Annotated in this window: 46 protein-coding genes and 3 tRNA genes (2 of these 49 only partly in view); 33 read left to right on the top strand and 16 right to left on the bottom strand. The window is 42.7% G+C overall.

Annotated features, from left to right (window positions below; translation table 11 throughout):
* Window positions 1-386, top strand: the 3' portion of a protein-coding gene (phbB, locus tag NKI27_RS12525) for an acetoacetyl-CoA reductase (RefSeq protein WP_265046386.1). The gene continues 370 nt to the left of window position 1, outside the view; only the last 386 of its 756 coding nucleotides appear in the window; the start codon falls outside the window, past its left edge; its stop codon occupies window positions 384-386.
* A gap of 55 nt (window positions 387-441) precedes the next feature.
* Here the strand turns inward: phbB and NKI27_RS12520 are convergent, their stop codons facing one another.
* Both NKI27_RS12520 and NKI27_RS12515 read right to left on the bottom strand, forming a co-directional pair.
* Window positions 442-1,353, bottom strand: a complete 912-nt coding sequence (locus tag NKI27_RS12520) for a DMT family transporter (protein ID WP_265046385.1) — start codon at window positions 1,351-1,353, stop codon at window positions 442-444.
* On the bottom strand, window positions 1,343-1,678 hold the full coding sequence (locus NKI27_RS12515; RefSeq protein WP_265046384.1) for a PBPRA1643 family SWIM/SEC-C metal-binding motif protein: 336 nt from the start codon (window positions 1,676-1,678) through the stop codon (window positions 1,343-1,345). The genes NKI27_RS12520 and NKI27_RS12515 overlap by 11 nt, the downstream gene beginning before the upstream one ends.
* A gap of 299 nt (window positions 1,679-1,977) precedes the next feature.
* Here NKI27_RS12515 and NKI27_RS12510 point away from each other — a divergent pair, with 299 nt between their 5' ends.
* Window positions 1,978-2,580, top strand: coding sequence for a peroxiredoxin (locus tag NKI27_RS12510; protein ID WP_265046383.1), 603 nt, complete (start codon window positions 1,978-1,980; stop codon window positions 2,578-2,580).
* 177 nt (window positions 2,581-2,757) lie between these two features.
* On the opposite strand, the gene rnt is transcribed toward NKI27_RS12510, so the two are convergent.
* Window positions 2,758-3,360, bottom strand: a complete 603-nt coding sequence (rnt, locus tag NKI27_RS12505; RefSeq protein ID WP_265049514.1) for a ribonuclease T — start codon at window positions 3,358-3,360, stop codon at window positions 2,758-2,760.
* Between the two features lie 105 nt (window positions 3,361-3,465).
* Complete coding sequence (gene pyrC / locus NKI27_RS12500; RefSeq protein ID WP_265046382.1) at window positions 3,466-4,497, bottom strand: dihydroorotase; 1,032 nt, start codon at window positions 4,495-4,497, stop codon at window positions 3,466-3,468.
* A gap of 176 nt (window positions 4,498-4,673) precedes the next feature.
* On the opposite strand from pyrC, the gene NKI27_RS12495 reads away from it, so the two are divergent.
* The 3 genes from NKI27_RS12495 to NKI27_RS12485 all read left to right on the top strand — a co-directional run bounded on the left by NKI27_RS12495 (window position 4,674) and on the right by NKI27_RS12485 (window position 7,455).
* Entirely contained in the window at window positions 4,674-5,618 is a 945-nt protein-coding gene (locus tag NKI27_RS12495; RefSeq protein WP_265046381.1) for an OmpA family protein, read from the top strand.
* Window positions 5,619-5,716: 98 nt separating this feature from the next.
* Entirely contained in the window at window positions 5,717-6,931 is a 1,215-nt protein-coding gene (locus NKI27_RS12490) for an argininosuccinate synthase (RefSeq protein WP_265046380.1), read from the top strand.
* 89 nt (window positions 6,932-7,020) lie between these two features.
* Window positions 7,021-7,455: an META domain-containing protein gene (locus tag NKI27_RS12485; protein ID WP_265046379.1), complete on the top strand. Its 435-nt coding sequence runs from the start codon at window positions 7,021-7,023 to the stop codon at window positions 7,453-7,455.
* 374 nt (window positions 7,456-7,829) lie between these two features.
* Here the strand turns inward: NKI27_RS12485 and NKI27_RS12480 are convergent, their stop codons facing one another.
* Window positions 7,830-10,646, bottom strand: a complete 2,817-nt coding sequence (locus NKI27_RS12480; protein ID WP_265046378.1) for a hypothetical protein — start codon at window positions 10,644-10,646, stop codon at window positions 7,830-7,832.
* Window positions 10,647-11,065: 419 nt separating this feature from the next.
* Here NKI27_RS12480 and NKI27_RS12475 point away from each other — a divergent pair, with 419 nt between their 5' ends.
* From NKI27_RS12475 to purU, 3 genes are all read left to right on the top strand, one after another.
* Window positions 11,066-12,580, top strand: a complete 1,515-nt coding sequence (locus tag NKI27_RS12475) for a fumarate hydratase (protein ID WP_265046377.1) — start codon at window positions 11,066-11,068, stop codon at window positions 12,578-12,580.
* 146 nt (window positions 12,581-12,726) lie between these two features.
* Entirely contained in the window at window positions 12,727-13,077 is a 351-nt protein-coding gene (locus NKI27_RS12470) for a 4a-hydroxytetrahydrobiopterin dehydratase (protein WP_320109424.1), read from the top strand.
* Window positions 13,078-13,177: 100 nt separating this feature from the next.
* Window positions 13,178-14,032 carry a formyltetrahydrofolate deformylase gene (gene purU, locus NKI27_RS12465; RefSeq protein WP_265046376.1) on the top strand — a complete coding sequence of 285 codons (855 nt, stop codon included), beginning with the start codon at window positions 13,178-13,180 and terminating at the stop codon, window positions 14,030-14,032.
* A 67-nt stretch (window positions 14,033-14,099) separates the two neighbouring features.
* Here the strand turns inward: purU and NKI27_RS12460 are convergent, their stop codons facing one another.
* Window positions 14,100-15,350: a diguanylate cyclase gene (locus NKI27_RS12460; RefSeq protein WP_265046375.1), complete on the bottom strand. Its 1,251-nt coding sequence runs from the start codon at window positions 15,348-15,350 to the stop codon at window positions 14,100-14,102.
* Between the two features lie 329 nt (window positions 15,351-15,679).
* On the opposite strand from NKI27_RS12460, the gene gyrA reads away from it, so the two are divergent.
* From gyrA to pyrF, 11 genes are all read left to right on the top strand, one after another.
* Complete coding sequence (gyrA, locus tag NKI27_RS12455; protein ID WP_265046374.1) at window positions 15,680-18,313, top strand: DNA gyrase subunit A; 2,634 nt, start codon at window positions 15,680-15,682, stop codon at window positions 18,311-18,313.
* 146 nt (window positions 18,314-18,459) lie between these two features.
* Window positions 18,460-19,539 carry a 3-phosphoserine/phosphohydroxythreonine transaminase gene (gene serC, locus NKI27_RS12450; RefSeq protein WP_265046373.1) on the top strand — a complete coding sequence of 360 codons (1,080 nt, stop codon included), beginning with the start codon at window positions 18,460-18,462 and terminating at the stop codon, window positions 19,537-19,539.
* Between the two features lie 2 nt (window positions 19,540-19,541).
* Window positions 19,542-20,639 carry a prephenate dehydratase gene (gene pheA / locus NKI27_RS12445; protein ID WP_265046372.1) on the top strand — a complete coding sequence of 366 codons (1,098 nt, stop codon included), beginning with the start codon at window positions 19,542-19,544 and terminating at the stop codon, window positions 20,637-20,639.
* A gap of 38 nt (window positions 20,640-20,677) precedes the next feature.
* Window positions 20,678-21,796 (top strand): histidinol-phosphate transaminase, encoded by a 1,119-nt coding sequence (hisC, locus tag NKI27_RS12440; protein WP_265046371.1) that lies wholly within the window; start codon window positions 20,678-20,680, stop codon window positions 21,794-21,796.
* Window positions 21,789-24,038: a bifunctional prephenate dehydrogenase/3-phosphoshikimate 1-carboxyvinyltransferase gene (locus tag NKI27_RS12435; protein WP_265046370.1), complete on the top strand. Its 2,250-nt coding sequence runs from the start codon at window positions 21,789-21,791 to the stop codon at window positions 24,036-24,038. Before hisC ends, NKI27_RS12435 begins: the two co-directional genes overlap by 8 nt.
* Before the next feature lie 104 nt (window positions 24,039-24,142).
* Window positions 24,143-24,832 carry a (d)CMP kinase gene (gene cmk / locus NKI27_RS12430; protein WP_265046369.1) on the top strand — a complete coding sequence of 230 codons (690 nt, stop codon included), beginning with the start codon at window positions 24,143-24,145 and terminating at the stop codon, window positions 24,830-24,832.
* A 162-nt stretch (window positions 24,833-24,994) separates the two neighbouring features.
* Window positions 24,995-26,674: a 30S ribosomal protein S1 gene (gene rpsA, locus NKI27_RS12425; RefSeq protein WP_265046368.1), complete on the top strand. Its 1,680-nt coding sequence runs from the start codon at window positions 24,995-24,997 to the stop codon at window positions 26,672-26,674.
* Between the two features lie 135 nt (window positions 26,675-26,809).
* On the top strand, window positions 26,810-27,106 hold the full coding sequence (locus tag NKI27_RS12420; RefSeq protein WP_265046367.1) for an integration host factor subunit beta: 297 nt from the start codon (window positions 26,810-26,812) through the stop codon (window positions 27,104-27,106).
* A gap of 163 nt (window positions 27,107-27,269) precedes the next feature.
* Complete coding sequence (locus NKI27_RS12415) at window positions 27,270-27,563, top strand: LapA family protein (protein ID WP_265046366.1); 294 nt, start codon at window positions 27,270-27,272, stop codon at window positions 27,561-27,563.
* Window positions 27,564-27,571: 8 nt separating this feature from the next.
* The gene (gene lapB, locus NKI27_RS12410; protein WP_265046365.1) at window positions 27,572-28,744 is read left to right on the top strand and encodes a lipopolysaccharide assembly protein LapB; all 1,173 of its coding nucleotides are present in this window, start codon (window positions 27,572-27,574) and stop codon (window positions 28,742-28,744) included.
* Window positions 28,745-28,849: 105 nt separating this feature from the next.
* The gene (gene pyrF / locus NKI27_RS12405) at window positions 28,850-29,551 is read left to right on the top strand and encodes an orotidine-5'-phosphate decarboxylase (RefSeq protein ID WP_265046364.1); all 702 of its coding nucleotides are present in this window, start codon (window positions 28,850-28,852) and stop codon (window positions 29,549-29,551) included.
* A 159-nt stretch (window positions 29,552-29,710) separates the two neighbouring features.
* On the opposite strand, the gene NKI27_RS12400 is transcribed toward pyrF, so the two are convergent.
* A tRNA-Asn gene (locus tag NKI27_RS12400) sits at window positions 29,711-29,786 on the bottom strand.
* A 121-nt stretch (window positions 29,787-29,907) separates the two neighbouring features.
* Window positions 29,908-31,092, bottom strand: a complete 1,185-nt coding sequence (locus NKI27_RS12395) for a pyridoxal phosphate-dependent aminotransferase (RefSeq protein ID WP_265046363.1) — start codon at window positions 31,090-31,092, stop codon at window positions 29,908-29,910.
* 240 nt (window positions 31,093-31,332) lie between these two features.
* Between NKI27_RS12395 and uvrB the strand changes: the two genes are divergently transcribed.
* Window positions 31,333-33,351, top strand: a complete 2,019-nt coding sequence (uvrB, locus tag NKI27_RS12390; RefSeq protein WP_265046362.1) for an excinuclease ABC subunit UvrB — start codon at window positions 31,333-31,335, stop codon at window positions 33,349-33,351.
* A gap of 88 nt (window positions 33,352-33,439) precedes the next feature.
* Here uvrB and NKI27_RS12385 read toward each other — a convergent pair whose 3' ends face one another.
* Entirely contained in the window at window positions 33,440-34,627 is a 1,188-nt protein-coding gene (locus NKI27_RS12385) for a cation diffusion facilitator family transporter (protein WP_265046361.1), read from the bottom strand.
* A 185-nt stretch (window positions 34,628-34,812) separates the two neighbouring features.
* On the opposite strand from NKI27_RS12385, the gene NKI27_RS12380 reads away from it, so the two are divergent.
* Together NKI27_RS12380 and NKI27_RS12375 are read left to right on the top strand one after the other, a co-directional pair.
* Window positions 34,813-35,085, top strand: coding sequence for a PilZ domain-containing protein (locus NKI27_RS12380; protein ID WP_265046360.1), 273 nt, complete (start codon window positions 34,813-34,815; stop codon window positions 35,083-35,085).
* A 478-nt stretch (window positions 35,086-35,563) separates the two neighbouring features.
* Window positions 35,564-36,589 carry a quinone-dependent dihydroorotate dehydrogenase gene (locus tag NKI27_RS12375; protein ID WP_265046359.1) on the top strand — a complete coding sequence of 342 codons (1,026 nt, stop codon included), beginning with the start codon at window positions 35,564-35,566 and terminating at the stop codon, window positions 36,587-36,589.
* 222 nt (window positions 36,590-36,811) lie between these two features.
* On the opposite strand, the gene rmf is transcribed toward NKI27_RS12375, so the two are convergent.
* A complete protein-coding gene (gene rmf / locus NKI27_RS12370; protein WP_265046358.1) occupies window positions 36,812-37,021 on the bottom strand; it encodes a ribosome modulation factor in 210 nt (69 codons plus the stop codon).
* A 380-nt stretch (window positions 37,022-37,401) separates the two neighbouring features.
* Between rmf and rlmKL the strand changes: the two genes are divergently transcribed.
* Window positions 37,402-39,651 (top strand): bifunctional 23S rRNA (guanine(2069)-N(7))-methyltransferase RlmK/23S rRNA (guanine(2445)-N(2))-methyltransferase RlmL, encoded by a 2,250-nt coding sequence (rlmKL, locus tag NKI27_RS12365; protein WP_265046357.1) that lies wholly within the window; start codon window positions 37,402-37,404, stop codon window positions 39,649-39,651.
* 91 nt (window positions 39,652-39,742) lie between these two features.
* Here rlmKL and NKI27_RS12360 read toward each other — a convergent pair whose 3' ends face one another.
* Window positions 39,743-40,390 (bottom strand): porin family protein, encoded by a 648-nt coding sequence (locus NKI27_RS12360; protein ID WP_265046356.1) that lies wholly within the window; start codon window positions 40,388-40,390, stop codon window positions 39,743-39,745.
* A 240-nt stretch (window positions 40,391-40,630) separates the two neighbouring features.
* The gene (locus NKI27_RS12355) at window positions 40,631-41,125 is read right to left on the bottom strand and encodes a hypothetical protein (protein WP_265046355.1); all 495 of its coding nucleotides are present in this window, start codon (window positions 41,123-41,125) and stop codon (window positions 40,631-40,633) included.
* 289 nt (window positions 41,126-41,414) lie between these two features.
* Between NKI27_RS12355 and NKI27_RS12350 the strand changes: the two genes are divergently transcribed.
* Window positions 41,415-42,761, top strand: coding sequence for a M18 family aminopeptidase (locus NKI27_RS12350; RefSeq protein WP_265046354.1), 1,347 nt, complete (start codon window positions 41,415-41,417; stop codon window positions 42,759-42,761).
* Between the two features lie 104 nt (window positions 42,762-42,865).
* Here NKI27_RS12350 and NKI27_RS12345 read toward each other — a convergent pair.
* Both NKI27_RS12345 and NKI27_RS12340 read right to left on the bottom strand, forming a co-directional pair.
* Window positions 42,866-42,942, bottom strand: a tRNA-Pro gene (locus tag NKI27_RS12345).
* A 146-nt stretch (window positions 42,943-43,088) separates the two neighbouring features.
* Window positions 43,089-43,164 (bottom strand) — tRNA-Asn (locus NKI27_RS12340).
* A gap of 115 nt (window positions 43,165-43,279) precedes the next feature.
* Between NKI27_RS12340 and NKI27_RS12335 the strand changes: the two genes are divergently transcribed.
* Together NKI27_RS12335 and NKI27_RS12330 are read left to right on the top strand one after the other, a co-directional pair.
* The gene (locus NKI27_RS12335; protein ID WP_265046353.1) at window positions 43,280-44,185 is read left to right on the top strand and encodes a universal stress protein; all 906 of its coding nucleotides are present in this window, start codon (window positions 43,280-43,282) and stop codon (window positions 44,183-44,185) included.
* 33 nt (window positions 44,186-44,218) lie between these two features.
* Window positions 44,219-45,172, top strand: coding sequence for a YheT family hydrolase (locus NKI27_RS12330; protein WP_265046352.1), 954 nt, complete (start codon window positions 44,219-44,221; stop codon window positions 45,170-45,172).
* A gap of 10 nt (window positions 45,173-45,182) precedes the next feature.
* On the opposite strand, the gene NKI27_RS12325 is transcribed toward NKI27_RS12330, so the two are convergent.
* Window positions 45,183-45,899 carry an arylesterase gene (locus NKI27_RS12325; RefSeq protein WP_265046351.1) on the bottom strand — a complete coding sequence of 239 codons (717 nt, stop codon included), beginning with the start codon at window positions 45,897-45,899 and terminating at the stop codon, window positions 45,183-45,185.
* Between the two features lie 41 nt (window positions 45,900-45,940).
* Between NKI27_RS12325 and NKI27_RS12320 the strand changes: the two genes are divergently transcribed.
* The 7 genes from NKI27_RS12320 to NKI27_RS12290 all read left to right on the top strand — a co-directional run bounded on the left by NKI27_RS12320 (window position 45,941) and on the right by NKI27_RS12290 (window position 56,949).
* The gene (locus NKI27_RS12320; RefSeq protein WP_265046350.1) at window positions 45,941-46,615 is read left to right on the top strand and encodes an ABC transporter ATP-binding protein; all 675 of its coding nucleotides are present in this window, start codon (window positions 45,941-45,943) and stop codon (window positions 46,613-46,615) included.
* Entirely contained in the window at window positions 46,612-49,128 is a 2,517-nt protein-coding gene (locus NKI27_RS12315; RefSeq protein ID WP_265046349.1) for an ABC transporter permease, read from the top strand. The genes NKI27_RS12320 and NKI27_RS12315 overlap by 4 nt, the downstream gene beginning before the upstream one ends.
* A 99-nt stretch (window positions 49,129-49,227) precedes the next feature.
* A complete protein-coding gene (locus tag NKI27_RS12310) occupies window positions 49,228-50,394 on the top strand; it encodes an efflux RND transporter periplasmic adaptor subunit (protein WP_265046348.1) in 1,167 nt (388 codons plus the stop codon).
* Window positions 50,395-50,412: 18 nt separating this feature from the next.
* Window positions 50,413-53,559 carry an efflux RND transporter permease subunit gene (locus NKI27_RS12305; RefSeq protein WP_265046347.1) on the top strand — a complete coding sequence of 1,049 codons (3,147 nt, stop codon included), beginning with the start codon at window positions 50,413-50,415 and terminating at the stop codon, window positions 53,557-53,559.
* Window positions 53,560-53,659: 100 nt separating this feature from the next.
* Window positions 53,660-54,571 (top strand): hypothetical protein, encoded by a 912-nt coding sequence (locus tag NKI27_RS12300; protein ID WP_265046346.1) that lies wholly within the window; start codon window positions 53,660-53,662, stop codon window positions 54,569-54,571.
* A 9-nt stretch (window positions 54,572-54,580) separates the two neighbouring features.
* The gene (locus NKI27_RS12295; protein ID WP_265046345.1) at window positions 54,581-56,005 is read left to right on the top strand and encodes a hypothetical protein; all 1,425 of its coding nucleotides are present in this window, start codon (window positions 54,581-54,583) and stop codon (window positions 56,003-56,005) included.
* Between the two features lie 47 nt (window positions 56,006-56,052).
* Entirely contained in the window at window positions 56,053-56,949 is an 897-nt protein-coding gene (locus tag NKI27_RS12290) for an alpha/beta fold hydrolase (RefSeq protein ID WP_265046344.1), read from the top strand.
* Here NKI27_RS12290 and NKI27_RS12285 read toward each other — a convergent pair.
* On the bottom strand, window positions 56,946-57,671 hold the 3' end of the coding sequence (locus tag NKI27_RS12285) for a hypothetical protein (protein ID WP_265046343.1). Its footprint extends 3,480 nt past the window's final position; 726 of the gene's 4,206 nt are visible here — the last part of the coding sequence; its start codon lies beyond the right edge, outside the window; it ends in the stop codon at window positions 56,946-56,948. The genes NKI27_RS12290 and NKI27_RS12285 overlap by 4 nt on opposite strands.

Genomic DNA, 57,671 nt, shown 5'->3' with positions numbered 1-57,671 from the left:
TCACTAAGCAGTTTCTTGATGGCATGATTACACGACAATATGGGCGAGTTGTTAATATCTCATCAATCAATGCGCAAAAAGGTCAGTTTGGGCAGGTTAATTACTCCGCAGCCAAGGCCGGAATGCATGGTTTTACTAAAGCTTTAGCACAAGAAGTTGCACGAAAAGGGATCACTGTGAATACCGTGTCTCCAGGTTATATTGCTACCAGTATGATTATGGCGATTGAGGAAAGTGTGAGAGATAAAATTGAAGCTCAGATTCCAATAGGTCGATTTGGGCAGCCTGAAGAGATTGCGCGAGTGGTGTCGTTCTTAGTTGCTGAAGATGCTGGTTTTATTACGGGGTCAAATATATCCGCTAATGGTGGTCAGCATATGTTCTAAGCGAGTCAGTTAGACTTTAAACGGCTTAAAAAAGAAGAGGGCTTTCCGTATTGGGTTAGCCCTTTTTTATTTCAATATTTTTAGTGTTAGTTTGGATTAATATCATGGCGAATATCACTAGGGAAACGCCAGGTAATGTCGCTATATCAAACGTCCCTACACCTAATAATATGCTCAGAGGTATAACGAATACAGGGATCAAAAAGCTATAAGCAGCAACTTTAGTTGGACCAATTTTGACGGTCCCAAATTGTATTAAGAAAAACGAAAAAAGAGTAGTAAAGAGCGATAAATATAAAACCCCACCATAAACAACGCTATCAACGAGTAACCAGTCTATGCCGCCTAGTTTGTTGGCAGAGATTAATAATAACCAACCACTGCCAAACAATATGACCCAAAAGGTCATCAGCTCCATAGGTTCTCCAGCGTAAACCCTTTTAATCATTGGGCTATACAGTGCCATAAACAAACAACCTACTAAAAAGATACTATCTCCATAGTTAAGATTAAGACTTAAAAGTGCATCAACATCGCCTCTAAACACGATCCACAAAGCGCCTATTGTTCCGGTTAATAATCCAATAGACCGTACTTTTCCTGTTGACTCTTTATTGATGAAATATGCAAAAATAGCCGTTATTGCCGGCACGGTTGTATAGAGCGCGCCAGTATTAAGAGGGCTGGTGTATCGTAAACTTTCAAACATGCACCAAAAGAAAATAACGAGCGGAAGGCTTAGTAGCGCGTACCCCATGAGAGACTTTGGTGTAGGGATAAAGAGGCCATGTTTGTAAAAAACAAAGGGGGCGAAGAGTGTCGCCGCAATGAGAAAGCGGATAAACATTAAAACGTCGGGCGGTAGAGCGTTGGTAATAATAGCGCCTACCGGGAATGAGCCTGCCACTAACGCGACCATAAGCAGCATTAGGGCATGAACATAGAGGTGGTTTTGTTTAGTTACCACAGCACTTTTTATATTTTTTTCCGCTACCGCACGAACAAGGATCATTTCGGTCAGGTGTCTTATCAAATACGATCGTCTTAGGTGTATTCAATAGGCTTTCTAATTCTGTGATGTCTTCTTTTGCATTTTCATTAACTTCAATGATTGCAAATAAAGAATGTTCTTTTAAGATAGTCTCTATTTCTGCTTGACGCTCTTCTGAGGTAACAATGACTGAAACTGGGTGGCTTTCGGAACCTGGTTTCTCGGCGCGGTTGGTACTAAAGCCAAAACTACCGTGATTTTCACGTTTATCTTGACGACCTTTGAAGAAAAATTTGGACATGTTTTAATCCTGTTTAAGTATGCTATAGGCGTAATATGTAGGCATATTAACAGGAACGTCCGTTAGACGCCCGAAATTCGTTATTAACCAAGCAATCAGGTTAATTATTATGCTGTTTCTATATATTCAGTATGATCTATAGGTTTTAGCTATCATATCTATAAATATATTTAATAAACAATTGCTAGTCGAGGTTTCAAACCCTGTGTACTATAGAGAAATTAATTAGTTAATGGCGATTTATTGCTGTGTCATCTACTTTTTAAGCACTCAGTAACCTTAAACGGAGAGAAATAATAATGAGCGTACTCGTTGGTAAGAAAGCACCTGATTTTACAGTTCCTGCGGTATTGGCTGACGGCCAGATTGTTGATGAGCTTACATTAAGTGAAGAGATTAAAGGTAAGTACGGTTTAGTTTTCTTTTACCCATTAGATTTTACTTTCGTATGCCCATCTGAGTTGATCGCACTTGATCACCGTATTGATGCATTCAAAGAGCGTAACGTAGAAGTTATTGGTGTTTCTATCGATTCTCACTTCACTCACAACGCATGGCGTAATACACCTGTAAACGAAGGCGGTATCGGTCCAGTTAAATACACATTGGCTGCTGATATCAACCATGATATCTGTAAAGCATATGATGTTGAATCAGAAGGTGGTGTTGCATTCCGTGGCGCATTCTTGATCGATTTAGAAGGTAACGTTCGTTCACAAATCGTTAACGATCTTCCTTTAGGTCGTAACATGGATGAGCTAATTCGTTTGGTTGACGCACTTCAGTTCCACGAAGAGCACGGCGAAGTTTGTCCAGCAGGCTGGAACAAAGGCGATAAAGGTATGGATGCTTCTCCAGACGGTGTTGCTAAATACTTGTCTGAAAGTGCAGATAACCTATAAGACTTTTTAATATACGTTATAAGAGCGAATAAACCTTGTTCTTATAATGATATATAAAAGATATAAAAAAGCCCTGCTGACGTTATGGTTAGCGGGGCTTTTTTGTTTATTGTGATTGGTCTCCTTGATTACGCTTTGCTGCATCAAGGCTACCTTGGGCGTCCGACCTAAGTTATTTTAACAAGGCCATGCGCCGAATTTCTTGTAGCGATTGACTATTTTGCAAAATAGCTCCGCAGTTTTTTCTGTATCGTACCGGGCAGAGTGAGCAGCTTTTCCATTAAACTCAATACCTGCAGCGTCACAGGCTTTTGCTAGAACGGTTTGTCCATAGGCGAGACCGGCCAGTGTGACGGTATCGAAGGTAGAAAAGGGGTGGAACGGATTACGTTTTACTTCCACACGCTCTGCGGCAGCGAATACAAAGTTGTGGTCGAAGGTCGCATTGTGACCCACTAGCACGGCTCGATTACAGTCTTGCTCTTTAACTTCATGCCTAACAGCTTTAAAAATGCGCTCAATAGCGACACTTTCAGTTTTGGCATTACGAAGCGGACATTTAGGATCTATACCGGTAAAGTCGAGTGCTGATTTTTCAATGTTTGCGCCTTTAAAAGGTTCAACATTGCAACTGATGGTTTCTTTCGGGTATAAGTCGCCATTTTTATCCATACCAATAATAACGGCTGCAATTTCTAAAAGAGCATCTGTTTCTGAGTTAAAACCACCTGTTTCAACATCAATGACAACCGGTAGAAAACCACGAAATCGATAGGACATCGGGTTCTTATGTTCGAGGTCGTCATCATTTGAATAATTTGACACAAAAAATCCTTTATCTATATTTCTGAAATAGTTGACTGATCTTAGTTTGAGTGGCTTTTCTTAAGCTACTTGCCAATCAAGCTTTGTTCCTGCGCGCAATGGGATGACATCGGTATCCCCAAAAGCTAATGTCTCGGGTGCTTGCCACTCAGACTTTACCAGCGTTATGGTGTCAGTGTTGCGAGGCAGGCCATAAAAGCCGGGGCCGAAGTGGCTAGCAAAGCCTTCTAGTTTATCGAGTGCACCCAATGCTTCAAACGCTTCGGCATAAAGTTCTATTGCTGCAAACGCAGAATAGCAACCAGCACATCCGCATGCGGTTTCTTTTTTGTCTTGAGCATGTGGTGCAGAGTCAGTTCCGAGGAAGAACTTCGGATTACCACTAATAGCAGCTTGCTGAAGTGCTTGCTGGTGCTCGTTTCTCTTTAAAATAGGCAGGCAGTAAAAGTGCGGTCTAATGCCACCAACCAGCATATGGTTTCGATTATAAAGCAGATGGTGAGGCGTAATGGTAGCTGCGACTCGCTCAGGCGCATTCATTACAAACTCAACTGCTTGTTTAGTGGTGATATGTTCTACAACAATTTTTAGTGTTGGAATACTCTCTACGAGTGGCTCAAGGGTACTTTCAACAAACACTTTTTCACGGTCAAAAATATCAATATCATCGGTCGTCACTTCGCCATGAATTAATAGGGGAAGGCCTACTTCAGCCATCTTTTCTAAGGTAGGCTTAATTTTACCGATATTAGTTACACCCGAATCTGAATTGGTAGTCGCACCCGCAGGGTAAAGTTTGCAAGCCACAACAACACCGCTATCTACTGCATTTTGAATGTCTTTCGGAGATGTATTGTCGGTCAGGTAGAGTGTCATTAATGGCTTGAATGAACTACCAGAAGGTGTAGCTTTAGATATTCTAGCCTTATAAGCTATGGCGTCCTCCATTGTCGTAACGGGAGGTACAAGGTTAGGCATAATGATCGCTCTACCAAAATACCGTGCAGAAGCAGGAACAGTTTGAGTTAGAAATTCATTGTCTCGAAGGTGAAGGTGCCAGTCGTCCGGACGAGTAATGGTTAATTCATTCATGATAAAAGCCCTGCTAACTTACAAAAGTACTACAAAATTTCGCAAAGTATATCAGACAGAACGCGAGATTAGGGTAAAGTTTTATACAAAGTGGACGCTAACTATATAAAGCTAAATTGAATGATGATGTAGTGATTTGTTAGATCATCTCAAAACCTAACTGTGGCGGTTTTACTGTGCGAATAATAGGTTCTATATATTGCAAAGCATTGCGAGCAAGACTTGAGCGATTGAGTACGTTGTTGGTGGTGATGGTTCTAATACCTGTTAGTGGTGTTGCTAAGACGTATACGGCAGACTTGAGCAATAGCCAATGGTATTTATCAGCGTCCATTTTTGAATGCAGTTTAACTCACCCGATCCCTCGGTACGGCAAAGGGGTTTTCTATCATGAAGCAGGTGAAAATTTAAAATTCTACCTTGATGCAAACGCCAATCCTATGAAAACAGGGGATGCTGCACTAGTAATAGAAGCGCCCCAATGGAGGCCTGGTAATGGTGTTCGTGATTTAGGCTATGTACCGGTTAAAGACACTGCAAAACCGATTGTTGTTGAAAGAAAAAATGCACGTAATATGCTTGAAGGTTTAATGGACGGCATGACGCCAACCTTTACGCGTAAGGCTTGGTATAACGATGAGTCTATTCGAGTGAGGGTTTCGTCAGTTAACTTCCCTAATTTTTATAACGATTACTTAAATTGTGTTGCGTCTCTCTTGCCTGTCAATTTTAGACAAGTGGAGCGAACAAGGGTGCTGTTTAAGGTAGATAAAGCCGAGTTGACAGAGAGCGATTACGAAATATTAGAAAAAGTAGTTATTTATTTAAAAGCAGATAACACCGTAACCTCTATAATTATTGATGGTCACACGGATAGCAGTGGCCGAAGAATTTATAACAGACGATTATCAAAAGACCGTGCCGAAGTCGTTAGAGCTTACTTTATAGAAAAAGGCATACCAGAAGAGATGATTACCACTCGTTATCATGGTGAGCGCTATCCCGTCGCTAAAAATAATAACCAAAAGAACAAATCTAAGAATAGACGTACCACCGTTCGACTAGAAAAAGGCGCACGTATGGCGTCAAATTCCAACCAAAACGGTAATCCTGAAGGTTAATCTCATCTGATTTAAACAATTATTGAAATCAGACTGGGATTTAGTGTCTCCAGCAAGTAAAATATCGCCTTTGAAATTTTCTCATCTGGAGCATCGGTATGTCTAAGGTTAATAAAGTCGTTCTGGCTTATTCCGGAGGTCTTGATACATCTGTTATCGTTAAATGGCTGATGGAAACCTATAACTGTGAAGTGGTTACATTTACAGCAGATTTGGGGCAGGGCGAAGAAGTTGAACCTGCACGTGCTAAAGCAGAAGCCTTAGGCGTTAAGCAAATCTTTATTGAAGATTTACGTGAAGAGTTCGTGCGCGATTATGTCTTCCCGATGTTCCGTGCAAATGCCATCTATGAAGGCGAATATCTGCTAGGTACTTCAATTGCTCGTCCACTTATTGCTCGTCGTTTGATTGAAATTGCTAATGAAACAGATGCAGATGCGATTTCGCACGGCGCTACGGGTAAAGGTAATGACCAGGTTCGTTTCGAGTTAGGCGGTTATGCACTAAAGCCAGGCGTTCAGGTTATTGCACCTTGGAGAGAGTGGGATCTCAATTCTCGTGAGTCTTTATTAGCCTATTGCGACAAGCACGGTATTGAAGTTGAGAAGAAAAAAGGTAAATCACCTTACTCAATGGATGCTAACTTGCTACACATCTCTTACGAGGGCGATATTCTAGAAGATCCTTGGGCAGAAGCTGAAGAAGAAATGTGGCGTTGGAGTGTTTCTCCTGAAAATGCACCTGATAAAGCAACATACATTGAATTGACCTATGAGAATGGTGATATTGTTGCAATTGATGATGAGCCATTAAGGCCGCATGAAGTGCTCATTAAGCTAAACGAAGTAGGTGGTGCTAACGGTATCGGACGCTTAGATATCGTAGAAAATCGCTTTGTAGGCATGAAATCACGCGGCTGTTATGAAACGCCCGGCGGAACTATTATGCTCAAAGGGCATAGGGCAATTGAGTCTCTAACACTAGATCGTGAATTGGCTCACTTGAAAGATAGCTTGATGCCTAAGTACGCCGAGTTAATATACAACGGTTTCTGGTGGTCGCCTGAGCGTGAAGCGCTACAAGGCTTAATTGATGACTCACAGAAGTATGTTAACGGTAAGGTGCGTTTGAAGCTTTACAAAGGTAACGTGATCGTTGTGGGTCGTATGTCTGAAAACGATTCATTGTTCGATGAGAAGATTGCAACCTTTGAAGAAGATGAGGGTGCTTACGATCAGAAGGATGCAGCCGGCTTTATTAAGCTGAATGCACTGCGTTTGAGAATCGCTGCTGAAAAAGGCCGATTGTTATAATGTAGTGGCTGTGCTGGTTACTTTAGTACTGCATAAAAAGCCGAGCTAAACTGCTCGGCTTTTTTATAGATAATTGATAGGAGAAAATAATGAAGCGTATATTAATTGCTGTTGCATTAACCACATTGTTTACAGCCTGTGCCACTGTCGATGATAAGTCTGTTGCTGTAACGGTAAAGTCTCTACAGCATCATAATTGGGAATTAACCCATGTTGATGGAAATACCATAACGTACCCAGAAAAGACACAAAAGCCCCGCCTTGAAATTGGTGAGAACTTTACAGCAAATGGTTTGGCTGGTTGTAATAACTTTTTTGGTCAAGCTGAATTAAATGAAAGCGGAGAGTTTCGCATAGACAAAATGGCGATAACGAAAAAAATGTGTTCGCCTTCTGAAATGGGAATAGAGCAGGTGATGGCTGAAACATTGTCTTCGTGGAGTCAAATCATATTGACGCCAGAGAACTTGACCTTAAAAGGGGAAAACCATGAGCTTAGGTTAAAGTTGAGAGACTGGATGTAGCACCTCTGCTTTACGGAGTGGTTGAGTATAAACTCTACAAGTGTGAGATATGGCTTACACGCTTTTAAGACATTGGCTATATCGCTTACTATGAGGACTCCGTATTATTCACTTTGTCAGGACGACAAGTGGTTTCTTCTAGAAGGAATCACACTTTAACGTAAGGATGCGGACAGGGAAGCAAACAAGGACGGCCGGTTACCTAAGGAATGGTAAAGGAAGCATCTAATAGATAGGGCGCTGCAAGGATTGCAGCGCCCTTTTTTCGTTATTCTTCTTCTAATGGGTGACCCTTTTGGTTTTGTTTAGGCCAAAAAAAACCCCTCGAAAGAGGGGTTTTTATTCAGCGGTACTTGTATTTCTTGTGTGTTTTTTTAGTTTTGATCTAATGCTTTTCCAATTGTTGTACTAGTTCCTAGTACTGTTGGGTTGGCCACAGGGATTACTCCGGCAGCGATTAAGGTGGTTACCTCGGTAATCATTTCTTTAAATGCCGCACTAGTGTCAGAGCCTCCAGGGCAAATTGCGTCATTTGGATTTTCAGGGGTTGCTGGAGCAATAAATGTTACATGGCTTGCATCAGCACATGGGTTGCTATTAGCAAAGAATGAAGCTTGAGGAGGTGTTAGTCCTGCTGAAGCTGTACTGCTAGCATCAATAATACCGAGGCCTTCACTTCCGTCAGATAGATCTGACCCACCTAAACCTATATCGAGTAATGCCATTAGAGGCTCTGTGCCTGCAAGGGGGGCTGATGTTGCAGGTGAAAGTGGGTTGACGTTAGCTTCGTTAGGTACGCGCAAATCATTTAGTACTTCAGAGATTAAAATTTTAGTTGTTGTAGAGCCAAGATCTATTGCGTAGTTAAGAGGATCGATAGCATCGACGGTTCCTTGCCATGTATATAGGAAAGATTCAAAGTCTGAGGAGCCCTGAGTTACTCCGAAGCTTCCTAGGCCGTTGACGATTGCTCCAGAAAACACGCTTGAGTTCTCTGCAAGTTTTGTTAGTTGACCGCCTGTATTCATTAATGAAACAGACTCTAGTTCACTGAAGAAGGGTTGACTGTTAAATGGAGTGGTTCCTCCGAAAAGTGGAGCTAATGCTGGTGCAGCATATGTTAATCGAGCTGCTTGGTTGTTATTTATCGCGGCATAAGGAGTGCCTGCTATTCCTCCAAGGGAATGCCCGATAAAGTGGACAGGTTTGCCTGCTAATATATTGCTGCCTAGCACACCGCTAAGACCTAATGTTTTTAATGATGCGTTTACATTTAAAAGGTCGTTTGCGGCTTGCCTTAAGCTATCTCTAGTTGTTTGTAGGCTCTTAATGTTGATTGCTAGGCTGCCAGACTCGACGTTAGTGATATCTGTTTGCAGCTCTGGTGTTAATGTGCCTGATGTGTCAGTGAACATAAAGTGTCGCTCACCGATGTAATCAGCATCTGATACTGGTGAACCCGCCACGTCGTCGGCTGTCAGCACGTCAAGTCCGGGTACGCTTCCAAGGTTTGCTCCGCCCAAACCGTGTAATGGCTGGTCAATTGCAACGGTCGCTATGCATGCTGTTGCCGCCATATTAACGGCTGGAATAAGGGATACGCTTCGGTCAGCGGTTATACCATGTTGAAAAATTGCTACTTGATCGATTCTACCTGTTCCGCCACAAGCCGGTGCATTATTATTTGGTTTTATGATGGTTATGGGGACGGCGACAGTTGCTTGCTCCTCGGGAATTGGAGACCAGTAAGTAACATTGAAAGTTCCATCTTCGTCCCTAAGAAAGCTGAAATTACTTAATGTGGGAATGCTTCCTTGTCTGGATGTAATGCTAGTATTTAGGAGTGTTTCCAGAGTCTCACTGCCTCTCCAGAGGCCTGTGACTAGGCTCGTTCCATCGCTTCCAGCAGGAAGTGGGCTGTAATATGGTAGCTCTATAGCGCCTTGCGAAACATTAACCGCCATCGATGCGGTTTTTAATGAGTGACCGTCAGGTAGGGCTGCAAAAGTTGTAAGTGTGCTTGCGTTCACATCGCTATATATATGTGAGTCTCTAGGCTTTGGAAATGGGAAGCCTCCTTGTGCAAATGCTTCGCCTATTAGAGTTGGAGCAAGGGTCGCATCGGCTTGATATGGAGCTAGCGCTGCACCGACTTTTTGAGCAAAAGCAATTTCATCAGTGGTTGAATCTGAAGGGTCAGCTATTATTGCAAGCGCTTCTTTTAAAGCTGCGAATTGATCTTTAGCAGACTTAAGGAGTGGCTTTTCATCTTTTACTACTTGTAATGCTGACAATAGAACTACTTGCTGACCTATTTGTGTCATTGCTGTACCAGGTGAGGCCATAGCATGCATTACAGTATCAGGGTCGGTGGTCGTAAATGTATGTGACATGACAACATTGTTAGGAATGTTTCCTGCTTTCACAAATGCTCTTGCAAGCGTGTCGTGACCCTTAACAAGGTCTCTAACTGCTTGTAAGCTAGCTGATCCTAGTTCTTTATCTTCAGCTGTAGAGTAATAGCTATAATCTTTAGATGGCTCTATAGCTACTCCATCTGTGTCTAGTATTGCATCCGTCATAAATACAAGGAATTTAGTTTGGGATGGTAGTGGTAAAAGAGGTGTAATTCTTATTGCATTATTTGTACCACTATCAACGCTTGCTACTTCAACTCTGTAATTTAATTTTGATGGGTCTGCATATGTTGCTAAATCAAATGGAGCGCTTTGGTCGATGTTAGAAGGGTCAATTGCCTTTGGAACAGCTAAGGGGGCGAGGGCACTTACTGGTAATGTGTTGAGCGGAACAACAAAAACAGACTGGCCTTTAAGTACTGTTGCCGGATTCAGTGAGTTATTGAATCTAATATCAAACTGACCCGTTGTAGAGAAACCGTCGAAATCATTGATTGCGTTTGACGCTGGAGATGTGCCAGATGAAATTCCAGTAAAGTCGTAATTCTTTTTGGTCGCACCTAGTAGCATAAGTAAGTCGTAGTTTGATGGGACTGCAACGCTAGGCGATATAGGGTTAGGCTGAAATATTGGACGAGTCTTTGATGTATCAAAGGTCGTATCAACGATCTTATAATCCGGCGAAGCATTCTTACTCTTGTCGCCGCTATCCAAACAACCGGTTAGGGTCAAGGTAGACGCCACCGCCAAACTTAGTAGGGTTTTTTTATACATAGGTAGGACCTTCTTTCCTATTTTTATAATTTCCGGAAGTAGTTAGAGACACATTTTAAGGCGTCTTAACCTAAATTCTTGTAGCTTGAACTATATCCAAGCTGTGTAAATAGTTTTATCGCACTAAAGTATGATTTGTCGATCTAAAAGACAATGCATAGCTAGGCTAATTGTCGTTTCATGTAAATTTAGACTGCATTCCTAAATCTGTCGAGTTTTTATCAAGCTTTCAACGTGTTAATTCATATTCCGGTAAAACTAGGTTAAATATTAATCGTTATACGGCATTAATCTCGGGAGTATGAACCGTTGAGAAAATTGCTATATAATGCAGGCCTATAAAAGTAGGTAGGGGTTTCGCAGGTTTATCGCCTATGTGGTAACACTGTCATCAATTAAAGAGACTAGAGAGACGATCAATGACCATTATTCGCCAGGACGACCTTATAGAAAGCGTTGCAGATGCGCTTCAGTTTATATCTTACTACCACCCAGTTGATTTCGTTAAGGGTGTACACGAGGCTTATTTAAAAGAAGAGTCTCCGGCGGCTAAAGATGCAATGGCACAAATACTGATTAACTCACGCATGTCTGCAGAAGGGCATCGCCCGATTTGTCAAGATACCGGCATTGTTACCGTGTTTGTTAAGATCGGCATGGATGTTCAGTGGGATGCTGAAATGAGTGTTGATGATATGATTAATGAAGGAGTGCGTAGAGCGTACACGCATCCTGATAACGTATTAAGAGCCTCTATTCTTGCTGACCCTGCTGGCGCAAGAAAAAACACACAAGACAATACGCCTGCAGTCATCCACTACCAAATTGTACCGGGTAATACTGTGGATGTGCAGGTGGCGGCTAAAGGTGGCGGCTCTGAGAACAAGTCTAAAATGGTGATGCTTAACCCTAGCGACAGTATTGTTGATTGGGTGGTTAAAACAGTCCCTACTATGGGGGCCGGTTGGTGTCCACCAGGAATGCTGGGTATAGGTATTGGTGGTACGGCTGAAAAGGCTGCGTTGATGGCAAAAGAGTCGTTAATGGACCCTATCGACATTCATGAGTTACGTGAGCGTGGGCCTCAGAACCGAGTAGAAGAACTGCGACTTGAGATCATGGATAAAGTGAATGAGCTTGGTATTGGAGCGCAGGGGTTGGGTGGTTTAACCACTGTTTTGGATATTAAGATTATGGATTACCCAACGCATGCGGCGTCTCTGCCTGTTGCGATGATTCCAAACTGTGCGGCAACTCGTCATGCTCATTTTGTTCTCGATGGAACAGGTCCTTCACTTCAGACGCCTCCAAGCTTGGATGACTGGCCTGAAATTACCATGACTGAAGGCGCTAATACGCGCAAAGTAAATCTTAATACTGTGACTCGTGAAGAGATTGCAGAGTGGCAGCCAGGTGATACCGTTTTGCTGTCAGGTAAAATGTTGACGGGGCGTGATGCAGCACATAAGAAAATGGTAGAGATGCTTAATAATGGTGAGCAGCTTCCTGTTGATTTGAAAGATCGCTTTATTTATTACGTAGGGCCAGTTGATCCGGTTAGAGAAGAGGCTGTAGGGCCAGCGGGACCAACAACGGCAACGCGTATGGATAAGTTTACTCATCAGATGCTAGAGCAAACGGGTTTGATGGGCATGATCGGCAAGGCAGAGCGGGGCCAGGTGGCGATTGATGCGATTAAAGAGTTTGGTGCGGTCTACCTGATGGCTGTGGGTGGCGCGGCCTATTTAGTGTCTAAAGCCATTAAATCTGCAGAAGTGGTGGCGTTTCCTGAATTAGGGATGGAAGCTATCTATGAGTTTGATGTGGTGGATATGCCGGTGTCTGTTGCGGTAGATACTAAGGGTAGTTCAGTGCACCAGACAGCACCTCAGATTTGGCACGATAAGATTATTGCGGCTAAGTCTGTAAGCTAGTTTTATTTAAAACCGTAGCCTTGATGAAGGGAGGTACGACCGGAATCAGGGTTTGGTTGATGAAGGTTTCGGTGTTGAGGGGGGGCCTTGATTCCGCTACGCTGCATCACGGCTACGGATTTGGTTTTTGTTAGCGGGGTTTAAAAGTGAATAATGAAACTAAGCTTATAGAAGAGCGTTGCGAAGCCTGTAGTGCTGACGCGCCAAAGGTTACTGACGAAGAATTGAAATCACTCATCAAGCAAATTCCAGATTGGAATATTGAGGTGCGTGATGGTGTGATGCAGCTAGAAAAGGTATTCAAGTTTAAAGATTTTCTGCATGCGCTGGCCTTTACTCATCGAATAGGTGGGCTGGCTGAGAGTATGGCGCATCATCCTGCATTGCTGACAGAGTGGGGTAAGGTTACGGTCACGTGGTGGAGTCATAAATTAAAAGGTTTGCATCGTAACGATTTTATTATGGCGGCTAAAACAGATTTATTAGAGGAAGAGTAAGTCGTAAAGACCCTGATTCCGCTTCGCTGCTGGCAAGTCTACGTTTTCAAAAACGCATTAAATTTTCTGAACTAACTAGGGTGAATTTTAAATAAACCTAATGGAAAGAACCTATCGTCTTGTTATCTCGTGCCCAGATCGCACGGGTATTGTTGCTAAAGTAAGTAACTTTTTGGCCACTTATAATGGTTGGATTACAGAAGCTAGTCATCATGCAGATCAAAAAACCGGTTGGTTTTTTATGCGTAATGAGATTAAAGCCAGCTCTATGTCGTTTGATCTTGAATCATTTCGGATTGCGTTTGAGCCTATCGCTAAAGAATATTCAATGACGTGGAGCGTGACAGATTCTGATATTAAGAAACGAGTTGTCTTGATGGCGTCAAAAGAGTCTCATTGTTTGGCGGATATTCTTCATCGGTGGCATAGTAATGAATTAGATGCTGAAATCGTAGCGGTTATTTCTAATCATAACGATTTACGCCGTATGGTTGAGTGGCATGAAATCCCTTATCATTATGTGCCGGTTGATAAAGATAATAAGTCAGCTGCGTTTGCCCAGGTTTCAGAATTGGTTGAGCAATATCAGACCGACGCGATTGTGCTTGCCCGCTATATGCAGATACTGCCGCCAGACTTATGTGAGGTTTATGCGGGTAGGGTGATTAATATTCATCATAGTTTCTTGCCTTCATTTGCAGGTGCTAAGCCGTATCATAAGGCTTACGATCGTGGTGTTAAGTTAATTGGTGCGACCTGTCATTATGTGACTCAAGATCTTGATGAGGGGCCCATTATCGATCAGGATGTAATAAGGGTGAGTCATCGTGATTCGACTGAAGACATGGTGCGACTAGGAAAAGACGTAGAAAGAACAGTGCTTTCTAGAGGGCTTCGTTGTCATCTAGAAGATCGCGTGATTATTTGCGAAAACAAAACGGTCGTATTTAATTAAAAAAGCAGAAATAAGGAGCCTGGGCTCCTTATTTTTGTGACTTGTCACCTGAGTTGAGTTGTTAAAGCTAGTCGGCGATGCAAACCTGGTTTCTGCCAGATTCTTTAGCGTTGTAAAGTTGTCTATTGGCTTCGTTCATTAGTTGATCTAAAGTGTTGTTGAGGTTAAGTGCAACGCCTGCAGAAATAGTAATGGTCGTGCTGCCGTTGTCGAGCATAATAATATGATCTTCAATCAATTCTCTAAAGTTTTCCATTAATGTGCCCGCTTTATTAATATCTAAACCAGACAGTAGCACGCAGAATTCTGCGCCGCCCATTCGGGCAAAAATAAATCGGTTAAAGACTTGCTCTAATAGCCGGGCTGTTTCTTTTAATACTTGATCACCTGCCTCGTGACCATATTCGTCATTGATTTTTTTGAAATGATCTATTCCAATTAGTGCTAAACAGGTGGGGGTGTTACTGGTTTGGGATAAGTGAAGTGATTCACAGCCTTTTTCATAAAAGTATCTTCGGTTAAAAATGCCCGTTACATGGTCTTGGTGTACAGTCTTTTGTATTGTTTCTAGATGTTCCATTGCTTCAATGTTGTGGATGATCCGACAGTGTAGCTCCTCATGGCTAAACGGCTTATAGAGAAAATCGTTGGCGCCATTCTTAATGAATTTTGCCGACAGGCCTTCGCTGCCTTGAGTGGAAAGTCCGATAATGATGAGTGCGTTTTTATTAACTTCTCTGCGTATATTTTTAACGAGATCAAACCCATTCATGACGGGCATATTATAGTCAGTGATAAGTAACTTAATGCTCGGGTCTTTGTTTATTAAATCTAAGGCTTGCTGGCCGTCTTCTGCTTCTAGTAACTGGTATAGGTGAGGTTTAAGCATTGCGTTGATAATATTTCTGGACGTTTTAGAATCATCTACAACGAGTACTTTTATGTGTTGGTTTTTATGTAGTCGGTGAATAAGCTTTAATACGTATTCATAAGAGAATCGACTTTCTTTTACAACGTAGTCAACAATGGGCTTTTGAAGCATTTCATCACGCTTTTTTTCGTCAAAAGTGCCTGTTAAAACAATTGTTGGGATTTTTAATGAAAGTGTATGGTCAACTACCTCACCGTCCGGCGCATCGGGCAGGTTAAGGTCGATGACTGCTGCAAGATAGGATTCAGGACCATTAGTATTGAGTAGTGTTTTGGCTTCATCAAATGAAGCAGCAATATCAAATCGTAAAGATGGGTCAAGTTTGGCAATATGCTTGATAATCTTTACAACGATAGGGCTGTCTTCTACAACTAAGAATTTTTTCATAAGTATTATCTAGGCGGCAGTTTAATAGTTGGGCTGTTTCTATAAGCTTAGATGGAGATAGTTGATGAGCAAGGAAAAACACGTCTTTTGTAACGCGCAAGCGCTACGAAGTGTGTTATGATTTGAGGTTTATAGTGCTAATGAATAGTACGAGTAGTGAGTGCCAAATGATTCGTGTCGATAGATAGCAGGAATTAGGCAGGGGGTACGCCTAATAATGGTGGCCTCAGTAAGCATATAACAACTAAAAAGGGGTTTGGTGTCGAACTGATTTTTTAAGTTCAACATAAACCACCCAAAGACTTCTGAATTATAGGAATTTTAGCTTTATGGGTGAGCTGGCAAAAGAAATTATACCCGTTAATATCGAAGACGAGTTAAAACAGTCTTATCTCGATTACGCCATGAGCGTTATTATCGGGCGAGCCTTACCGGATGTTCGGGATGGATTAAAGCCCGTTCATCGCCGTGTTTTGTTTGCGATGAGCGAATTAAGTAACGACTGGAATAAACCCTATAAAAAATCAGCCCGTATTGTTGGTGATGTCATCGGTAAGTATCACCCGCATGGTGACTCCGCGGTATACGACACGATTGTAAGGATGGCTCAGCCGTTCTCACTTCGTTATACGTTGATTGACGGCCAGGGTAACTTTGGTTCGGTTGATGGTGATAGCGCGGCAGCAATGCGATACACCGAAATCCGCATGGAAAAACTCGCCCACTCGTTGTTAGCGGATTTAGAAAAAGAAACGGTAGATTTTGTTCCTAACTATGATGGGACAGAGCAAATTCCTGAAGTTTTACCTACACGCGTACCTAATTTATTAGTCAATGGTTCGTCAGGTATTGCGGTAGGGATGGCCACTAATATTCCACCTCATAACCTTCATGAAATTACTGATGGTTGTTTGGCATTGCTTGATAACCCTGACCTGACCGTTGATGACTTGATGGAATACATTCCAGGTCCTGACTTTCCTACCGCTGCCATTATTAATGGTAAAGCAGGAATAATAGAAGCATATCGTACAGGTCGTGGTCGAATTTATCTTCGTGGTCGTTATGAGGTTGAGTCTAATGCTAAAAACGGCAAAGACACGCTGATCATTACTGAGATTCCTTATCAGGTCAATAAAGCTAAACTGATTGAAAAGATCGCTGACTTGGTAAAAGAGAAGAAAATAGAAGGCATTACCGAACTTCGAGACGAATCTAACAAAGAAGGTATGCGAATTGTTATTGAATTGCGTCGTGGAGAAATGCCAGACGTAATTATGAATAATTTGTATGCACAAACTCAGTTAGAGAACGTGTTTGGCATCAATATGGTTGCCTTGATTGACGGCGAGCCAAAAACATTGAACCTTAAGCAGGTTTTGGCTGCTTTCATTAAGCACAGAAGAGAAGTTGTTACGCGTCGTACGGTTTTTGAATTACGTAAAGCCCGTGAACGTGGTCATATTCTTGAAGGCTTAGCCGTAGCGTTATCGAATATTGACCCTGTTATCGCGATGATTAAAGCGTCTCCAAGTGCGGCTATTGCAAAAGAGCGCTTACTTGAGGCTTCGTGGGAGCCTGGCAACGTTATTGCCATGCTAGAACGAGCCGGTGAAGATGCATGTAGACCTGATGATTTAGAGCCTCAATACGGGCTTCGTGAGAACAAATACTATTTGTCTCCTGTTCAGGCGCAAGAAATTCTTAACATGCGCTTACATCGTTTAACCGGTTTAGAAACTGAAAAGCTGCTTGAAGAATATCGTGAAATACTTGAAAGAATTGCAGAGTATCTATCGATTCTGAGTGATCCAGAAAAGCTTATGGCGGTTATTCGTGAAGAGCTTGAAGCGGTTAAAGAAGAATTCGGAGATGAGCGTCGTACTGAAATCACCATGTCTAAACGTGATTTGACGGTAGCAGACCTAATTAACGAAGAAGATTTAGTGGTAACCATCTCTCATGGCGGTTATGCCAAGACTCAACCTGTTGAGGCATACCAAGCTCAACGCAGGGGTGGTAGAGGTAAATCATCGACCTCGATGAAAGATGAAGATTTTATTGAGAAATTATTGGTCGCTAACTCTCACGATACAATTTTATGCTTTACCAATAAAGGTAAAGTGTATTGGTTGAGAGTGTTTGAAATTCCACAAGCGAGCCGAACGGCACGTGGACGTCCAATGGTCAATATATTGCCATTAGATGAAGGTGAACGTGTAACAACGTTCTTGCCTATTCAAGAGTATAAAGAAGATCACTTTATCTTTATGGCGACGGCCGGTGGTACCGTTAAGAAGACACCACTTGAAAACTTTTCTCGCCCACGTACTTCGGGCTTGATAGCGCTAGGGTTAGATGAAGGCGATACACTGATTGGTGCAGAGCTAACAGACGGCACTAAAGATGTCATGCTGATGAGTAGTGCAGGTAAGGCTATTCGATTTAACGAAAGTGGCGTGCGCGCAATGGGGCGAACGGCGCGAGGTGTTCGCGGCATTAAGGTACCAGAAGGCCATAGTGTGGTGTCGCTTATTATCCCACAGGAAGACAGTATGATGCTGCTTGCCAGTGAATATGGATATGGTAAGCGAACCCGTATTGAGGAATTCCCAGTATATGGCCGTGGTGGGCAGGGTGTCATTGCGATGCAGTGCTCAGATCGAAACGGTAAGTTGGTGTCAGCTGTTCAAGTATTTGACGGCGATGAAATGATGCTAATTAGTGACAAAGGCACGCTAGTACGAAGCAGAACTGAAGAAGTTTCTATCGTTAGCCGAAATACTCAGGGTGTACGCTTAATTAAGCTATCCCAAGAAAATGAGTTATTGGTTGGCGTAGAGCGCATTGACGAACCAGAGCCAGAAGAAGTATTTGACGAAGACGGTTTGGATGTTGAAGGCAGTGATGTAGCTAACCCCGAAAGTGATGCTTTAGGTGCGACGGAAGCCCTAGAAGAGTAATCTTTACGTTTAGCTATATTCGTTAGCTTAACAGCCTTAGATGTTGTAATTCAGATATGGATTACGACTCTGAGGCTTTGTTTTTTTTAGTATTTCACTATTTAAGTGAAAAGCGTTCAAACGATTTAATCAAGGGTAACTGATTAATGACCAGAGCATTTAATTTCTGCGCGGGCCCTGCGGCTTTGCCAACAGCCGTACTCGCAGAAGCTCAAGAGCAATTGCTTGACTGGAATGGTCGTGGTGTGTCGGTCATGGAAATGAGTCATCGCAGCCCTGAGTTCGTTTCCATTGCGACTGAAGCAGAGCAAGATTTGAGAGATTTACTCTCTATAAGCGATGATTATTCAGTGTTATTTGTTCAGGGTGGTGCGTCTGCACAATTTGCATCAATTCCGCTTAACCTATCTGCTTTAGGTGAGCGCGTTGATTATGTAAACACGGGCACCTGGTCAAGCAAAGCGATTGCCGAAGCATCGCGTTATGCTGATGTGAATATTGTCGCAAGCGCAGAACCAAACCAATTTACAACATTACCAGATCAAGCTTCTTGGCGTTGTTCAGATAATGCAGCCTATTTACATTACACGCCGAATGAAACCATAAATGGGTTGGAATTCGACTGGGTTCCTGACGTTGATGCGCCATTGGTTGCTGATATGTCGTCTACCATTTTGTCTAGACCGGTCGATGTCAGCCAATTTGGTGTTATTTATGCCGGTGCTCAAAAAAATATTGGCCCTGCGGGCTTGGCGATTGTAATCATCAATAAGGAGTTGCTAGGTCGAGCTCGACAAGATATTCCGACCTGTATGAATTATAAGGTCGTAGCACAAAGCAACTCCATGTATAACACTCCACCCACGTTGGCCTGGTATTTTTCGGGCTTGGTGTTTAAATGGATCAAGGCTCAGGGTGGACTTGTGGCGATGGAGGCCATTAACCGTCGAAAGGCAGATAAGCTATATAAAGCTATAGACACCAGTGATTTTTATAATAATCCCGTCGCGTTAAATAGTCGTTCTTGGATGAATGTTCCTTTTACTTTGGCGGATGATAGATTAAATTCACTGTTTGTATCTCAAGCAGATGAAAATGGATTATTAAACCTTGCAGGGCATCGATCTGTAGGGGGAATGCGTGCCAGTATTTACAATGCGGTACCAGAGGCGGCAGTTGATGCTCTGGTAGAATTTATGAGTGTATTTGAAAGAGAAAATGGTTAGTCATGAGTGATGAAAGCAAAGCACTTGGCGAAATAAGAGATCGGATTGATAGCATCGATCAACAAATTCAGACCCTTATTAATCAGCGAGCACAATGTGCCAAAGATGTTGCTGATGTGAAGTTGAGGGCTAAAAAGAGTGATGACGCTATATTTTACCGCCCAGAGCGCGAAGCTCAGGTTCTCAGAAGGGTGATGGAACGTAATCAGGGGCCTTTAGGTGATGAAGAGATGGCTCGACTGTTTAGAGAGGTCATGTCTGCTTGCTTGGCGTTAGAGAAGCCCATGCATATTGCTTATTTGGGGCCTCAGGGTACGTTTACCCAGGCGGCTGCGCTTAAGCATTTTGGCCACTCGGTTATTAGCGTTCCTCAAGTTGCGATAGATGAGGTGTTTCGTGATGTTGAAGCGGGCGAATCACATTATGGTGTGGTGCCTGTTGAGAACTCAACAGAAGGCATGATTAATCATACGCTAGATATGTTTGTTTCTTCGCCATTAAGAATTTGCGGTGAAGTAAAGCTTCGCATTCATCATCATTTACTGGCGGGGAGTGATACCGATTTAAGTAAAATTGAGAAAATATATTCTCACCAGCAATCTTTAGCGCAGTGTCGGCGTTGGCTAGATGCTAATTGGAAAAAGGTTGAGCGGGTGGCGGTAAGCAGTAATGCTGAAGCAGCGCGTAGAGTTAAAGCAGAACCCAACTCGGCCGCTATTGCTGGCGATATGGCGGCCGAACTATATGGCTTGGTGAATATAGCCAAAAACATTGAAGATCAACCTGATAACACTACGCGGTTTTTAATTGTAGGTCGTGAAGATGTACCTGCAAGTGGTGATGATAAAACGTCTATTTTGGTCTCGATGAAAAATTGCCCAGGGGCGCTGTATCATTTACTTGAGCCTTTCCATCGGCATGGTATCAGTTTAACGCGTATTGAAACGCGTCCTTCAACGTCTGATACTTGGGCTTATGTTTTCTATATAGACTTTGAAGGTCACTATACGGACAAAAATGTTCAGGAAGTGATTGAAGAAATCTCAAAAGAAGCCGTAGAAATTAAACACTTAGGGTCTTACCCCGTGGGTGTATTGTAGTTCTCTTTATAAAGTAAGATCTTGAGTGAGGGATGGTAATGGGGTGTGATTTATTCTCGTTGGCAACAAAGGGGGTGCAGAGCTTGCATCCTTATCAGCCAGGTAAGCCCGTTGATGAGCTTGAACGCGAGCTAGGCATTACAAATATCGTTAAATTGGCGAGTAATGAGAATCCTTTAGGTCCAAGCCCTAAGGCGCTTAAGGCTATTGAAGATGCGTTTCAGGGCTTATGCCGATACCCTGACGGTGGTGGCTTCAAGTTAAAATCAGCATTGGCAGAGCGTTATGATGTAGTCGCTGAGCAAATTACTTTAGGCAATGGCTCGAATGACTTGTTAGAGATTGTGGCGCGCGCTTTTGCTGATAGTGATTCAGCGATTCTATTCTCCCAATATGCTTTTGCGGTTTACCCGATTGTAACTCAATCGATAGGGGCAACGGCGATTGAGGTTCCGGCTGTAGACTGGAGTCACGACCTAATTGCAATGGCTGAAGCTATTACAGACAACACAAAGCTTGTGTTTATTGCAAATCCTAACAATCCTACGGGGACTTATGTTTCAAATGATGAGCTGGTGCGGTTTTTAGATGCCGTGCCTGAGCATGTCATCGTTGTTCTCGATGAAGCCTATTGTGAATATATTGATGATGATCATCAGGACTTTCCAAATAGTGGTTTGTTGCTGCCTAATTACCCTAATTTAATTATTACTCGAACTTTTTCTAAAGCTTGGGGGTTGGCATCTTTGCGAGTAGGGTATGCATTGTCTCACCCGGATATCGCAGATTTGTTGAATAGAGTAAGACAGCCTTTTAACGTAAATAGTTTTGCGCTCGAAGCGGCATTAGCAGTGTTATCTGATGACGAGTACCTTGCCTCATCTCAGCGCACTAATACTGAAGGTATGAAACAGCTAATAGAAGGGTTTGATCGGCTAGGGCTAGCGTATATTCCTTCGGTTGGTAACTTTGTGGCAGTTGATACGGGGCGAGACGGAGTGGCTGTATTTCAAGCCTTATTAGAAAGGGGCGTGATCGTGCGGCCTGTTTCTAATTATGGCATGCCTCAGCACCTAAGAATTTCAATTGGCCTGCAACATGAAAATGAGCGTTTTCTAACTGCATTAGCTGAGGTTTTGGGACGTAATCGTGTCTGATTCTACTATTCCAGCGTCTGTCGAAATTGTTGATACCGTTTCAGTTATTGGGCTAGGGTTAATTGGCGGCTCGTTTGCTAAAGCATTGAAAGAGAACGGTGCTGCTAGGCGGGTTGTTGGCTTTGATAGAAGCCCTGATGAGCTAACGCTTGGTTTATCGATGGGGGTTATAGATGACGCTGCAAGCTCACTTAAACAGGCAGTTGAATGTGCTGATGTAGTCGTGTTAGCTGTACCTGTTCGAGCGGTAGAAGCTGTTCTTACTGACGTTAAGCGCTGCTTCAAAGAAAATGCGATATTAACGGATGTAGGCAGCGTAAAAGGTAGCTTTGTTAAAGCGGTTGAAAATGTTTTCGCAGATATTGCGCCAGAAGATAGACCCATTATTGTGCCAGGGCATCCGATTGCAGGCTCAGAAAAAAGCGGAGTGGCGGCTGCTAATTCATCGTTATTTTCAAATCATAAAGTTATTTTGACGCCACTGTCAGAGCGTAACCCGCAAGCTGTGGCGCAGATTAGTGCTATGTGGTCTAGTTGTGGTGCAACGGTATTAGAAATGGGGGTTGATCATCATGATGACGTGTTGGCCGCGACCAGTCATTTGCCTCACTTAATCGCGTTTTCATTGGTTGATACTTTAGCAGGTGAAGGGGACAGCAAAGAAATCTTCAAGTATGCAGCGGGTGGCTTTCGAGATTTCACCCGTATAGCAGCAAGCGACCCGGTGATGTGGAGCGATATTTTTCTCTCAAACAGTGCTTCTACCTTAAAAGTGCTAGATCATTTTGCAGATGATTTAGCGGCATTGAGAGATGCGATTGCAAATCAGGATAGTAAAACGTTGCTGGGGGTTTTTACCCGAGCAAAAGCAGCAAGAGATCATTTCAGTAGGATATTGTCAGGACAGGCGTACACGACCATTATGAATACTAAGAATGTTATTTTTAAAATGAAACCCGGTGGCGAAGTAAAGGGTGTTATTCGCGTTGCCGGCGATAAATCGATGTCTCACCGTTCAATCATGTTGGGCTCTTTAGCCGATGGCGTAACGGAAGTTGAAGGCTTTTTAGAAGGCGAGGACAGTCTAGCGACCCTTCAAGCGTTTAGAGATATGGGGGTTGTAATAGAGGGGCCAGATGAAGGCCGTGTAAAAATTTATGGCGTGGGCGTTAATGGGTTAAAGCAACCACCAGGCCCTATTTACTTGGGTAACTCAGGTACCGGAATGAGATTGTTTGCAGGGTTGTTGGCAGGGCAAACCTTTGATACCGAGTTGACGGGTGATGCGTCTCTTTCAACACGCCCAATGGAGCGCGTGGCAGCACCCTTACGTCTAATGGGGGCGGTTATAGAGACGGGCGATCAAGGTCGTCCTCCAATGAAGATTAAAGGCAGTAGCCCGCTAAAAGGCATGCATTATGATATGCCAATGGCGAGCGCACAGGTTAAATCTTGTCTTTTACTTGCGGGTATTTACGCCGAAGGCGAAACCTCAGTCACTGAGCCGGCACCAACGCGTGACCACACCGAAAGAATGCTTAATGGTTTTGGTTATCCCGTTCGTAGAGAAGGTGCTACTGCCTCACTTGTAGGTGGAGGCTCACTTAAAGCAACTAAGATTGATGTGCCTGCCGATATATCATCTGCCGCATTTTTTATGGTAGCAGCGTCCATCACTCCTGGGGCTCACCTCACATTAAAGCATGTAGGGATGAACCCAACACGAGTAGGTATTATTAATATCTTGCGTGCTATGGGGGGCAAAATTGAAGTCTCTAACGAATCGATTGTGGGTGGCGAGCCTGTGGCAGACCTTACGGTTAGCTATAGCCCATTAAAGGGTATTAATATCCCAGAAGATCAGGTGCCTTTGGCCATTGATGAATTTCCTGTGCTGTTTATAGCCGCTGTTTGTGCAGAAGGTAAAACAGTCTTAACCGGTGCAGAAGAGCTAAGAGTTAAAGAGAGTGACCGTATTCAGGTTATGGCAGATGGCCTTAAAGCGTTAGGTGTTGAGACATTAGTGACGCCAGACGGTATTGAAATTGAGGGTTCTGAAATTGGCGGTGGCTCTGTATATAGCCACGGCGATCATCGTATAGCTATGTCGTTTGCAGTTGCGTCCTTGAGAGCTAAGGGTGAAATCATTATTAATGATTGTGCGAACGTTGCGACATCATTCCCTAATTTTGAGGCTTTGGCTAAGCAAGTCGGCATGCAGATATCTGTGGAGCATGAATAACGGTTATATATCCAGGTACCAATGGATCCCCGCCTTCGCGAGGATGACCATTTTTGCATTGTTTTAGTATGAATATAAAAAGGGCTCTTTTTGGGGGTAATAGAATGAAGCAAAATATAACGGCACCCGTTATTACAATCGATGGGCCTAGCGGTGCAGGAAAAGGAACAATTACCCAGTTAGTGGCCAAAAAACTCGGGTGGACGCTGCTGGATAGTGGTGCGCTTTATAGATTGACGGCATTGGCGGCAGAGAGGGCTAACGTGGCGCTTGATGACGAGCAGGCATTAAGCGAGTTAGCTTTATCTTTGGATGTTAAGTTTGTACCTGGTGACTACGGACAACCTGTAAATGTCTTGCTAGATGGTAATGATGTAACGCGTGATATTCGCACTGAAACATGCGGCAATAACGCTTCAAAAGTAGCGCCATTACCTAAGGTGAGGGCTGCATTATTACAGCGTCAACGTGACTTTCAGCAGTTACCGGGGCTGGTAGCAGATGGTCGAGATATGGGGACCGTTGTTTTCCCCGAAGCGAGCGCCAAAGTTTATATGACGGCAAGTGCCGAAGAGCGTGCCGAACGGCGCTATAGACAGTTGAAAGACAAGGGTGAAGATGTTAAAATCGCGACCCTTTTAAGCGAGATACAAGAGCGTGACGCCCGAGATACTGGACGTGCAACCGCTCCGCTTAAGCCTGCCGAGGATGCTGTAGTACTTGATACGACAGGCGTAGGGATAGAAGAGGTACTTGCTCAGGTGTTGGCGTTAGTTGAAAAATCGAGCCGTTAAAAGCCGATTTTTAATGCTTAAACTTAAACACAGGGCTAAGTAACTTAAAGAATTTACAATCACTCAAAGCTGTAATCGCCAGCAATGATGCTTTGAGTAACTTAAAACTGACCGTATTGGCTGGTAATACGGAATTTAGCGTTTAATCGCATAGGACTCATAATGAGCGAAAGCTTTGCGGATCTATTTGAAGAAAGTTTAAAAGAAATCGATATGAAACCCGGCTCTATTATCAAGGGCACGGTAGTTGATATTGATAGCGACTGGGTAACAGTCTTTGCGGGACTGAAATCCGAAGGTGTTATACCTGTTTCTCAATTTTTTAACGATGCTGGTGAGCTAGAGTTAAACATTGGGGATGAAGTTGACGTAGCCTTGGATGCAGTCGAAGACGGTTTCGGTGAAACTAAACTTTCTCGTGAAAAAGCTAAACGTGCTGAAGCTTGGACTGAGCTTGAGAAAGCGTTTGAAGCAGAAGAAGTGGTTACTGGTGTTATTAACGGTAAGGTTAAAGGCGGTTTTACTGTCGACGTTAAGAGCATTCGTGCGTTCCTACCTGGTTCTTTGGTTGATGTTCGTCCAGTGCGTGATACTTTGCACTTGGAAGGTAAAGAGCTTGAATTTAAAGTTATCAAGCTAGACCAAAAGCGCAACAACGTTGTTGTATCTCGTCGTTCTGTTCTTGAAGCAGAAAACAGTGCTGAGCGTGATCAGTTGCTAGAAAACCTTGCAGAAGGTATGGCTATTAAGGGTATCGTTAAGAACCTTACTGACTACGGTGCATTCGTAGATCTAGGTGGTGTTGACGGTCTTCTACACATTACCGATATGGCTTGGAAGCGCATTAAGCACCCAAGTGAAATCGTAAACGTTGGTGATGAAATCGACGTTAAAGTACTTAAGTTTGATCGTGAGCGTAATCGCGTATCATTAGGTCTTAAGCAGTTGGGTGAAGATCCATGGGTTGCAATCAAAGCACGTTACCCAGAGAACACTCGTGTAACTGCACGTGTAACTAACTTAACAGACTACGGTTGCTTCGCAGAACTTGAAGAAGGCGTTGAAGGTTTGGTTCACGTTTCAGAAATGGATTGGACTAACAAGAACATTCACCCATCTAAGGTTGTTAACGTAGGTGATGAAATTGAAGTAATGGTTCTTGATATCGATGAAGAGCGTCGTCGTATCTCTCTAGGTATCAAACAGTGCCATTCAAACCCATGGGAAGATTTCTCAGGTAACTTCAATAAGGGTGATAAGATCGCGGGTAAGATTAAGTCAATCACTGACTTCGGAATCTTCATCGGTTTAGATGGCGGTATTGATGGTTTGGTTCACTTGTCTGATATCTCTTGGAACGAAACAGGTGAAGATGCAGTTCGTAGCTATAAGAAAGGCGACGAAATTGAAACTGTTATCTTGTCAGTAGATCCAGAGCGTGAGCGTATTTCTTTAGGTGTTAAGCAGTTGGACAGCGATCCATTTGCTGAGTTTGTTCAGGATAACGATAAGGGAACAATCCTTACCGGTACTGTAACGTCTGTTGATGCTAAAGGTGCTATTGTTGCACTAACTGAAGAAGTAGAAGCAACGCTTAAAGCGTCTGAAATTAGCCGCGATAAAGTTGAAGACGCTCGTAACGTTATCAACGAAGGCGACAAAATTGAAGCTAAGATCATCCATGTTGATCGTAAGAATCGCGTAATTAACTTGTCTGTTAAGTCTAAGGACGTAGACGACGAGAAAGTAGCGATGAAAGAAGTTCGCGAAAAGCAGGCTGAATCTGCCGGTCCGACAACGATTGGTGATTTGATCAAAGCTCAGATGCAAAACAAAGATTAATTTCTTGTTTTAAATCGCTTCATTTACCGAAGTGATTGTTTGAGTTGAAAAAAAACGGGCTAATTGCCCGTTTTTTTTGTATTTTTTTTCTGTTCGGCTACACTTAGGGACATTAAAAAAGGAAAGGGCCCGTCAATGACCAAGTCTGAATTAGTTGAAATTATTGCATCAAAGCAAACTCAATTATCTGTAAAAGATGTCGAGCTGGCTGTAAAAACTATTATTGATCTAATGTCTCAAACGTTATCTCAAGGACAGCGTATTGAGATTCGAGGTTTTGGAAGTTTTTCCCTGCATTATAGGGCGCCTCGTTCAGGTAGAAACCCTAAAACAGGTGAGTCTGTGCAGCTTACGGCTAAGTATGTTCCTCACTTTAAGCCTGGGAAAGAATTAAGGGATCAGGTTAATGACAGCTTGAAAGCGGGTTACTAGTTTTCGAAAGCGTTATTTTAGTCTGTCTCGGTTGCTAGTGTTATTCTTCAGGCTATCACGCTAAATTTTTTCTGGTTTGGTGTGTTATTATTGTGGGGTTTAAGCTTTAGCGGTCTGTTTGAGTCTGCGGGTAACTCCACTTACTGATATGTCAGGAAACGTTATGTCGCTGATACGGCGAGTTATTTATATTATTGTTGCGCTTGCCATACTGTTGGTTGGTATTCTATTTTCTTCCCATAATAGCCAGTTGGTATCGGTTGATTACCTTTTAGGTAAGACGGATGCTTATTATCTCTCGTTCTGGTTAATCTCTTCTTTTGTGTTAGGAGGGTTGTTAGGTGTTTTTGCTAGCAGTTCAACTATCTTGCGCTTAAAAACGCAAAACAAACGAACCGAGAAAAAGGTTAAACATACGGAAGTTGAGCTTAGCCGCTTAAAAGGTGGTTCGGCCTAAGGCTTCAGATGGATACGTTTACGCAGTGGCTGATGCTTGTGGTTGCGATTGGTGTTGGTTGGGTTTTAGGTTATTCGGCGAGCAAAAAAACATCTACCGGTGGCGATTCTGAGCTACCTAGTAATTTAAAAGATCGACTCAAAGTCCTGTTCGAAACATATTCTGAAGAAGTAATTGATTCTTTTGTTCAGTCTCTCGAGGTGAATGCCGATACTGTCGGCATGCATTTATCTATCGGCTCACATTTTCGTAAAAGTGGTGAGGTTGAGAAGGCTATTCTGGTACATCAAAACTTAATGTCTCGTCCTGAAGTTCCAAAAAATTTCTCTGATGAGGTTATGTTTGAGTTAGCTAGAGATTATATGGCTGCTGGCTTATTAGATCGTGCTGAGTCACTATTTCTGAAGTTGAAAGAGTCTAAGTTATTTGGTCAAAAGAGTTTAAGGTGGCTGGTGGATATTTACCAGCAAGAGAGAGAATGGAATAAAGCTATTGAGTATGGTGTTGCCTTTAATGCGTATAAAGGTGTCGACATCTCGGCTATGCTTGCACATTTCTCATGTGAAATAGCTCAAACTTTAATAGATCAGCATCATTATTGGGATGCCAGAAACAAGTTGCGTGAAGCATTGGGTTTTGATCGTAGTTGTGTGCGTGCAACCTTATTGCTTGCAAAGATACATATGATCGAAGGGCATTACTCTGAGGCTGTGGTTATACTTCGGAAGGTTGAAGGGCAGAACTACCGGTTTGTTTCTGAGGTTATTCCACTGCTTTTTGAATGCTCACAGAAGCTTAACACTGAACGTAAATTTCGCCGCTACCTTGAGGGTATTTTAGCTAAGCAAAGCTCATCTAGTGTTATGTTGGGGGTTGCGGATAGCTTTAATCGAGATCAAGGAGCTGCTAAGGCTGTTGATTTTTTAGCTGAAAGTTTGTTAAAGAAGTCCAGTCTAAGAGGGTTGGATCGTTTAATTGATTACCAGCGAGCTAGCGCTGAATCTGATTCAGATATTCGTCATTTAACGATTGTTAAGCAGGTTACTCAGTCTTTGTTAGAGGGTAAGCCGGTATACCAGTGCGAAGGTTGTGGTTTTGCAGGGGAGGTATTGCATTGGCAGTGTCCCAGCTGTAAAGCGTGGGGTACAGTGATGCCTATCCAGGGTGTTGAAGGCGAGTAAAGAGTGTTAGGAGTGGGTGATTTAGTGCGGTGTAGCTAAGCTGATTAGGTGTAGCTTAGCTATATGGTTGTTAATATTATTTTAATTTTTACAGGTTTTAGTTGAATGAGTATTGAACGTTTATCGCCAGTGATTGTAGCGCTGGATTATCATTCTAAGGCGGAAGCGTTAGTGATGGCCGATCAGCTTGATCCGACGCAGTGTCGGGTTAAGGTGGGTAAGGAGCTTTTTACGCTTTGTGGGCCGTCGATAGTAGAGGCGTTACATCAGCGTGGCTTTGAAGTATTTTTAGACCTTAAATTTCATGATATACCTAATACTACTACTAAGGCTGTTCAGGCTGCTGCCGATCTAGGTGTGTGGATGGTTAATGTGCATGCCTCAGGGGGTCGTAGAATGATGGCGTCATGTCGAGAAGGGTTGGAAAAGTTTCGTACGCCACCTAAGTTAATTGCCGTAACAGTATTAACCAGTATGGAGCGGCAAGACCTTGTTGATATTGGCTTGGATGTGGAGCCTATGGAGCATGTTAAGCGACTTGCAGCACTTACCCGTGATGCAGGCTTAGATGGTGTTGTTTGTTCTGCACAGGAAGTTGCGGTCATTCGTGACATTTGCCCTGCATCGTTTAATTTGGTGACTCCGGGCATTAGACCACTGAGTGCAGAGAAGGGTGATCAGAAAAGAGTGATGACGCCGCAAGAGGCTATTTCGATTGGTTCAGACTATCTTGTAATTGGCCGACCTATTACGCAAGCTAACGATCCGCTGAAGTCGCTTGAGGATATTATAGCGACACTTAGTTAAAGTGGTTAAATTCTGGCCTGGGCTAGTTTTATCTAATTGAATGACTATAAGCAGAGAGCAGGGTGAATAACTCTTCTCTCTGTGTTTTTTTGTGGCTAGAGAAATTTTTGGCAAAAAAAAGCCTGATCATATAAATATGTTCAGGCTTTTTAGAATACTTGGCTCCTCGAGCTGGGCTCGAACCAGCGACCCACGGATTAACAGTCCGTTGCTCTACCAACTGAGCTATCGAGGAACAATCAGTTGAGGCGCGTATACTAATAACCTTGTGTGGTTTCGTCAAGCCCTTATTACTAAAAGAATTAAAAGTTAATAAGGACTTGAGCGCTTACACGGCCTTTTTGTTTCTTTAAGGGTTAGCTGAGCGCTTTTTTGATTCTGGCTACTGCTGCTTCTAAAACATCCATGCCGGTCGCGAAGCTTAAGCGCATATGTCCAGGGGCTCCAAATGCTGAGCCTGGTACGAGTGCAACGCCTACGGTAGAGAGAAGTAGTTCGGCTAACTCAACGTCAGTTGATACGCCTTCTGTTGCCTCTATAGCGCCTTGAAAGCTTGGGAAAACATAGAATGTTCCGTTTCCTTCAATACAGTCAACGCCAGGGATTTTATTTAGCTCGGCAACCAGATAGTCATGTCGTTTTTTGAATTCAGTGACCATAGTGGTAACGCAATCTTGAGGGCCGTTTAGGGCTGCCTCAGAAGCTGCTTGCGAAATAGAAGCTGGGTTTGAAGTGCTTTGAGATTGTATCTTCTTCATGGCCCCTATAATTTTCTGGGGACCCGCTGCATAACCAATTCTCCAGCCTGTCATGGAGTAAGCTTTTGATACACCATTTAAAACAAATGTTCTGTCATAAAGCTCTGGACATGCATTTAAGATATTGCAAAAAGGTTCGTTGCCCCAAAGGATATGTTCATACATATCATCAGTTGCAACAAATACCTGAGGGTGTTTCTTCAGTACAGTCCCTAAATCCGCCAGTTCTTGCTTAGTATAAGCAACTCCTGTTGGGTTAGAAGGACTGTTGAGTACCACTAATTTAGTTTTTTCAGTGATGGCATTTTCAAGCTGTTCAGCGGTGATTTTGAAACGCTGTTCTTGAGTCGTTTCAATAATAACCGGTACGCCTTCTGCTACGAGAACCATGTCTGGGTAAGAAACCCAGTATGGCGCAGGAATAACCACCTCATCACCCTTGTTAAGCAGCGCTAAAGCGAGATTGAAGAAGCTTTGCTTGCCACCTGACGATACAAGAATCTGGCTAGGTTCGTATGTTAAGCCATTGTCTCGTTGAAACTTATCAATAATCGCTTTCTTGAGGCTAGGTGTACCGTCAACCGCAGTGTATTTGGTTTTACCTTCATTAATTGCTGTAATAGCGGCTGCTTTAATATGATCGGGCGTATCGAAGTCAGGCTCGCCTGCACCAAGACCAATAATGTCTTGTCCAGCTGCGCGTAACTCGGCTGCCTTGTTGGTTACTGCAAGAGTAGGGGAAGGTTTGATTTGTTGTACACGATGAGAAAGTTGAACGTCCAAGCTTGCTATCCTCAATAAGGAGTGTTCAGATGTTAGTAATAAATCGTCTATTTTAACGATTTGCCTTGATAACCCATCCGTATGGCCATATTTAAAATGTACCGGAAGGGAAAAACATCAAAAAGTGGTTTAGGTTTTTAATCGCCCAAAACGAGCTAATAATAGCATTTAATATGCGCGTGTGATAATGGTTTTTCGAGAGCCGCTTTCTAAAAGTGGCTTTTTTTATTGGGATGTTAGATGTCAAAAGAATTTAAAGTTTATTCAGATTTCAAGCCATCAGGTGATCAACCGGATGCGATTAAGGGTCTTGTAGAGGGGATTGAAGCAGGCCTATCTCATCAAACACTCCTTGGTGTGACGGGCTCTGGAAAGACGTTTACGATCGCTAATGTTATTGCGTCTGTAAAACGACCTACCATTATAATGGCGCATAATAAAACGTTGGCTGCTCAGTTATATGGCGAGTTTAGGGAGTTTTTTCCTGATAATTCTGTAGAGTACTTTGTTTCTTATTATGACTATTATCAACCAGAAGCTTATGTTCCTTCATCAGATACGTTTATTCAAAAAGATGCGGCGGTCAATGAGCACATAGAACAAATGCGATTGTCTGCAACTAAGGCGTTACTCGAAAGAGAGGATGCGATCATTGTTGCGACGGTTTCAGCTATTTACGGCTTGGGTGATCCGAAGTCGTATCTTAAAATGATGTTGCACCTTGATCGAGGCGATAGAATTGATCAGCGTGAAATAGTTAAGCGTTTGGCAGACCTACAATACACCCGTAACGATGTTGAGCTTCATCGTGCGACATATCGAGTAAGAGGGGATGTGATTGACATATACCCTGCGGAATCTGAGAAAGAGGCTGTTCGCATAGAGCTCTTTGACGATGAAGTCGAAAACCTTGCTTACTTCGATCCGCTAACAGGTGAGGTGTTGAGGCGGGTGCCGCGAATTACTATTTATCCCAAATCTCACTATGTCACCCCAAGGCAGAAAGTCCTTGATGCCATTGAAGAAATTAAAGTGGAATTGGCTGAGCGGTTGCCACAGTTAAAAGAGAACGGTAAATTAGTTGAGGCTCAAAGATTAGAAGAAAGAACACGTTATGACATTGAAATGATGAACGAGCTTGGTTATTGCAATGGTATAGAAAACTATTCCAGATATTTGTCAGGACGTAGAAATGGAGAGGCACCTCCGACGTTGTTTGATTATCTTCCAGATAACGCATTACTCGTGGTCGATGAGTCGCATGTCACTGTCTCTCAAATTGGCGGCATGTATCGAGGGGATCGCTCTCGTAAAGAAACGCTAGTTGAATATGGCTTTCGTCTGCCATCTGCGCTTGATAACAGGCCGATGCGCTTTGATGAGTGGGAGCGAATTTCCCCTCAAACTATCTTTGTTTCAGCTACCCCTGGTGATTACGAAGCGGAGCATTCTGGTCGAGTGGTCGAGCAGTTAGTAAGACCGACAGGGTTGTTAGATCCCGTCATCGAGGTACGTCCGGCTACGACTCAAGTAGATGATCTATTGTCAGAGATTCATAAGCGTGTTGAAGTGGGTGAGCGGGTTTTAGTCACCACGTTAACTAAGCGTATGTCTGAAGACTTGACCGACTTCTTTATGGAGCATGGTGTTCGAGTGCGTTATTTACATTCAGATATCGATACCGTTGAGCGTGTGGAAATTATACGCGACTTACGTTTAGGTGTGTTTGATGTATTGGTAGGGATTAACCTGCTAAGAGAGGGCTTGGATATGCCTGAGGTTTCATTGGTGGCTATTCTGGATGCGGATAAAGAAGGCTTTTTACGGTCAGAAAGAGCGTTAGTTCAAACAATAGGTCGAGCTGCCCGAAACCTCAATGGTGCAGCCATACTGTATGGTGACAAAATAACAAAGTCTATGAAGCGCGCTATTGATGAAACAGAGCGCAGGCGTAAAGCTCAACATGAATATAATATTAAGCACGGTATTACACCCCAGGGCCTAAATAAGAAAGTTGCCGATGTGATGGAAGGTGCTGTTATTCCAGGGCGCAAGACTGGCCCGGTTAGAAAGGTTGCAGAAAAAGGAGGGCGCTATAGTGTTGATATTCAGTCACGAACGCCTGAGCAACTGTCGAAAGAAATAGCTAGGCTCGAAGATGAAATGTATGCCGCAGCAAGCGACCTGGACTTTGAAAAGGCCGCACAACTAAGAGACGATGTCTCAGCATTGAAAGAGGCGGTATTAGGGCACCGCTAAGTTAAGGTGATGAGGTGCTAGCTTGAAGTAACGCCTTGCTGTTAAGGCGTTACGGGTGCGAAGAGTGTTTTTATGTCAATAACGATCGCTACTTATGGGGGTACCACAATGTTAAGTCCCCAAGCCAATCAATTGACTCTGTTTGGGCGCTTAATTTCTTTAGAATATCAGCAGGTAGCTTTTCGTCTGTGTCTAAGAAAATCTCTACAGATACCTGGTTGTCTAGATAGTGCAGATTAATTCTATGGTTATCATCAATATCAATAGTGCCTAGCCACGCGTTTTTTAAGGTACGAATGACTTCATCTCGTAAAGGTAAAGAGGCAGACGTAATGTGCTCGCCGTTATGGTCGTCGTCTTCTGCATCAATGTGAAATGTCACATCTTTTATGTGAGGATACTGTTGCTTTAATCGTTTGGTTACTTTTAAGCCGATTTGATGGCCTTCAGATACGCTAATTGATGAACGAACCTGTAGATGTAGGTCGAGAATAATATCGGGTCCCATGTGACGGCTTCTTAAATCGTGAACGTTATTGATGCCGGGGGTTTGCTTAATAAATTGGCGTAACTCGTCTATTTCTTCTTGAGGTATCGCAGTATCAACTAATTCTTTGACGCTATCCCAGGATAAATCCCAACCAACTTTTGCAATCATAAGTGCGACGACAACCGCAGCGGCGGCATCTAGCCAAGAAAAACCGCTCATTGCCCCAGCAATACCAATAAATACGACAATTGACGACAATGCGTCAGTTCGGCTATGCCAGGCATTCGCAATTATTAAGTCTGATTTAATTAGCGTGCCGATATGAAAGGTGTATCTGTAAATTAACTCTTTAGCGACGATTGATAGGGTTGCAATGATGAGTGCCGGCCAAGTAGGTATTTCAATTGCGGTTGAATTAATTAAGCGTATAACGCTATCCCAAGCCATTGCTCCGGCGACGGCGATTAATAATGCACCAAGTACTACGGTGCCTAGTGTTTCGAATCGCTCATGGCCGTAAGGGTGGTCAGCATCAGGCTCTAAGCGTGAGTATTTGGTAATGGCAATAACCAAAATATCGGTTAATGCATCAGAGAAAGAGTGAAGCCCGTCTGCGACCAATGCGTAAGAGTGGGAGACAACACCAAAGACCACCTTCAATACACCTAGGATGATATCGATTACCATGCCTATTAAGGTGACGCGTTGAGCTTCTTTTTGAAATTGGTCGGAGTTTTCTTTTTGGGTGCTGTGAGCCGCTTGATGAGCTATATCATGATTATGCATAGTTGTAAGTCAGTATAAATGCTAATTTTTGATTGTAGCACTGCTATGAGAAAATATCTCATGCCAAAATAATGGCACTAAAATTAAAATTTAATATATAGATGCTATAACCTGTTGAATTTTAGTTAAATGTAACTATTATGACTAGTTAATAGAACCTTATTTTAATGCAGAGCGCGGTTTAGATGTTATCAGAAGCTGAAAAAAGAAAACGTCCTAGAATGAAGGTCTCTTTTGATGTGGAAGTTCGACACCCTTTAGGAGGGGTTGCTCGTTATCAAACAAGAGATATGTCAGATACGGGGATGTTTGTTGTGGGTGAAAACGCGAATGTAGCGTTAAAAGTGGGGGAGATTGTTAGGGTATTAATTGAGACTGCGAATTTTGTTGAGCCTATGACGATGGATGTCAGGGTGGTGCGGCATACTGTCGACGGTAAAGCGCTCTCTTTTATTTAATCCTTCCATTTTATTTATCGATTGGTTGTTTTTTGATCTTTATTTCATTTTTATACCTCTGAAATCCTTCTTGTTTACTGTATTTATCATTATTACTCTAATTTTGACGTCATTATGTTGACTATATTATGCACAAAATTGGTGTATCGCAAAATAGAGTAATAAAACTGACATTTTAGTATTTATTCTTCTTGTTTTTCTTAAGTTATTGATTTTTAAGTGTTATTTAACTGGTTAAAAAATGATCAATTTGATGATGGGCGCGTAGGGTAGAGGGTTTTGAGCGACTTCTATATGGTTTTCAACAAAGTTATCCACAGATTCAGTGGATAAATGACAAAAAGTTCATATAACGATAATAAAATTGTCAGAATACGCTGTTATCTAATAAAAAACTGAATAACTAAGGTTAGTTTATGGACGGTTTGCTATAATCTTTGCCAAATTTTTACCCTTTCTATTCGAGAGATTTTAGACGATGGCTTATAAATTATTCAGAAACCTCCTTTTTCAATTATCACCAGAGGTAGCGCATGAAGCTTCTTTGGATTTGATTAGTGCTTCTGAGCGATTGGGATTGTTGAAGCCATTTATTAAGCAGCCATTACTTGAGTCAGTTGAGGTGATGGGGGTTCGTTTCCCTAATCCTGTAGGTTTAGCGGCAGGGTTAGATAAAAACGGTGACCACATTGATGGTCTGGCTGCATTAGGCTTTGGTTCTATCGAAATTGGTACGGTGACACCTAGGCCGCAGGCAGGAAACCCCAAGCCGCGATTATTTAGAATTAAAGAACGAGAAGCCATCATTAATCGAATGGGGTTTAATAATTTAGGCGTTGATTACCTAGTAGAAAATGTAAAAAACTCACGATTCAAGGGGGTGCTGGGGATTAACGTTGGCAAAAACTTTGATACTCCGGTTGAGCAAGCGTCAAATGATTATTTGATCGGGATTCGGAAAGTGTACCCTTATGCGACCTATATTACCGTGAATGTCTCCTCACCTAATACACCAGGATTGAGAGATCTTCAGTTTGGTGAGTCCTTGAAGCAGTTATTAGAGGTGATAAAGGAAGAACAGCAGAAGCTAAGCATAGAGCACGGAAAGTTAGTCCCTATTGCTATCAAAATTGCCCCTGATATGGCAGGAGATGATGTTAGGCTTGTTTCAGATGCGTTTAAACAATTTGAAGTTGATGGTGTGATCGCAACCAACACAACGATTAGTCGTGTGGGCATAGAAGGTTGTAATCATGCTGAAGAAGCGGGCGGTTTGAGTGGTGCACCGCTAACACATGCGTCTACTGATTTAATTAAAGCGCTATATGCTGAGTTAGGTGAAGAGGTACCAATTATCGGTGTAGGTGGGATTATTGACGGTGCTTCAGCGGCCGATAAAATTGAAGCAGGGGCAAAGTTAGTTCAGATGTATACCGGTTTCATATACCACGGACCGTCGTTAATAGCTGAGGCTGCTGAAGCTATTGCATCTGTAAAACGCTGATTAAATAGAGGCAGAATTGTGGATGTATTAGTCGGTGAGAGGCGTGTGTTGCTGTAGGTTTGAATCCAGGCTCTATATGAGCCTGGAAGTAGCGGGTTGATTACCCGCTTCGACATCGTAGATATATTAAGTCGCATCAGCGGTATAGGTATTTACTCTCTGTTGGTGTCCGCGATGACATTAGATATATAGATTGAGTGAACCTGATTAAATTATTTATGTTTACGTGGATATACCAGGTATTTTATGAATGCCTGAGACTCCGATCATGCCGTCCCAGTTATCGATTCGACCGTCTCGCCATCCACTCAGCCATTGTTGCTTGGCTACTGGGGTTTCTGTAGGGCATTGTGACTTTGATTTACCGCTTAGGCCTGCATGATAACCGCGCTTGTATGCACGATCGCTAGTATCACGTTTTTGTCTTCTCATTCTTATATGACCTCGATATTTATTTGTGGTAACAACAGTTGAGCTTAAGTGCAGAACACTTAATTAACGTCTAACCTCCTATAAAGTATTTAGGGCGCGAAAAGTAATGGGCGCAAATATAAAACAATTTGATCTAAGATCTATTTTCTTGAACTCTTTTAAAAAGAGTACGTATCCAGTAAAGCAGATATAAAATCGGCTTGTATACGAATACTTTGGTCTATTAGGTGTTGCTTATATCTCTTTTAGGCATAAGGATCATTAACACACTGTTTTAACAGTGGTTGATGGTCTACTATTTTGGTACTTAACAGCTTTTAAGCAGGTTAAAATTTTGTAACCTTGTTTGTAACTTAATGTGGTCTCATTTATAGCGAATTATGATGAATAAATTATTATCAGTTTTTGTCACCTGTCCAAAAGGGCTAGAGTACGTACTTGAAAAAGAGCTTGATGAGCTGCTGCAAAAGGAAGCAAAGGTCAGGCCTGCAGGTATCGCTTTTGAGGCTACGCTACCTGAAATATATCGTTTTATTTTGTGGTCTCGCACTGCTAATCGCGTTTTATTAGCGTTGGCTGAATCAGAGGTTCATACCGCAGAGCAGTTGTATGATCTTGTGTACAGTGTTGACTGGCAAGAGCACATGGCTGTTGATAATACGCTAGTCGTTGATTTTTCAGGGGAATCAAAAAATATCAACAATACTGCATTTGGTGCGGTCAAAGTTAAAGATGCTATTGTTGATCAGTTTAGGGATCGCGTTGGCGATCGGCCAAATGTAACGCGAGACTTACCGGATATTCGCATTAACGTTAAGCTGGCTAAGGGGCGGGCTGTCGTTGCTTTAGATTTATCTGGAGAAAGCTTACATAGGCGAGGTTATCGTATTGAAGCAGGTAAGGCGCCTATCAAAGAAAATTTAGGTGCAGCATTGCTACAACGGTGCAATTGGTCAGCGCTAGGGCAAGATGGCGCGTCACTTCTAGATCCTATGTGTGGTTCAGGTACATTGTTGGTAGAGGGGGCGATGATTCTATGTGATAAAGCACCAGCACTTGATCGGGCTCAGTTTGGCTTTTTAAAGTGGAAGCAGCACCAAGATGGCGTTTGGAAAGCGTTAATTGATGAAGCCATTGAGCGATTTGAGCTAGGGCTCGAAAAATGTATTCAGCAACAGGCTGCTGGTAGGAGTCTGTTGCTAGGATATGATGCTGACTCCTCAGTGGTTTATGTCGCTAGAAACAATATTAAAAGAGCTGGTCTTGAAGCCGTTATTAATGTTGCTGTGCAAAGTCTTGCTGAGCTTAAAGCACCTAGCGTTGAAGTTGAGCTTGGTGATGCGGAAACTGGTGATGTAAAGCCTAAAGGATTGCTATTAACGAACCCCCCGTATGGTGAGCGTTTAGGTGATGTTGAGTCGCTTAAAGGGTTGTACCGATGCCTTGGCGATAAGCTGAAAAGTGATTTTGAAGGTTGGAAAGCTGCTATCTTCACTGGGAACGTTGATCTTGGTAGAAGGGTTGGGCTTAGAAGCTATAAGCAATATAAATTATTTAACGGTAGCCTACCTAGTCAGTTGATCATGATTGATGTGCGACCAGAAAACTATGTTAAGACCGATGATAGCAAAGAGTCTCAGGTACTTCTCAGTCGCCGACATATAAGAGTGGCCAACCCAGAAAGAGCGGCCATGTTTGGTAATCGTTTGAAAAAGAATCTGCGAACGCTAGGTAAGTGGGCAAAGAAAAACAAGTTAGCGTGCTACCGTATCTACGACGCTGATATGCCAGAGTTTTCGTTGGCGGTCGATATTTATGGTGATTGGGTGCATGTGCAAGAATATGCTGCGCCAGCCTCTATTGATGAAAAAGCGGCAAAAGATAGACTAGATGAAGCGTTAAGTGTGCTGCCAGATGTGCTGGGGGTTTCGCCTGAGCAGGTTGTTATAAAGCAACGACGTAGGCAGAAAGGTGATTCACAGTATGAGAAGCATGATCAGAAAGCGCAACGAATGGTGGTGGATGAGTTTGGATGTAAATTTTACGTCAATCTTATTGATTATATTGATACCGGTTTATTCCTAGACCATCGCCCTGTACGTAAATGGATACAGGCGCACTCTGCGGGTAAGCGTTTTCTAAATTTGTTCTGTTATACCGGTGCTGCAACGATACATGCGGTAAAAGGAGGGGCAGCCGAAACAGTAAGCGTTGATATGTCAAACACTTACCTTGATTGGGGTAAGGAGAATTTAGCACTTAATGGATTCTCTGAAAGAGGGCATGATTTTGTACAAGCGGACTGCTTACGTTGGCTAGATACGGCTAGAGATAAGTTCGATATGATTTTTCTCGACCCGCCGACGTTTTCTAACTCTAAACGAATGGAAGGCGTGCTGGATGTTCAGCGGGATCATGTTGATATGATCAACAAAGCGATGGCGCTGTTAACAAAAGGCGGTGTGTTGGTTTTCTCGACTAATTTAAGACGTTTTAAGTTAGATGTTGATGCGCTTTCGGCGTTTGAGTTGGTTGACGTTTCTAAATCAACCATTGATAAAGATTTTGAACGAAACAGCAGGATTCACCAATGTTGGCATGTGAAATATAAAACGCTCACATTAGGTTAGTGCGAGCGTTTTGCGGTGAATGTTAGTGAAGTCTGAAAATGACTAGAGATATGCAATAGTCCCTCTAGTCATTAACTTTTGTGTAAGGGGGTTAGAACTCGTACTTAAGCCCTAGGCCGTACTGAAGTGTTTGAATGCCTGATGCTGAGCTGCGGTGTAATCGACCTGCTTCTGCGGTTATATACCAGTCTTCAATTATCTTAAAATCAAACCCTGCTAACCAGCTCATGCTGAACTTGGAACCCGGGTAGGTGTCTGGTAAATCATCCCAGGTTGATTTTGGTTCTGCCAACGCATCTGCATTAACATAAGACATACCAAGCTGGCCATATATGGAGGTCCACTCTGCTAGCGGGTAGTGTAAACCCATATACCAACTGACAAAATGGTTTAATTCGAATGTTGCATCGGACGCAACAACAACGTTTTTACCGTCTACTTTTACTAAATCTCCGTTAGCATCACGCTGTAGCTTAGTGCCGGGAACGGTGTCATCCGTTAGGCCTACGCCAAATCTCATTTCGGTCTTAACGTAGTCTGTGATGTAGGTGCCCATCGTGAACGATGTTGCCCAGTTTTTTGCAGTGTACTTTCCACCGATAGACTGAAAGTCTAGAGCAGTCATATTGACTATAATATAGTCCAGACCTTCTTTTTTAGGTGTGAATTCAGCTTCTTGAGCAGCTACATTAAATGATAGAAGAGCAAGTAAGGTGAGCGAGCGAGCTAGAAACTTCATTATTAGTTGGAATCCCATTTATGATAAGTCGTAGCGGTTAACTCGGCGGATACTTGACCGATGCTAGCGACTTTATTGATTGCTTTTAGTGTTTAGTTGGTTTTGATTATTAATTATTTATAAAGCACGATTGTGCCGCAACAGTCAGGTCTAATTCGCTGAAGGGTGTCACAAATTATTGAAGTTTTGTATTTATTTGTTACTTAAGCGCGATTTCTATCTGTCATTTATAAGGCAGTATTAGAGGAGTTCATTTTCACGAGCCAAGATGAGTAGTGATAACACGTTTTGTTCTGCGTGTTTGGTGTTTAGATTGTTGTCTTGAATGATCAGGTTTTTATTATCCATGATTTCTTCAAAGTTCTTATGTGTAATCAGGCTGGTAATAGGAGTGAGTTCAAAGGTTGGTTCTTCATCAAACGTGTCAAAAAGCTTGTCTAATAGCTCGGTGTCATAATCGATGCCGTCTATATAGACAGGCTTTCCGTCGAGGTCTTCGTTCATTTCTCTGATAATATCGATACCAGAAACACCGTGATCATATAAGTGTTGTAAGGTTTCATCAGGCAGGGGCGAGTCTTGTGGATCCCAGTCTTCATCGGGCATAACCAGTACGTTTTTTATTTGGCCGTCAGGTAGTGACCACGCGATACAGATGGGGAAGCTACCCTCATCGTAACTACTGCTTTCGATATCTAAAAATTGAGGTTCGCGCTTGTGCTGGCTTCCAGTCATGACTACTCCTTTCATCAAGTTCAGAATGCTGATTATACTGGCGTTATTCAGAATGTCGATAGACTTCTATTGTCTGCTTTAGCTAGGTTTAGCGTTTATAGAATTGAGCGTTAAAATAGTGCTAGAAAGCCCCGTTGTTAATGATTATGAGATTCTATTTTGAGGCTGTTAGGCGTACAGTATTTGGGGTACTCTTACTGTATGTTAAAGGTGCGTTTGATGTCATGTCTACATTAGCCTTGGGTTTATACTCAAAGGGTAGTGTATCTATTAAAAAGTTGAGGAAACAATGCAATTAGATTTTTTTAATCAAGGATTGATGTCATTTTTGAAACGGTCGCCTACGCCATTTCATGCGGTCTCAAATATGGAGTCAGCGCTTCTACAGGCTGGGTTTGAACGGCTAGATGAATCTGTTGAATGGGTGCTTAAACCTCAGGGGCGCTATTTTGTTGCGCGCAATGGCTCTTCGCTTATTGCATTCTCGGTTGGCGATAATCCTAGTGATGGTATTCGCATGGTGGGAGGTCATACCGATAGCCCCTGCTTAAAAGTAAAACCCACGCCTGAAATTAAGCAAAAAGGCTTTTTTCAGTTGGGTGTTGAGGTTTATGGTGGTGCGTTATTAGGCCCCTGGTTTGATCGCGACCTGTCCATTGCTGGGCGTGTGACTTTCTTGAATTCAAAAGATCAGCTGTCGAGTGGTTTGATTGACTTCGAAAGGCCGATTGCGCTTATTCCTAGTCTGGCAATTCACCTTGATCGAGACGTCAATAATGGTCGCCCGATTAATGCGCAAAAAGAGTTGCCGGTTATTCTTACTCAGTTAGGTGAAAACGAAGATATTTCTTTTAGAGAAATACTAAAGTCAGCGTTGCGCGACACTTATCCTGATATAGATGTCAAAAAAGTGCTTGATTATGAATTGTGCCTTTATGATGTGCAGCCGCCTTCATATATTGGTCTCAATAATGAGTTTATGGTATCTGCACGAATGGATAACTTATTAAGTTGTTATATTGGCTTATCCAGTTTGCTAAAAGCGGTTGGTGCTGAAGGCGGTAGTCAAGAAGGTGGTCAAATTGCCGGAAATCAACCTGCTTGTATGTTGGTATGCAGTGATCATGAAGAGGTGGGTAGTCAATCAGCAGAAGGTGCCCAGGGGCCTTTCTTGATGAATGTTCTAGAGCGGTTGTATCCAGATTCTCAAACGCGTGCACAGGTGATTAATGCATCAATGATGATCTCAGCGGATAATGCGCATGGTGTTCATCCTAATTTTGCCGATAAGCACGACAATAATCATGGACCATTGATTAATGAAGGGCCGGTTATAAAAATTAATGCCAATCAGCGTTATGCGACTAATAGTGAAACTAGCTCTATTTACAGACACTTAAGTGAGCAGTTAGATTTACCGTATCAGAGTTTTGTTGTGAGAAGTGATATGGCCTGCGGAAGCACTATTGGGCCTATTACTGCCAGTAATATCGGTGTTCGCACCCTTGATATTGGGGTTCCACAATTGGCGATGCATTCAATAAGAGAAATGATTGGTAGTAAAGATGCGTTTACCTTATATAAAGTGCTAGCTCATTTTAATCAGAAGAGAAACCTTAAGGTTGATCGAGTTTAAAGTGATATTTTAAACGCTATGAAGGAGGGCTAGCAGAATATTTGCTGGTCTTCTTTAGCTGTTGTGAGGTGTTGATTTAACAGGAATAAGTAGGGTGTTTTAAGTGGTCGGGGTAGAGAGATTCGAACTCCCGACATCCTGCTCCCAAAGCAGGCGCGCTACCAGACTGCGCTATACCCCGTGTAAGATTTATACTTAATTAGCATAAATCAAAATAGATGCTGACTTATGACACTTGGTGTCAGTTTGTACTATCAATTTTGAACGATATATCTAGAATTTTCTTTAGGATTAAAACAGTATAATGCTCTGTTTTAAAAAAAGAATTGGCTCCTCGAGCTGGGCTCGAACCAGCGACCCACGGATTAACAGTCCGTTGCTCTACCAACTGAGCTATCGAGGAACAATCAGTTGAGCCGCGAATAATATAGATAAGCTTAATTTTCGTCAACTGCTATTCTTTAAAAAAATGAAAATTCCAAAAAACATTGTTGATGCTATCTGTTTTCATGGAGTGAATGATGAACATTTCAAAGATACTGGTGGTTATAGACCCCAAAAAAAACAACGACATACTGGTCTCACGGGCTCGACGGTTTGCTTTAATTTATGGTGCTAGCGTTGAGCTTTATGTGGCGGCTTACAGTTCTGCCATCGAAAGTAGCTATTGGTTCGATAAAGAGGGTTTAGAAAAAGCGCATGAAGGTTATCTACATGGCAAGCAAGTGTGGCTAAGCGGTATAGTCAAAGCATTAAAGGGTGCCGGTGTTCAAGCTGAGGGTTGTGTAGAATTGGTAAAACCACTACACCGAGCCGTTCTTGACCGTTGTGAAAACGTAAAGGCTGACTTGATAATGATGCAAGCTGAGCACCACTCTGTCATGGTTAGAGCCCTGTTCACCAATGCAGACTGGCACCTTATTAGAGAAAGTAATGTGCCGCTCATGTTTGTTAATAACAACGAATGGGGTAGCCATGTAAACGTGGCTGCAGCGGTTGACCCGCTGCATGCTGATTCCCAGCCAGAAGGATTAGATGATCAACTGTTAGAAACCGCTCATGATTTGGCTTGTCGGTTGCCGGCTGAGCTTCATGTTATACATGCTTATGAACCGATTCCTTCAGGCGTTATAGCTGAGTTTGATGCCATCATTGCAGATTATGAAATTTACAGAGACAAAGTGAGAGATCGACATCGAGAAGAGTTAGATGAGCTACTTAAGCGAAATGTAGAGTCATCGACTATTGTGCACTTTGAAGAAGGGATACCTGCAAGGGTGCTTCCTCAAGTGGTCAGTGAGGCAGAAATCGACCTAATCGTCATGGGGGCAATTTCTCGCAGTGGTATTGATAAATTTTTTTTAGGGAGTACTGCAGAACGGGTTATTGATCACCTAAGATGTGATATCTTGATCCTTAAATAGTAAATGACATTCTTATTAATGAGGCCATAATTTATGGAATATAGAGCTCCTTATTTCTTTAAAAATGGCCATATTCAAAGTATATATCCGTCGTTGTTTCGTAAGCTTAATGATCAGTTTATGGTGCGTGAGCGTATAGATATTGAGGATGGTGATTTCTTAGATCTCGACTGGTGCCGGAACGGCGCTCGTCGGCTAGTCATCATTAGTCATGGACTAGAGGGGCACAGCCGCCGACCTTACATAGTCGGGATGGCACGAGCCTTGGTTGACAATGGTTGGGATGCATTAGCATGGAACTTTCGCTCGTGTGGTGGTTCAATGAATCGCCACCTTCGTTTTTATCATAGTGGCGCCACTGAAGACTTGCATCGAGTGGTCGATTACGCGGTTCAGTCGGGTGAATACGACGAAATAGCTTTAGTCGGTTTTAGTATGGGCGGGAACCTATCGTTGGTTTATTTGGGTGAGCAGAGTGTTCTTGCCAACCCTATGGTAAAAAAAGCCGTCGTGTATTCTGTTCCGTGTGATTTAAGTGCCAGCGCTGAGCAACTAGCGCAACCTCAAAACAGAATTTATATGAAGCGCTTTTTAAGGGATTTAAAAGCTAAAATGCAGATTAAAGAGCAGATGTTCCCCGAGCATTTAGACTTAACGGGTTATGATAACATCAAAAACTTCCGGCAATTTGATGACCGTTATACTGCGCCTATCCATGGTTTCAAAAATGCTGAACACTACTGGTCGCATTGCAGCAGTCGACGCTACATCTCTGGTATTAAGGTGCCGACACTCATTGTAAACGCTAAAGATGACCCGTTTTTGACGCGTACTTGTTATCCCTATGACGAAGTAAACTTAAACCCAAAGGTTAAGCTTGAAACCCCCGAAACGGGTGGTCATGTGGGGTTTGTTAGTTTTAATAAAAATAACCGCTATTGGTCTGAGCAGCGAGCGGTTACTTTTCTTAATGGCAGTTTATCTTAATGGCTGTTTATTATAGTAGCGGTTCCAGCGTTTCCCAAACTCGATCGAGTAGAAGCGGTTGAGCAAGCGCTGTCGGGTGTATACCGTCTGCCTGCATGAGTTCAGGTTTAAGTGCTACGTCCTCCAACAAGAAAGGGACTAACGTAACGGTATTTTTTTCAGCAGTTTCTTTAAACAAATTATAAAAACCAGAGGTATAGCGTCGACCGTAATTAGGCGGGATCCTCATGGCGATAAGAATAGGGGTTATGTTATTTGATTTTGCTTGATCAATAAGCGTCTGAAGATTTGATTTGATCAAGCTAAGGGGGAAACCTCGAAGGCCGTCGTTCCCGCCGAGTTCAATCAATAGGATAGAAGGATTATGCCGATCAATAATGTCAGGTAAGCGTTTAACGCCTCCCTCAGTAGTTTCTCCGCTGATACTGGCATTGATAACCGTATAGGTCTTACCCTCTTGTTTGAGTTTATTTTCTAATAATGCTACCCAGCCACGCTCGGTAGGTACACCATACGCGGCACTAATACTGTCACCTAGTATCACAATAGAGGGGGGGGCGGCTGAGTTGGTTATTTGAATGCTTGAACTGTAAGCAGGCGTTAAGATAGAGGCTATAAGGAATAGGTAAAGTATGCGCTTGTGTAGGTATCGTAGCCGATTAAGATAATGAATGCATAGGCGAAAGGAAATCGACTTAAAGTTGAAACGTTTTATAGACAAATGCATAGTGTGTGTATTCCACCATTGATTGTAAAAAGGAACGAGTTTTGGACCAACCATTCGTAATTAAAGCGCAAAATATATCCAAGCGAGTGACGCTTGCAGATGAAACATTAGAGATATTGAGTGGTATTGATCTAGAAATCAAGAAAGGCGACTCGCTCGCTATTGTGGGAAGGTCAGGTTCAGGTAAAACAACATTGCTTGGCTTGTTGGCAGGGCTTGATACGGCATCTGATGGTGCTATTTATATTCTTGATCGAGACCTTTCTAACATGGATGAAGAAGAGCGCGCATCCCTTCGAGCAAAGCATGTGGGCTTTATTTTTCAATCATTCCAATTGCTATCTTCATTGACTGCCTTAGAAAACGTCATGTTACCACTTGAGTTACGTGGTGATAGTCATGCTAAACAAGAAGCTGAGCAGTTTTTAGAGCGTGTGGGTTTGGGGGATAGAATGGCTCACTTTCCTCATCAGTTGTCTGGCGGAGAGCAGCAGCGGGTGGCCATTGCCAGAGCATTTGCCTGTAAACCATCAATATTGTTTGCTGATGAACCGACTGGAAATTTAGATACAGCAACAGGGCAGAACATTATTGAATTACTGTTTGAGCTTAACCGAACAGAACAAACAACGCTCATTATGGTTACTCATGACGAATCACTGGCAGCGAAGTGTCACTCAACGCTTAGATTAGAAAGTGGCAGAGTTTCTATATGATGCAGCGACGGTTATTAAAAATAAGTAGCAAGCTGTTACGAAAAGAGTTTCGTCAACGTGAACTTAAAATTTTGTTTCTGGCAACTGTTATTTCAATAGCAACGGTTTCGTTGATCTCTTTGTTGGGGGATCACCTTCAAAAGCTAATTGTGCATTCATCAAGTCAGTTTATCGCTGCCGACCGACAGTTAAAAAGTCCAAGAGTAATACCAGATGGATGGTTGGAAACAGCCGAATCACTCAATATCGAAACAGCTCATACCTTAAGCTTCGCCTCTATGCTCTTTGCTGGTGAACAAATGCAATTGGTGAGTGTAAAGGCTGTATCAGAAGGTTATCCATTAAAGGGCGCTTTAGAAACATCCGACCAACCATTTTCAACCGCTCAAGAAACCACTGATATTCCCAAACCAGGGGCGATTTGGTTAAACCCTCGACTGTTTTCATTAATGGCGGTGAATAAAGGGGATACGGTATCTATAGGCGATAAAAAATTAGTCGTCACACGGGTGATTAATCGAGAGCCTGATGTGGGGTTTGGTATGTCTGCCATGGCACCGAGAGCCATGATTAACATACAAGACATCGACGCCACGGGGGTAGTTCAACCGGGTAGTCGACTTAGCTGGACGTATTTATTTGCCGGTAGTGATACTGCACTAACAGCATTAGATCTTTGGTTAAAACCAAAACTTAGCAGCAGCCATAAATGGGTGGGCGTAAAAGAAGGTCGCCCAGCGATTGGAAACTCGATTGATAAAGCTGAAACTTACCTATTACTAGGGGGAAGCTTAGCTGTTTTATTGGCCTGCGTCGCGATCGCCATGTCAGCTCGACAATATTCTGTTAAGCAAGTCGATACGGTAGCGTTATTAAAAACATTAGGCCTCAGTGGTTCGCAGGTTGTCGGCATTTTTTCGCTACAAATTATATGGGTGTTTTTATTTGCGGGCTGTGTGGGGACAGGTTTAGGGCTTTTAGGCTATGCGTTGGGTGTTAATAGTCTAGGGGCACTGTTTCCAGAGCTAAGCTATACACAGCATTGGTATGAATTCAACGCTACCTCGTTGTTTGTGGGATGGCTGACTGGTGCGATTGTGATGCTCACTTTTGCATTACCGCCAATTGTGAAGCTAAAGTTAACGCCACCGATGAAAGTGTTGCGAAGAGAGGCATCGGGTTCGAGTCGTTTTAATTGGGTTATCGGCGCGGTAGGTGGTACCGGTATATTATCATTGCTCTACTTGTATAGCGGCGACTGGATGTTGGTCGCTATTTTATTATCAGCATTTGCTGTGTTGTCGGCGCTGTTGTTGCTAGTCTCATTTTTACTACTGAAAACAGTGAGCCTAATAGGAACAGGTGCTAGCAACTATTGGAAACTAGGCGTTGCATCGATTGTGCGTCGGCGTTGGCAGACGGTTTTTCAAATTCAAGTGTTTTCACTGGCGCTGTTGTTGCTTGCGGTTATTTATCTCACTAGAACAACCCTGTTAGGCGATTGGCAAGCACAGCTACCCGATAACGCGCCGAATCATTTTTTAATTAATATCAGTCAACATCAGGTTGAAGATATTGAAACTTACTTTGATCAAGAAAATATTGAAACCAGCGGTTTGTATCCTATGGTTAGAGGGCGATTGACCCACATTAATGAACAGCCTGTAAAGACAACTGTTAGCAAAGAGAAAGATGTTAATGCTCTTAATCGAGAGCTCAATTTAACCTGGAGTGATCAGCTACCTTCTGACAATGTTATCCAGCAAGGTGATTGGTGGTACGAGGCGGATGAGCAAGAACTAAACCGTGTATCGGTTGAGGCTAGTCTAGCGGATAAATTAGAACTTCAGTTAGGTGACCAATTAACGTTTACCATTGGTGATCAGTTGGTCGATGTAGAGGTTCAGAGTATTCGTACAGTCGAATGGGATAGTATGCGCCCTAATTTTTATATGATTTTCCCAGAGGGTTTATTAAAGAACTATTCGGCGACTTTCATTACTAGTGTTTATCTGTTGCCCGAGCAAAAAGCGCTGTTAAACAGCCTTTCTCGACAGTACCCCACTATAACGGTGTTAGAAATTGACCAATTGATAATCAAAATTAGGCATATCATTGCTCAAGTGTCGACGGTCATTGAATTAATTATGTACTTGATTTTGGCGTCCTCAATTTTAGTCGTGATGGCATTGATTAATATTTCTATGGGGGAACGTTATCGCGAGGGTGCATTACTCAGAACGCTAGGGGCCAACGCTAAGTTGATACTAGGAAGTCAGTTTGTGGAATTCACCATTATTGGCTCTTTATCGGGGCTTATAGCTGTTATCGGTGCAGAGTTCGTGGTTTGGGCGATACAAAGTCAATTATTTAAATCGGAGTTTGTTGTTCATTTCGCTGTATGGTTATGGCTGCCGATTATCAGTGGTTTAGCGATAGGAGGGGTAGGGTATTTTCTTGTCAGAAAGGTCACGAAAACCTCGCCATTAACCATTCTACGACAGGATTTTTAACGCATTCGTTATTTTGATTGATATTTTACGCTGCGGATAATTGTAATAGCTGCAGCGAGAGCCTATGATTTATAACAAAATTTTTATATGGAAAGAAATATGATAAAAGCGATGCGGAATAGTTTTTGGGTTGCCTCTGTAACGGCCGTTTGTTTGATGGTGTCTGGTTGTGGAGATGAAGAGGCGAGTAAACAGCTATCGAAAGACGCACCGCTGCCATCAGTAACCGTTTCGACGGTGAGCAATGTGACAATTAAACCCTCTAGGCGTTTTATTGGCCGTACTGAAGCGGTTGAAGATGTTCAAATTAAAGCGCGGATTAATGGATATTTACTTTCAATGGACTTCATTGAGGGACAAAAGGTTAAAAAAGGGGATGTTCTGTTTGAAATAGACCCAAAACCTTATGAGGCTGAAGTATCGCGACTTACGGCAGAAGTGAGTCGACAGCAGGCGAGTTTAACTAATGCAAAGCGTAACTTTCGACGAGGTAATGAACTCATCGAAAAAGGCTTTATAAGTGCAATGGAAATGGATGACCTTATTTCAAGACGAGACCAAGCAAAAGCCGCACTTCAGTCAAGTGAAGCGAGTTTAGAAACTGCAAAATTAAACTTATCATATACTACGATTAGAGCGCCTATTTCTGGGCGTATAGGGCGTAAGTCGCTCAGTATTGGTGATTTGGTTAGCCCTGATTCGGGGGTTCTGGTTACGATAGTCACGGTTGACCCTATGTATATAACCTTTGATATTTCTGAAAAGCTAATGGCAAATGCCAATAATAGAAATAATGCATCATCGGACAGCCCAAAAGCGTTGCCTACCCCCCGTATAGAGTTACCTAATGGCGAAATGTATGGCCCTAAGGGTAAGTTTGACTTTGTTGATAACCGTGTGGACCCTGCAACTGGAACGGTTAAAGTAAGAGCGGTATTCCCAAATGAAAACGGTCAGCTTATTCCAGGGCAGTATGTCACCGCTGTGGTGAGTGCTAGCGAGCCGAAAAAAGCCATTCTTATTCCCCAAGCGGCGGTATCTGAAGACCAGCAAGGTCATTTTGTTATGCTGATTGGCGACAATGATACAGTTCAGGTACGTCGAGTAACGATGGGAGAACGGATTGATGTGAGTTGGGAAGTTGAAGAAGGGCTATCTGAAGGGGAAAGATTAATTGTAGAGGGGCTCCAAAAAGTAAGAACTGGACAACAGGTGAACCCTGTAGAACAGACTATTAAAGCGTTCGACGAAACTAACAGCAAATAGTCTTAGGGAGTTCAGTCTATGTTTAGCCTATTTTTTATTGATCGGCCCAAGTTCGCCTTTGTTATTTCTATTGTCATTACCTTAGCGGGGTTGTTATCGATCCCCTTATTGCCTATTTCAGAGTTTCCTGAAGTTACGCCACCCGTGGTAAATGTTTCTACCAGCTACCCAGGTGCTGATGCCGGAACTGTTCGTGATACCATTGCAACCCCCATAGAGGCTGAGCTTAACGGGGTAGAGGGTGCAATGTATATGACCTCTAATAGTGCAAATGACGGTAGTTATTCTCTTAACATTACGTTTGAAGTCGGCTCTGACCCTGATATGGCACAGGTGCGTGTACAGAACCTAGTTCAGCAAGCATTGCCAAAGCTTCCAGAAGAAACCATGAAGCAAGGTGTAAGGGTTAATAAACAATCGACCTCAATGACAATGATTGTAAACTTGTACTCGCCTAACGAGACACATGATGCATTGTTTCTTTCTAATTACTCTAGTCTAAGTATCACCGACGCCCTTGCTCGAATAAACGGGGTGAGTAAAGTCACAATCATGGGCTCGCTCGATTATGGTATGCGCATTTGGTTAAACCCTGATCGTCTAGCAAGCCTCAATTTAACTGTGCAAGATGTTCTTAGTTCTGTGCGGGAACAGAATGTTCAGGTTGCTGCAGGGCAGGTAGGTGCACCGCCATCACCTAGTTATCAACAGTTTCAATACACGCTTAGAACATCAGGCAGGTTAACCAGTGTAGAAGACTTCGAGGATATTGTGCTGGTGGCCCTAAAAGATGGGTCATCGGTTAGATTAAAGGATGTTGCACGCATTGAGTTAGGCGCCCAGAGCTATGCATCTTTCGGTAAACTGGATAATAAACCGAGTACCGTTATTGCGATATATCAATTACCAGAGGCCAATGCTCTCGACATTTCAGAGGCGGTTAATGCTGAAATGGAAAAATTGAAAGTGGGCTTTCCTGACGATATTGAATACGGCATTTTGTATGATACGACTAAATTTGTTGAAGCCTCTATTGATGAAGTTGTGACGACACTTTTTCAGGCATTATTGTTAGTGGTGTTGGTCGTTTATATCTTCTTGCAAGATGTTCGATCGACCTTGATACCCGCCATTGCTATCCCTGTATCATTAATTGGTACATTTGCTGTTCTTTTAGTGACGGGCATGAGTATTAACACCGTCACGTTATTTGCTCTGATTCTTGCGATAGGGGTCGTCGTTGATGATGCTATCGTCGTAATAGAAAACGTTCAACGACATATGGATGAGGGGTTGCCTCCTAAAGAAGCCACGCGTGCAGCAATGAAAGAAGTTTTTGGGCCTGTTATTGCGACGACCTTGGTGTTACTCGCTGTTTTTGTGCCGGTTGCATTGATGCCGGGGATTACCGGCCAGATGTATGCGCAGTTTGCGGTGACTATTTCAATTGCGGTGCTTATTTCATCGATTAATGCACTTACTTTAAGCCCTGCTTTATGTGCGACGTTACTTAAAGCACCTTCTGGTGAGGGTGAAAATAAAAAGGGCTGGTTCTTTACTCATTTTGAAACGCTATTTAGTAAATTAACTGTTGGCTATGTTGGTTGGGTGCGAGTACTGGTTCGCAGAGTGGTGTTAGTTTTAGTTCTGTTAGCTATTATTCTTGGCTCAACAGGCTTTTTATTCAAGACGTTACCAACAGGTTTTATTCCACCAGAAGATAAAGGCGCATTTATGATTGATGTGGCTTTGCCTGATGGAGCATCCTTGCTGAGAACTGAAGCGGTACTCGAACAGGTAACGAATATCATCAATGAAGAAGCGGGTGTTGCGCATGCCATGACGGTGAGTGGTTATAGCATACTCAAAGGCGCTGCATCTTCAAATGGCGGGTTAGCCATAGTAATACTCGACCCTTGGGATGAGCGGCCCAGTCAAGAGCTTCACATGTACAGCATTCTTCAAAAAATACAAGCGAAGCTATTTGCGCTACCTGATGCGAATATTTTTGCCTTCCCTTTGCCGGCGATTCCAGGGGTAGGTGCTGTTGGTGGTTTTGAGTTTGTATTGCAAGATACGTTAGGCCAGTCGCCCTCTGCATTAGCAGGTGCTATGCGTACACTCATTATAAAAGCCAATGAATCACCTGTTATTGATAAAGCATTTAGTTCCTTCAGAGCGGATGTTCCTCAGATATTTATTGATGTCGATCGTGTTAAGGCCCGCAACTTAGGGGTGCCGTTAAACGACGTATTTTTAACGATGCAAACCCTGTTGGGTTCGATGTATGTCAATGACTTCAATAAGTTTGGCAAAGTTTATCGTGTGTTAATGATGGCTGATGCTGAGTACCGGAGCGAAGTGAGAGATATCGACCGGTTTTATGTGAGGAGTCAGACCAATGAAATGGTGCCTCTAGGTACGCTAATCGAAAGTAAACCGATTTTAGGGCCAGAAGTCGTGACCCGCTATAACCTTTTTGCATCAGCAAATATAAACGGTAGTGCTGCGGCAGGGTATAGTTCAGGAGAAGCGATCGCTGAAATGGAGCGAATCGCAACCGAAGCTTTGCCGGCTGGTTATACATTTGAATGGACGGGGATGACGTATCAAGAGTTATCTGCAGGTAACTTAGCGCCGCTAATCTTTTTATTGGCTATTATCTTTGTGTATTTATTCTTGGTTGCTCAGTACGAGAGTTGGACTATTCCTGTGAGTGTTATGTTTGCTGTTCCTATCGCTATCTTGGGGGCATTAATGGCCGTTGCAGCAGTAGGGATGTCCGTTAACTTATACACTCAGATAGGATTGGTGCTTCTCATTGGACTATCGACTAAAAGCGCTATCTTGATAGTTGAATTTGCTAAAAATTTACGTGAACAAGAAGGCTTGTCTATATGGGAATCGGCTATTAAAGCAGCCGAGTTGCGTTTTAGAGCGGTATTAATGACAGGTTTGTCGTTTGTGTTGGGTGTGATTCCGTTGGTGCTTTCTACAGGTGCTGGTGCTGTAAGTCGACTCTCATTAGGGTTTGCGGTACTTGGCGGAATGCTACTCTCAGTAATTGTGGCGACCCTTTTAGTGCCTGCGTTTTATGTAATTATTCAACGTACACGTGAGCGTTTTAACCCTCAGGAAACGTCTGAATTGAACAGCGAGCATTAACATTATATTAATCTAGCAGGCTCAATCTAATTTGTTGCGTGTTGAGTCTGCTAGTATGTGCTTCCAGAGTATTAATTAAGTCTAAAGGGTAAGTTTAACTATGCGTTTAAACGGTTTTAAGCTGATCAGAAAAAGTATGATGGCCTTGTCTGTAACGATGTTTGTCATTTCATCATTGCAGGCAACCGAGCTGTCTCCTCAGAGTCTTAAGTGGAATGCTTTAGCGTACTCAGGTTCTAAATTCTTTATTAGTGTCGATACGTCGGTATCAGTTGATATCATCAGTAAAGATACCGCATTAAAAGAGCTAATTTCGACCACTGAAGGTGAGGGTAAACTGCCCGTCGCAGATGAAATCGTTAAAATTAATGTTAAAAATAGTGTCGTCGGTAGTGAAACTGACTTTACTGTTTGGGTTGAGCCTGACACCACAGTGCTGCAGCGAACATCAATTTATGGTGGGATCAAAGAATGGTATCGCACTTACCGTTTTATGAAAGACAAAGTCTACTCAGATAAACGAAAGCCCGCTAATAGTAGTGAAAAAGGAAACGCTTGGGAAACTTGGACTGATATTGGACAAGGCTTTTATGAGCTTGATGAGTCGGAGCAACGCGCAACGGTGAGTGAGTCAGAAGCGTTGTTTTACCTTATAGGCGTCGCAGGCTTAAATGCGCAAGGCGATAAAACGTCATTAAATATGTACGATAGAAGCGGTGTTATTAAAGCTACCGTAGAGGTGGTAGGTTCAAAGCGAGTTTTGGTTGATTATAACGCGATCAAAAATGGGGAATCTACGAGGGTGAAGAAAAAAGTAAACGCACTCGAAGCCATAGTAGATGCTCGGTCAATTAAAGAAGGTGGCAGTTTAGAGAAGTTTAAGTTTTTAGGCTATAAAGACGATATTAGACTGCTTATTGACCCTGAATTAAATACCATTATTGAAATATCTGGGGCGGTTGAATATGTAGGGAATGTCACTATTCGACTTGAACAGATTTCATTAAATTGAGAGGTCTAATTGGGTTCTGGTAAGCAGCAAAATGCACTCAATAAATATTTAATCGGTTACTCGGAGCCAGAAGTCTCCAGACTCAATACTATCAGCACCCAATATGCTCATACGCTCGTTATTCCACTTTATGACGAGCCGTTTGAGATTGTAAACCTGTTACTCAATACTGAATTTCACCTCACCCCTTCGACAAATGACCAAGGTGTTTTATTTATTCTGGTCGTTAATTGTCCTGAAAACGGTGAGCAGGCGGCAGTGGATCGAACCACTCATTTATTGCAGCAGTTAACGGCCTCGGTCGAACCTATATTTACTCGTGAAAACCTGATCTTTGCAAAAGCTGGAAAAACCAGCACTGAAAAAAGCAGCGTTGAAAGAAACAATGGCGTCATTATTGTCGACAGGTGCACTGAAGGTCGGCGGATACCAAAGAAACAAGGTGTCGGACTTGCTCGAAAAATTGGCGCGGATATAGCCTGCCAGTTGATTTCAACTGAAACCATTAAAAGCCCTTGGATTCATTCAACGGATGCTGATGTAATATTGCCTGTTAACTATTTTAGTTGTGTTCAACAAGTTAGAAAATATGACCAAGCAGCCAATACAAGTGGGGCAATGGGAGAAAATAAAGGGCTTCCGGTGGCGCTTATTTACCCTTTTAAACATGTTCCTGAAAAGGGATATGAAACGGCCAGCGAATTGTATGATTGGTCGCTAAGGTATTACGTTGAATCTATCCGATGCGCGGGCTCTCGTTATGCTTATCACACCATTGGTAGTTTAATAGCCGTTGATTTTGAGGCTTATGCAAAAGTAAGAGGGTTCCCAAAAAGGTCTGGGGGTGAAGACTTTTATCTACTCAATAAGTTGGCAAAAATAGGGCAGATAACGAATTTACAGACGCCGGTTATCAATATAGCTGCAAGGCCGAGCCAACGAGTACCGTTTGGCACGGGCCCTGCCATTTGTAAAATTACCGAAAATAAACAGGCGATTGAAACTCACGTCTTTTATCATCCCTGTATTTTTCAGCAACTCAATATGGTTTATACCGTTATTCAACAAAGCTGGAAAGTACGCGATAATCAGACAGTCGGGTGTTCAGCTGAGATTTTAGCTGCGCTTGAAGGGGCGTATGCAGACTTTAAAATAATATCTAAGGATATTACTCGTCAGGCGGTAGATGCCTTAAATACCTTGGGGTTTGTTGCTGCGTTCAAGCACGCGACTATACAGTCAGGCACTGAACAGCAGTTTATTAAACAAATGACGGTTTGGTTTGATGCTTTTAAAACACTAAAGTTTGTTCATTATATGAGGGATCACGGTTACCCGTCTTTAACATTGAAAAATGTATTGAAAGAAACCTGTATTTTGAGTGATGAGTTAAAAGAACGTGCAGAAAAATTGTTGTCGATGACAGCGGACTAAGTGTTTTATTAAAATGTGGTTTGTTATTTAAATAGAGAGACACCTTAATGCTAAATAAACTTACACAGTGGGAATATCAGCTCTCTGCCGGATTTGTCGTTAGAGGCTTTCATACTGAGGTAACAGGCAAACCGGTCATTCACTTTCTTCACGGTAACGGTTATTGCGGCTTAGTGTATGAAACCATGCTGGATTCACTGACTGAACACTTTGATATTTTTATTAGTGATATTCAAGGCCATGGCGATAGTGATGTGGGTGGTCATTTTAGAGGTTGGAATAAAAATGCCGAACTCTGTGTCGAGGTCTGGCAGCATTTTAAGCAAAAGCTTTGGCCAAATGTACCTGCCATAGCCATGGGACATAGTTTTGGTGCGGTGTTGTCATCATTGATGATGTCAAACCATCCCAAACTATTCACTCGTGGCTTACTGTTAGACCCTGTATTTCTAAATAAATCACTGATGAGAGTGGCGGTACTATCTGAGCCTTTAGGGCTGCTAAATTTCACTTCTCTAGCGAGAAGGGCTAAAAGTCGTCGCAGCGAATGGAATGATAGACAAGAGGCATTTGACTATTTTCATCAAAGGGGCATGTTTAAAGGTTGGGAAGATGCTTGTTTGTGGTCTTATGTTAATCATGCACTTAAAGAAACGCCAAGTGGGTTAAAACTAAAGTGCCCTCCACGCCGAGAGTCGGCTATTTTTGCATCTTTTCCAAAGCGGCTATGGTCTTCGCTAGACCGCCTTACAACGCCTACCCATATTATTTACGGTGATAGGAGTTATCCGTTTGTCTTAAAGTCGGCAAAAACACTCGAGCAATCAAACCCGATGATCACTATTGAGTCAGTATCAGGCAGACACTGTTTTATGCAAGAAAAACCAGCCCAAACCGCTCGACAGATACACCAATTGTTATCATCTGAAGGAGGCCAAACTTAGTTTTTATTAAGCGCTTTAAGCAGCCATCCTCCTTTTTGATTTTTATTGAGGGTTTGTAACGCGATGGCTGCACGTGCATGACTAATTCGCTCATCTGCTAAATCTTGATAAATTTGATTAGCAGCTTTTCGGCGTTTTATAGCTTGCCCAGGGTCGAGCAGGGCTTCGATAAAGTTAATAATGTAGAGGTTAACTCGGTGATGTTCGGTGTTTGATTTGACTTCTGACCCTTGTAGATTACGAGTAAGGTTATCGTTTATGAGTTCGAGCTCAGCTTGAAACTGTTCGGTTTGTGCGATCAGCTTATGTTTTACGGTTTCGATAGAATCAATGATTTTCTGTTGGTCGAGAATACCAAAATCTTGTATTCGTGCCAGATCGCTAACCGCACTTTTAGCGGTTAGCTCATCTTCAGCATTGAGCTGTTCACAAAGTGCATGGGTGCGATCCCAAGATTGCCATCGATAAACAAAATCCAACCCTGTTCCCTTAATGTTCTGTAACCCCATAATACGGTTGGTGAGACCTGCTGGGGTGTGGTTGGCGATAATCGTAACCAATTGATTGCCGTTTGTATAAAAGTCAGGCACGACTACAAAGCGTGACTTAAACCAACTAGTGAGCTGTTGTTGGCATTTCTTTATCAGAGGGTGAAGATCACTTGTACTCGCATGATTAAGTTCGTTTAACAGCACGCTCATTGCTGTCAATTCAGTATTATC

The organism is Alkalimarinus alittae, from assembly GCF_026016465.1.
GTDB lineage: Bacteria > Pseudomonadota > Gammaproteobacteria > Pseudomonadales > Oleiphilaceae > Alkalimarinus > Alkalimarinus alittae.
The sequence above is the reverse complement of the archived record's forward strand: the minus strand, read 5'-3'. Positions and strand labels throughout refer to the sequence as shown.

Bases quoted from the DNA above. Each gene is read 5' to 3' on its own strand.
- NKI27_RS12515 (WP_265046384.1), bottom strand. From the start codon at position 1,678: ATGTCCAAATTTTTCTTCAAAGGTCGTCAAGATAAACGTGAAAATCAC.
- NKI27_RS12510 (WP_265046383.1), top strand. From the start codon at position 1,978: ATGAGCGTACTCGTTGGTAAGAAAGCACCTGATTTTACAGTTCCTGCG.
- rnt (WP_265049514.1), bottom strand. From the start codon at position 3,360: ATGTCCTATCGATTTCGTGGTTTTCTACCGGTTGTCATTGATGTTGAA.
- pyrC (WP_265046382.1), bottom strand. From the start codon at position 4,497: ATGAATGAATTAACCATTACTCGTCCGGACGACTGGCACCTTCACCTT.
- NKI27_RS12490 (WP_265046380.1), top strand. From the start codon at position 5,717: ATGTCTAAGGTTAATAAAGTCGTTCTGGCTTATTCCGGAGGTCTTGAT.
- NKI27_RS12485 (WP_265046379.1), top strand. From the start codon at position 7,021: ATGAAGCGTATATTAATTGCTGTTGCATTAACCACATTGTTTACAGCC.
- NKI27_RS12480 (WP_265046378.1), bottom strand. From the start codon at position 10,646: ATGTATAAAAAAACCCTACTAAGTTTGGCGGTGGCGTCTACCTTGACC.
- NKI27_RS12475 (WP_265046377.1), top strand. From the start codon at position 11,066: ATGACCATTATTCGCCAGGACGACCTTATAGAAAGCGTTGCAGATGCG.
- purU (WP_265046376.1), top strand. From the start codon at position 13,178: ATGGAAAGAACCTATCGTCTTGTTATCTCGTGCCCAGATCGCACGGGT.
- NKI27_RS12460 (WP_265046375.1), bottom strand. From the start codon at position 15,350: ATGAAAAAATTCTTAGTTGTAGAAGACAGCCCTATCGTTGTAAAGATT.
- gyrA (WP_265046374.1), top strand. From the start codon at position 15,680: ATGGGTGAGCTGGCAAAAGAAATTATACCCGTTAATATCGAAGACGAG.
- serC (WP_265046373.1), top strand. From the start codon at position 18,460: ATGACCAGAGCATTTAATTTCTGCGCGGGCCCTGCGGCTTTGCCAACA.
- pheA (WP_265046372.1), top strand. From the start codon at position 19,542: ATGAGTGATGAAAGCAAAGCACTTGGCGAAATAAGAGATCGGATTGAT.
- hisC (WP_265046371.1), top strand. From the start codon at position 20,678: ATGGGGTGTGATTTATTCTCGTTGGCAACAAAGGGGGTGCAGAGCTTG.
- cmk (WP_265046369.1), top strand. From the start codon at position 24,143: ATGAAGCAAAATATAACGGCACCCGTTATTACAATCGATGGGCCTAGC.
- rpsA (WP_265046368.1), top strand. From the start codon at position 24,995: ATGAGCGAAAGCTTTGCGGATCTATTTGAAGAAAGTTTAAAAGAAATC.
- NKI27_RS12420 (WP_265046367.1), top strand. From the start codon at position 26,810: ATGACCAAGTCTGAATTAGTTGAAATTATTGCATCAAAGCAAACTCAA.
- NKI27_RS12415 (WP_265046366.1), top strand. From the start codon at position 27,270: ATGTCGCTGATACGGCGAGTTATTTATATTATTGTTGCGCTTGCCATA.
- lapB (WP_265046365.1), top strand. From the start codon at position 27,572: ATGGATACGTTTACGCAGTGGCTGATGCTTGTGGTTGCGATTGGTGTT.
- pyrF (WP_265046364.1), top strand. From the start codon at position 28,850: ATGAGTATTGAACGTTTATCGCCAGTGATTGTAGCGCTGGATTATCAT.
- uvrB (WP_265046362.1), top strand. From the start codon at position 31,333: ATGTCAAAAGAATTTAAAGTTTATTCAGATTTCAAGCCATCAGGTGAT.
- NKI27_RS12385 (WP_265046361.1), bottom strand. From the start codon at position 34,627: ATGCATAATCATGATATAGCTCATCAAGCGGCTCACAGCACCCAAAAA.
- NKI27_RS12380 (WP_265046360.1), top strand. From the start codon at position 34,813: ATGTTATCAGAAGCTGAAAAAAGAAAACGTCCTAGAATGAAGGTCTCT.
- NKI27_RS12375 (WP_265046359.1), top strand. From the start codon at position 35,564: ATGGCTTATAAATTATTCAGAAACCTCCTTTTTCAATTATCACCAGAG.
- rmf (WP_265046358.1), bottom strand. From the start codon at position 37,021: ATGAGAAGACAAAAACGTGATACTAGCGATCGTGCATACAAGCGCGGT.
- rlmKL (WP_265046357.1), top strand. From the start codon at position 37,402: ATGATGAATAAATTATTATCAGTTTTTGTCACCTGTCCAAAAGGGCTA.
- NKI27_RS12360 (WP_265046356.1), bottom strand. From the start codon at position 40,390: ATGAAGTTTCTAGCTCGCTCGCTCACCTTACTTGCTCTTCTATCATTT.
- NKI27_RS12355 (WP_265046355.1), bottom strand. From the start codon at position 41,125: ATGACTGGAAGCCAGCACAAGCGCGAACCTCAATTTTTAGATATCGAA.
- NKI27_RS12350 (WP_265046354.1), top strand. From the start codon at position 41,415: ATGCAATTAGATTTTTTTAATCAAGGATTGATGTCATTTTTGAAACGG.
- NKI27_RS12335 (WP_265046353.1), top strand. From the start codon at position 43,280: ATGATGAACATTTCAAAGATACTGGTGGTTATAGACCCCAAAAAAAAC.
- NKI27_RS12330 (WP_265046352.1), top strand. From the start codon at position 44,219: ATGGAATATAGAGCTCCTTATTTCTTTAAAAATGGCCATATTCAAAGT.
- NKI27_RS12325 (WP_265046351.1), bottom strand. From the start codon at position 45,899: ATGCATTTGTCTATAAAACGTTTCAACTTTAAGTCGATTTCCTTTCGC.
- NKI27_RS12315 (WP_265046349.1), top strand. From the start codon at position 46,612: ATGATGCAGCGACGGTTATTAAAAATAAGTAGCAAGCTGTTACGAAAA.
- NKI27_RS12310 (WP_265046348.1), top strand. From the start codon at position 49,228: ATGATAAAAGCGATGCGGAATAGTTTTTGGGTTGCCTCTGTAACGGCC.
- NKI27_RS12305 (WP_265046347.1), top strand. From the start codon at position 50,413: ATGTTTAGCCTATTTTTTATTGATCGGCCCAAGTTCGCCTTTGTTATT.
- NKI27_RS12300 (WP_265046346.1), top strand. From the start codon at position 53,660: ATGCGTTTAAACGGTTTTAAGCTGATCAGAAAAAGTATGATGGCCTTG.
- NKI27_RS12290 (WP_265046344.1), top strand. From the start codon at position 56,053: ATGCTAAATAAACTTACACAGTGGGAATATCAGCTCTCTGCCGGATTT.